This window comes from Undibacterium sp. TC4M20W (assembly GCF_049340245.1).
Lineage (GTDB): Bacteria > Pseudomonadota > Gammaproteobacteria > Burkholderiales > Burkholderiaceae_D > Undibacterium.
On sequence record NZ_JBMPPI010000018.1, the window covers coordinates 1 to 57671 of the forward strand.

46 protein-coding genes (1 of these 46 running past the window's edge) are annotated in these 57671 nt (G+C 52.1%); 21 read left to right on the forward strand and 25 right to left on the reverse strand.

From position 1 onward, the window contains the following. Positions 1–223: transposase (locus ACO0LL_RS19620; RefSeq protein WP_422952506.1), on the reverse strand; the 223-nt coding region annotated here is incomplete at its 3' end. 263 nt (positions 224–486) lie between these two features. Here ACO0LL_RS19620 and ACO0LL_RS19625 point away from each other — a divergent pair. Both ACO0LL_RS19625 and ACO0LL_RS19630 read left to right on the forward strand, forming a co-directional pair. Further along, positions 487–2742: a hypothetical protein gene (locus ACO0LL_RS19625; RefSeq protein ID WP_422952507.1), complete on the forward strand. Its 2256-nt coding sequence runs from the start codon at positions 487–489 to the stop codon at positions 2740–2742. A gap of 78 nt (positions 2743–2820) precedes the next feature. Continuing rightward, positions 2821–4266, forward strand: coding sequence for a protein kinase domain-containing protein (locus ACO0LL_RS19630; RefSeq protein ID WP_422952508.1), 1446 nt, complete (start codon positions 2821–2823; stop codon positions 4264–4266). 62 nt (positions 4267–4328) lie between these two features. On the opposite strand, the gene ACO0LL_RS19635 is transcribed toward ACO0LL_RS19630, so the two are convergent. The 4 genes from ACO0LL_RS19635 to ACO0LL_RS19650 form a co-directional block, all read right to left on the reverse strand. Next, complete coding sequence (locus ACO0LL_RS19635) at positions 4329–5096, reverse strand: alpha/beta fold hydrolase (RefSeq protein WP_422952509.1); 768 nt, start codon at positions 5094–5096, stop codon at positions 4329–4331. Positions 5097–5260: 164 nt separating this feature from the next. After that, positions 5261–5695, reverse strand: a complete 435-nt coding sequence (locus ACO0LL_RS19640) for a MarR family winged helix-turn-helix transcriptional regulator (RefSeq protein WP_422952510.1) — start codon at positions 5693–5695, stop codon at positions 5261–5263. 189 nt (positions 5696–5884) lie between these two features. Then, a complete protein-coding gene (locus ACO0LL_RS19645) occupies positions 5885–6673 on the reverse strand; it encodes a tRNA-uridine aminocarboxypropyltransferase (RefSeq protein ID WP_422952511.1) in 789 nt (262 codons plus the stop codon). A gap of 176 nt (positions 6674–6849) precedes the next feature. Then, positions 6850–7098 (reverse strand): DUF3297 family protein, encoded by a 249-nt coding sequence (locus ACO0LL_RS19650; protein WP_422952512.1) that lies wholly within the window; start codon positions 7096–7098, stop codon positions 6850–6852. Positions 7099–7395: 297 nt separating this feature from the next. On the opposite strand from ACO0LL_RS19650, the gene katG reads away from it, so the two are divergent. From katG to ACO0LL_RS19665, 3 genes are all read left to right on the forward strand, one after another. Further along, complete coding sequence (gene katG / locus ACO0LL_RS19655) at positions 7396–9582, forward strand: catalase/peroxidase HPI (protein ID WP_422952513.1); 2187 nt, start codon at positions 7396–7398, stop codon at positions 9580–9582. A 322-nt stretch (positions 9583–9904) separates the two neighbouring features. Beyond that, positions 9905–10672 (forward strand): SDR family oxidoreductase, encoded by a 768-nt coding sequence (locus ACO0LL_RS19660; protein WP_422952514.1) that lies wholly within the window; start codon positions 9905–9907, stop codon positions 10670–10672. Between the two features lie 55 nt (positions 10673–10727). After that, the gene (locus tag ACO0LL_RS19665) at positions 10728–11033 is read left to right on the forward strand and encodes an NIPSNAP family protein (protein ID WP_422952515.1); all 306 of its coding nucleotides are present in this window, start codon (positions 10728–10730) and stop codon (positions 11031–11033) included. 40 nt (positions 11034–11073) lie between these two features. Here the strand turns inward: ACO0LL_RS19665 and ACO0LL_RS19670 are convergent, their stop codons facing one another. The 4 genes from ACO0LL_RS19670 to ACO0LL_RS19685 form a co-directional block, all read right to left on the reverse strand. Further along, positions 11074–11706 (reverse strand): Yip1 family protein, encoded by a 633-nt coding sequence (locus ACO0LL_RS19670; RefSeq protein ID WP_422952516.1) that lies wholly within the window; start codon positions 11704–11706, stop codon positions 11074–11076. Between the two features lie 31 nt (positions 11707–11737). Next, complete coding sequence (locus ACO0LL_RS19675; protein WP_422952517.1) at positions 11738–13507, reverse strand: ABC transporter substrate-binding protein; 1770 nt, start codon at positions 13505–13507, stop codon at positions 11738–11740. 78 nt (positions 13508–13585) lie between these two features. Next, a complete protein-coding gene (locus ACO0LL_RS19680; protein WP_422952518.1) occupies positions 13586–14401 on the reverse strand; it encodes a substrate-binding periplasmic protein in 816 nt (271 codons plus the stop codon). A gap of 39 nt (positions 14402–14440) precedes the next feature. Then, positions 14441–15406 carry a 1-aminocyclopropane-1-carboxylate deaminase/D-cysteine desulfhydrase gene (locus ACO0LL_RS19685; RefSeq protein WP_422952519.1) on the reverse strand — a complete coding sequence of 322 codons (966 nt, stop codon included), beginning with the start codon at positions 15404–15406 and terminating at the stop codon, positions 14441–14443. 20 nt (positions 15407–15426) lie between these two features. On the opposite strand from ACO0LL_RS19685, the gene ACO0LL_RS19690 reads away from it, so the two are divergent. Next, entirely contained in the window at positions 15427–16089 is a 663-nt protein-coding gene (locus tag ACO0LL_RS19690; protein WP_422952520.1) for a GGDEF domain-containing protein, read from the forward strand. 111 nt (positions 16090–16200) lie between these two features. Next, positions 16201–18171, forward strand: a complete 1971-nt coding sequence (locus ACO0LL_RS19695) for a CocE/NonD family hydrolase (RefSeq protein ID WP_422952521.1) — start codon at positions 16201–16203, stop codon at positions 18169–18171. A 51-nt stretch (positions 18172–18222) separates the two neighbouring features. Here ACO0LL_RS19695 and ACO0LL_RS19700 read toward each other — a convergent pair whose 3' ends face one another. Continuing rightward, the gene (locus ACO0LL_RS19700; RefSeq protein WP_422952522.1) at positions 18223–19095 is read right to left on the reverse strand and encodes a DMT family transporter; all 873 of its coding nucleotides are present in this window, start codon (positions 19093–19095) and stop codon (positions 18223–18225) included. A gap of 140 nt (positions 19096–19235) precedes the next feature. Further along, complete coding sequence (locus tag ACO0LL_RS19705) at positions 19236–19790, reverse strand: hypothetical protein (protein ID WP_422952523.1); 555 nt, start codon at positions 19788–19790, stop codon at positions 19236–19238. Positions 19791–19966: 176 nt separating this feature from the next. Between ACO0LL_RS19705 and ACO0LL_RS19710 the strand changes: the two genes are divergently transcribed. After that, positions 19967–20539 (forward strand): hypothetical protein, encoded by a 573-nt coding sequence (locus ACO0LL_RS19710; protein WP_422952524.1) that lies wholly within the window; start codon positions 19967–19969, stop codon positions 20537–20539. A gap of 9 nt (positions 20540–20548) precedes the next feature. Here ACO0LL_RS19710 and ACO0LL_RS19715 read toward each other — a convergent pair whose 3' ends face one another. From ACO0LL_RS19715 to ACO0LL_RS19745, 7 genes are all read right to left on the reverse strand, one after another. Continuing rightward, positions 20549–21358 (reverse strand): TatD family hydrolase, encoded by an 810-nt coding sequence (locus ACO0LL_RS19715; protein WP_422952525.1) that lies wholly within the window; start codon positions 21356–21358, stop codon positions 20549–20551. Between the two features lie 506 nt (positions 21359–21864). Then, the gene (locus tag ACO0LL_RS19720; RefSeq protein WP_162044253.1) at positions 21865–22620 is read right to left on the reverse strand and encodes a LytR/AlgR family response regulator transcription factor; all 756 of its coding nucleotides are present in this window, start codon (positions 22618–22620) and stop codon (positions 21865–21867) included. A gap of 22 nt (positions 22621–22642) precedes the next feature. Beyond that, a complete protein-coding gene (locus ACO0LL_RS19725) occupies positions 22643–23983 on the reverse strand; it encodes a sensor histidine kinase (RefSeq protein WP_422952526.1) in 1341 nt (446 codons plus the stop codon). A 108-nt stretch (positions 23984–24091) separates the two neighbouring features. Further along, a complete protein-coding gene (locus ACO0LL_RS19730; protein ID WP_422952527.1) occupies positions 24092–24523 on the reverse strand; it encodes an ANTAR domain-containing response regulator in 432 nt (143 codons plus the stop codon). Positions 24524–24923: 400 nt separating this feature from the next. Then, positions 24924–27386: a prolyl oligopeptidase family serine peptidase gene (locus tag ACO0LL_RS19735; RefSeq protein WP_422952528.1), complete on the reverse strand. Its 2463-nt coding sequence runs from the start codon at positions 27384–27386 to the stop codon at positions 24924–24926. A gap of 178 nt (positions 27387–27564) precedes the next feature. Next, positions 27565–28992 carry a M16 family metallopeptidase gene (locus ACO0LL_RS19740; protein ID WP_422952529.1) on the reverse strand — a complete coding sequence of 476 codons (1428 nt, stop codon included), beginning with the start codon at positions 28990–28992 and terminating at the stop codon, positions 27565–27567. Position 28993: 1 nt separating this feature from the next. Then, positions 28994–30316, reverse strand: a complete 1323-nt coding sequence (locus ACO0LL_RS19745; protein WP_422952530.1) for a M16 family metallopeptidase — start codon at positions 30314–30316, stop codon at positions 28994–28996. Between the two features lie 306 nt (positions 30317–30622). Here ACO0LL_RS19745 and ACO0LL_RS19750 point away from each other — a divergent pair, with 306 nt between their 5' ends. Continuing rightward, entirely contained in the window at positions 30623–32581 is a 1959-nt protein-coding gene (locus ACO0LL_RS19750) for a methyl-accepting chemotaxis protein (RefSeq protein WP_422952531.1), read from the forward strand. Positions 32582–32663: 82 nt separating this feature from the next. Here the strand turns inward: ACO0LL_RS19750 and ACO0LL_RS19755 are convergent, their stop codons facing one another. Beyond that, entirely contained in the window at positions 32664–33062 is a 399-nt protein-coding gene (locus ACO0LL_RS19755; protein WP_422952532.1) for a glutaredoxin family protein, read from the reverse strand. Positions 33063–33872: 810 nt separating this feature from the next. On the opposite strand from ACO0LL_RS19755, the gene ACO0LL_RS19760 reads away from it, so the two are divergent. Continuing rightward, entirely contained in the window at positions 33873–35402 is a 1530-nt protein-coding gene (locus ACO0LL_RS19760) for a peptide MFS transporter (protein WP_422952533.1), read from the forward strand. A 68-nt stretch (positions 35403–35470) separates the two neighbouring features. Here ACO0LL_RS19760 and ACO0LL_RS19765 read toward each other — a convergent pair whose 3' ends face one another. After that, positions 35471–36892, reverse strand: coding sequence for an RtcB family protein (locus tag ACO0LL_RS19765; protein WP_422952534.1), 1422 nt, complete (start codon positions 36890–36892; stop codon positions 35471–35473). 299 nt (positions 36893–37191) lie between these two features. On the opposite strand from ACO0LL_RS19765, the gene ACO0LL_RS19770 reads away from it, so the two are divergent. The 5 genes from ACO0LL_RS19770 (at position 37192) to ACO0LL_RS19790 (ending at position 43999) form a co-directional block, all read left to right on the forward strand. Beyond that, complete coding sequence (locus ACO0LL_RS19770) at positions 37192–38694, forward strand: DUF4331 domain-containing protein (RefSeq protein WP_422952535.1); 1503 nt, start codon at positions 37192–37194, stop codon at positions 38692–38694. Between the two features lie 40 nt (positions 38695–38734). Further along, the gene (locus tag ACO0LL_RS19775) at positions 38735–38998 is read left to right on the forward strand and encodes a hypothetical protein (RefSeq protein ID WP_162044238.1); all 264 of its coding nucleotides are present in this window, start codon (positions 38735–38737) and stop codon (positions 38996–38998) included. A gap of 82 nt (positions 38999–39080) precedes the next feature. Then, on the forward strand, positions 39081–40286 hold the full coding sequence (locus tag ACO0LL_RS19780; protein WP_422952536.1) for a tetratricopeptide repeat protein: 1206 nt from the start codon (positions 39081–39083) through the stop codon (positions 40284–40286). Beyond that, on the forward strand, positions 40283–41431 hold the full coding sequence (locus tag ACO0LL_RS19785; RefSeq protein ID WP_422952537.1) for a HupE/UreJ family protein: 1149 nt from the start codon (positions 40283–40285) through the stop codon (positions 41429–41431). Before ACO0LL_RS19780 ends, ACO0LL_RS19785 begins: the two co-directional genes overlap by 4 nt. Before the next feature lie 156 nt (positions 41432–41587). After that, positions 41588–43999, forward strand: coding sequence for a prolyl oligopeptidase family serine peptidase (locus ACO0LL_RS19790; protein ID WP_422952538.1), 2412 nt, complete (start codon positions 41588–41590; stop codon positions 43997–43999). 96 nt (positions 44000–44095) lie between these two features. Here the strand turns inward: ACO0LL_RS19790 and ACO0LL_RS19795 are convergent, their stop codons facing one another. Beyond that, complete coding sequence (locus ACO0LL_RS19795; RefSeq protein WP_110254571.1) at positions 44096–45271, reverse strand: acetyl-CoA C-acetyltransferase; 1176 nt, start codon at positions 45269–45271, stop codon at positions 44096–44098. A 190-nt stretch (positions 45272–45461) separates the two neighbouring features. Continuing rightward, entirely contained in the window at positions 45462–46355 is an 894-nt protein-coding gene (locus ACO0LL_RS19800; protein ID WP_422952539.1) for a LysR family transcriptional regulator, read from the reverse strand. Between the two features lie 125 nt (positions 46356–46480). Here ACO0LL_RS19800 and ACO0LL_RS19805 point away from each other — a divergent pair, with 125 nt between their 5' ends. Next, the gene (locus tag ACO0LL_RS19805) at positions 46481–48283 is read left to right on the forward strand and encodes a sulfatase-like hydrolase/transferase (protein ID WP_422952540.1); all 1803 of its coding nucleotides are present in this window, start codon (positions 46481–46483) and stop codon (positions 48281–48283) included. An 18-nt stretch (positions 48284–48301) separates the two neighbouring features. Further along, a complete protein-coding gene (locus ACO0LL_RS19810) occupies positions 48302–48694 on the forward strand; it encodes a hypothetical protein (RefSeq protein ID WP_422952542.1) in 393 nt (130 codons plus the stop codon). A gap of 95 nt (positions 48695–48789) precedes the next feature. Here the strand turns inward: ACO0LL_RS19810 and ACO0LL_RS19815 are convergent, their stop codons facing one another. The 3 genes from ACO0LL_RS19815 to ACO0LL_RS19825 form a co-directional block, all read right to left on the reverse strand. Continuing rightward, positions 48790–49353, reverse strand: a complete 564-nt coding sequence (locus ACO0LL_RS19815; RefSeq protein WP_422952543.1) for a phasin family protein — start codon at positions 49351–49353, stop codon at positions 48790–48792. A gap of 274 nt (positions 49354–49627) precedes the next feature. After that, a complete protein-coding gene (locus ACO0LL_RS19820; protein WP_422952544.1) occupies positions 49628–50110 on the reverse strand; it encodes a methylated-DNA--[protein]-cysteine S-methyltransferase in 483 nt (160 codons plus the stop codon). Between the two features lie 35 nt (positions 50111–50145). Further along, positions 50146–51732, reverse strand: a complete 1587-nt coding sequence (locus tag ACO0LL_RS19825) for a DNA-3-methyladenine glycosylase 2 family protein (protein WP_422952545.1) — start codon at positions 51730–51732, stop codon at positions 50146–50148. A gap of 163 nt (positions 51733–51895) precedes the next feature. On the opposite strand from ACO0LL_RS19825, the gene ACO0LL_RS19830 reads away from it, so the two are divergent. The 4 genes from ACO0LL_RS19830 to ACO0LL_RS19845 all read left to right on the forward strand — a co-directional run. Continuing rightward, entirely contained in the window at positions 51896–54775 is a 2880-nt protein-coding gene (locus ACO0LL_RS19830) for an ATP-binding protein (protein WP_422952546.1), read from the forward strand. A 112-nt stretch (positions 54776–54887) separates the two neighbouring features. Then, complete coding sequence (locus tag ACO0LL_RS19835; RefSeq protein ID WP_422952547.1) at positions 54888–56123, forward strand: MFS transporter; 1236 nt, start codon at positions 54888–54890, stop codon at positions 56121–56123. 17 nt (positions 56124–56140) lie between these two features. Continuing rightward, positions 56141–56278: a hypothetical protein gene (locus tag ACO0LL_RS19840; protein ID WP_422952548.1), complete on the forward strand. Its 138-nt coding sequence runs from the start codon at positions 56141–56143 to the stop codon at positions 56276–56278. A gap of 128 nt (positions 56279–56406) precedes the next feature. Beyond that, positions 56407–57671 carry the 5' portion of a M3 family metallopeptidase gene (locus ACO0LL_RS19845; RefSeq protein ID WP_422952549.1) on the forward strand. 904 nt of this gene lie beyond the right edge of the window, so only the first 1265 of its 2169 coding nucleotides appear in the window; the start codon lies at positions 56407–56409; the stop codon falls past the right edge of the window.

The following is a 57671-nucleotide window of genomic DNA, read 5'->3' on the forward strand; positions in this document are numbered from 1 at the left end:
ATTGGACCAGTCGCCGCCAGCATGCTGTTCCGGAGCCGCAACCCATTTCTTGTGGCAGCAAGTTCCATGCAATGCCAGAGCGCAGTACGAACACGATTCCCGTCAATACGGCACGGTCATCCGTCGGCTTGCGTCCTGCATATTGTCTATGGCGAGACGCTCTCTTCGGTAACAAAGGCTCGATTCTGCTCCACAGTTGGTCATCTATCAGTTCTTTTGGCATCGCTCTCCACCCTGACAAAACAAGATAGAAAGTTAACACTATTCATGAAAAGTTAACAGCACTTTTTTTCAGTCGTTTTAATTTCGCAACAGCCTCTTAGTGAGGCTGTGTGGAAACGGCATGTTTTTTCCATACAAATCACGATCTGGCCCTAAAACGCCCCTCTGTTCCCGCCTTTCAAATCCAACCCCGGTGCTACCATTTTTGCTCAGGTGCATGATGTTCCCTCGTCCCCGCACCGCGCCGCGATTGAAGGAGTTCCCATGTTCAGCATCTTTGCCAGTTCCAAACTCAAGTGTCCCCAGTGCGACCATCACAATATACAAGATGCAATTTATTGCACGCATTGCGGCTTCATGCTGAGCAGCCCACGGCATGAGACGGTACTGCGACACAATCGCTGGCTACCAAAAGAGAATGAGGTCGCCATGTATTTTGGCGTGCGCCCACTCAGCAGCATCACAAAACAAGACTTGCATATCCCGGTCAGCGCGCGCGCCTATATATTGCAAGAAGGCCAGTTTGTCGAATTGCTGGCCGGCGATTACATTGGACAAGACATCAGCAGCCAGCTCATGGGTTTGCAGACCGACAAAGCGGCAGAAATCTTGCTGACGCGCCTGAACCCTTTTGCCCTGTTGTTCAGTTTTGAAGACCTGCATACCGCAGAGTTTTTACCAATTGCGGCCAAATTTGTCATCAGCGTCAAGATTGCAGACGTACCTGCGTTTGCCAAACATTTCATGGCTGCACCCGGCATCATCACCTGCCAGCAATTGCAACAATTGCTGGAGCCCATGGTGCGCCAGATTGCACTTGAATTTCTGGGTGCACAATCCTTGCGGGACTTGCAAGACAATGCCCATCTGCGCCAGCAACTCGATGAGCGTTTGCTATCGACATTGAATTTGTCGATTGCGGAATATGGTTTCGTCGCGACCCAGGCTGTTACCCGCGAAGTACGGCATGACAAGCTGACAGATGGCAGGGAAAAGCTCAGTGAAAAAATAGGCAGCATGCATCTGATCATCGATGGTCAGCGTGCAAAACTGGAACAAAGCAAGCTTATCGATGCACTCTATACCAATAGTGAATGGCAAAAAATCGCCAGACAGGAAGAGCAAATCCGCCTGCGTTACCGCCATGAAGAAATGCGCCAGCAGTTTGGCAAGGACCTGGGCTGGCTCTACATACAAGGCCAGGCAGAAGATGCAAAAAAACGCCTGAGCCGTGCCAAGTTGCGCCAGGATGAAAACGAACGCCTGCAAACCATACGCGCGCGTGAGCTGGAACTGTATGGCCGCATTGCCGATGCCACGACCCGCAAGCACGCGCTGGAACGCGGTGCCGCAGACACCATCAAAGAACTGGAACACGGCCTCAAGCAGAAATCCGAACATCGCCAGAACGAGGCAGACCAATGGTTGCATATACGTACCATGGCACGCATCAAGATGCGTTCAGAATCAGAAATCACCCAGTTGCAGGGCAAGGAAACTGCACAACTGATGCAGCAAAAAATCCAGCATCAGTTAAAAAAATTCCAGCTCGAACATGAATTTGCCCAAGCCAGCCTGATCGCTGATCAGGAACAACAGAAAGCACAGACAGAATTATTGCGCCACAAGCAAAACCAGTTGGCACGCCGTGAGCAGGAACTGGAAGATGAAGAACAGAAAAACCGCCTGATACTGATCAGTATAGAAGCAGAAGCCAAAGCCAGAGAGTTCCAGCGCATACAGGCTTGGGAAGAAGAGCTGCAACAGCAGCGCACACGTGCGTTGCAGCGTGAAGACAGCATCAGCGATGTGGATACTGCATTCAAACTCAGCCAGGTACAAGAAAAAATCAATGACATCAAGCGTAACGACAGCCAGGCTGATGCCATGGCCCAGCATGAAAAACTGCTGACAACGCTAAAAGCCCATGCCCTGTTTGAACAACAAACACAACAGCAACAACATCAGGCCAGGCTGGCCGAGGTCGAGGTAGAAACCCTGCGCCAGCAACTCAGGCAGCAAGAAGATGAATGCCGCTGGAAAAAAGAACTGCAACAGGCAGAAGCAGAGCGCGCTGATAAATTCGCCAGACTCAGTCTGGAACGCGAACAACGCCAGGCAGAACAGGCGCATGATGCCCTGCTGGCCCGCATCGCCATAGAGCGTATGAACGCCATTGCCAACTTCAGCGAAACCGGCAAGATCGCCACAGCCGATCCAGCCAATGCCATTGCACTGGCAGAAATCGTCAAGGTACAGGCACAAGCCAGTCTGACGGCTGAACAAATCCTCGCCATGCAGGCCGGCAGTTCAGAACATGCTGCCAATGCCATGAGCGCCCTGGCCAGTGCGCAGCAAGGCATGAGCTGGGAGCAGGCCGTCAAGATGCTGCAAGAGCGCATACAGGACGAACGCGGGCAAAGAGAAGCGGAACAGCAAAGGCGCCATGAGATAGATCTCAGCATGGCGCAAAACCTGACCAGCCGTGTAGCACAGGCCGGCCAGGCAGGCAGAAAATAAGCAGTTAAAGAATGTAGTCAAGCACAGCAAAAATTGATGTTAAGCCCTATACCACTTTGAAGAACGCAGCCCCTGACAATGCAAACGCCACTACAAAAAATCCGTGAATTGCGCGCATTGCTGGATGAAGGTCTGCTGACAGAAGACGAATTCAAGCAACGCAAAGACGCCATTCTCGACAATGAGCTTGCCCCCGCTATTTCCAGACAGGCCAGTAAAGCCGCGCAAGAAACTGCACAGGGCACTGACCTGGGTTTTCTGGCGGGGCAGGAGGTGGGGGGAGTTTCCAAACGCTACAGGCTGGAAAAACTCCTGGGGCAGGGTGGCATGGGCCAGGTGTGGCAGGCCAGTGACCTGGCAACCCAGGCTGAGCTTGGTCACAGCGAGACAGTTGCGCTCAAGATCTTGCCACCACAGCTTACCCAAAGCGCTCTGCACGCGCGCCTGCTGGTGGAAGAAGCCTCGCTGGTGCGCAGGCTTGCACATGAACATATCGTCAGGGTCTATGACTGGGCCCGCGACCCGGCCACCAACAGCTATTTCATCATCATGGAATATCTGGACGGGCACGATCTGGAAAACTATCTCATCAAGCACACCCGCTGCACCCTCAAACAAGTGCTGGACATGCTCAGCCCCGTGGCCGATGCACTCGATTATGCCTGGGCCAAACATAAACTCGTACACCGTGATCTGAAACCTAGTAACCTCTTGCTGACCACAGCAGGTGACATAAAGCTGCTTGATTTCGGCATCTCGGCACGTTTGCGTAGCCATACCCAGGCAGGCTTGATTTCTACCAGCATGACGCCATCGCGTTCACCCTATGCTGGTACCGCAGGCTATCGCGCGCCAGAAGCTGGCAGCCATCAGCATAGTCCTGGGCTGGATGTATATGCCGTTGCTGTCATGATTTACCAGATGCTGGAAGCGGCGATGCCTTTTGGCGAATATCGCCACCCTCAGCAGCAACCGATACAACCAGCCGCACTGAATGCCGCCCAATGGCAAGTCTTGCAAAGCGGCTTTGCCATCCAGCCAGACCAGCGCCCTGCCAGTGTCCGTGCGCTACTACAAACTCTGCAGGCTGCGGCCAAACCTCTCACCAATGCTATGCCGGTCAAAGCATCTGGCAATATCAGGCCACAGGCAGAAATCAAAGAATCACTGATAGAAGCCGCCGCCCGCCAGCGGGCAGAGCAAAGACGGCAACGCAAGGAACTGGAAAAACAAAGGCGCGAGCAAGCCAGTGCAGCCTTGCGCGCCCTCATAGAGAGACAAAATCGCCTGCATGCCATAGAAGATGCCCAGCGCCGCCAGAAAGATGAGCAGCTAAGACAATACAAAGAACAGCAAGAGCAAAAGCGCTTACAGGAAGAGGCAATGGCAGCAGTAGCCGCAGGCCCTCATGCAGATACCCCCACCGACACCACCATCACCTGGGAAGAAGCACAACGCTATCTGGCCGCAATCAGCCGCAATACTGGTACTGATAACGGGCAAATGCCAGGCATGACAGCCTGAATGCAAAAAGGCCCATACCGCTTATAGCGGCACAGGCCCCTGCAGCAATTCAATGTAATCGCTTAGTTTTTGACTGCAGCCAGAATCGCTTCTGCCACCGCTTTAGGCTGGGACAACATAGGCACATGGCTGGTTGGCAGCGTGGTTGTCACGGCATTGATCTTTTTCGCAAACGCAGCTTGCAAACCTGGGTCTATCATGCGGTCTTTGCTGGCGACGATGTAATAATTTGGCTTGTTTTTCCACGCAGCGAAAGTCACTGGTTCGCCAAACACCTTGGCTGGCAACAGGCCTTGGGTAGTGGCCAGCACCGCCGTTTTTTCTTTTGGCACATCTTGCGCAAAGTTGGTCGCAAATGATACTGGTGACAATTCCAGATTACCATTCGCATCAGGTTTCAGAGTCGCGATACCTGGAGGTACAGGGTAATCTTTACCCAAGCCGCCCAGTGCCTCACCTTCAGATGGCGCAAAAGCAGCCACATACACCAGCGCCTTGATTTTGTCGCTGACACCCGCCTGTGTAATCACCGCGCCACCCCATGAGTGACCTACCAATACTACCTTGCCAGTCTGTGCATCGACTACACGCTGTACCGCAGCAACATCATCAGCCAGTGAAGACAAGGGGTTTTGCACAGCGACGACTTTCACGCCTTTAGCCTGCAGATAAGGTGTGACCTGGTTCCAGCTTGAGCCGTCTGCGAAAGCGCCGTGGACCAGGACTACCGTGGTGTCATTGCCAGAGGCAGCCAATGCATGGCCTGGCAAGGCAGCAGCAGAGGAAAGGGCAACAGACAAGATCAATGCAGTTTTGCTTATGTTTTTCATGATGAGCTTTCAAAAAGAATTTAAAAACAGATAAATTAGTTAGCGCGCTAAGTATTTGAATGGCATTTCCTGTCTTTTGCGCTTTGCCATGTCGAGAATAATAGCGCGCTAATAATTAGTGCGCAAGTTAATTTTAAATATTTTTATTGCGGCTTGCTTTTAATTTAACTATCGAGGTGGCTACTCAGTTTGTTCAGGCCAGCCATGAGTTGCTGGAAGTCAGACAATTGCAGGTCGCAGGCAGCGGCAATTTTCTGGCTGATACGCACACCGGCGGCGCGCAGTTTATTACCTTCGTCCGTTAGCGTCAGCACCCGGTTACGCTCATCTTTTGGGTCGCGGTTACGCAGCAGATATCCCTCTGCTTCCAGCCGTTTGACCACAGGTGTGATCGAACCAGAATCCTGTCCGAGCCGCGTTGCCAGATCGCGTATCCCCAAACCTTCTTCTTCCCACAGTACCACCATGACCAGGTATTGCGGATAAGTCAGATTCAACTCAGCCAGCAGCGGCTTGTACAACTGCGTCATCTTCAGGGACGTGGAGTACAGGTTGAAACACAGATGGTCTGCGAGCAGGGGTGGTTTGCGGGTGGTCATAGATAATCAAATTTTGGTATGGCACTAGCCTAGCGCACTTTGGGATTGGTCGCAAATGTGAAGGCGTTGGCGGGTTTGTAGGTTGGGCCGGGCCTCGCTAGGCTACGATTCACCAGCCCAACACTGGGCCTTTAATAAACGTATGCGTTATTTGAAGCTAAGTGTTGGGCTGATGACCCGTAGCCCAACCTACGACGAAGGCTCATCTACGTTATTTTTTATCTCGCCCACCAACTCCCGCATCTGCAAATGCAATTCATCCTCCCACTCCACCTTCAACTGCTGTTTGGCCCGCAGATAATGATCGGTGAACACATCGAGATACATCTCCAGCGCCTGTGCCGCCGCAGTTTCGCCCGCCAACCCCAGGCACAGCGCCGCGACTTCAGAGGTACACAAATGATCGTCCCGCCGTGAACGGCGCAAACGGTAACGTGAGAGTTGTTCCGGCAACAGGCTCAGCACCGGGAACTGCTCAAGGTAAGGGCTTTTCTTGAATATCTTGCGTGCTTCTGGCCAGGTCGCATCCAGCAGAATAAACAGGGGACGCTTGTGACTATTCTGCTCTGTATCTACCGGCGGTAATGCTGTAATCACCCGCTCTGGTGCCACAAATTCACCGGGGAAAACTACATAAGGCTGCCATTGCGGGTCTGCCAGCAGGGCCAGTAAGGCCGGGTCAACTTCAGTGCGTGCCCAGCCAAAAGCCATGGTATCTGGCACCACGTCGGCAATCAGCCAGCCGGTGTTACTCGGTTTTAACGTCTCGTGCTCCGCCATCAGCAGACATACTGCGGCTCGAGTAGACACAATGGGGCGCAACTCGCACAGGCAGTGACTGAGTATCAGCCTGCAAGCACCACATCGCTCGCCCTTGGGGCCGCCACGTGCCAGAAATGGCCTGGTACTGCGCTCAAGACGGGATGAGCGCAAACGGGACACAGCATGGGGTGGATGTGACAATGGTGACGGCTTCATCAGGGATGCAAATCAAGGTAGACAGGCTTGGCACCATGCGTATTTGAAAAACAGGCAGGCGATATTCTGGGATACTAAAGGATAGCGCAATACGCGCTGATAGCCAGCGAACCAGCCAGCTAAAAGAAAAGGTGCAAGCCCTTAGACTGCACCTTGCTACATCTGCATGAAAGCAATCAGCGGTAAAACGCCTCAACCACACCCTTGACCTTGATCATCAAAGGATTGCCCTTGCGGTCACGCGCCTTGCCAGCAGCAACGCTGACCCAGCCTTCGCTGATGCAATATTCTTCAACGTCATTGCGCTCTTTGCCATTGAGCTTGATGCCGACATCGTGTTCAAACACGGCGGCGACATGGTAAGGGCTACGGGGATCAACCGACAGGCGATCCGGTAATGGAGGGTATTGTGTAGTATCGTTCATAGCCGCAATTATCCCTTAGAACGGCAGGGGATTCAATGGCTTGGCAGCATGACTCTTTTACCTGTATCCGCTAATATGATAAAGGCAATTTTTACGAAGCTGACTTTACTTCAGAAGTTTTGCATTGCCAGACCGTGTTCATTTCATCAATAGTGCATTCTGATAGTAAAAACAAATTGATTCAATAAATTAAATTAAGTTTACCTATAACATTTCCATCTCTACAATCAATCAGGTAGCAAAACTCATCTCACCTTTGTGATGAATGAGTTTGAACGTCACCCAAAGGAGATAATGATGTCAAACGATGCAAAATGCCCATTCTCAGGTAGTGCTAGTGCCAGTGCCCGCTTAACTTCCGTGGCCAGTGCGCCAGGCAATGCAGGCTGGTGGCCAAATCAACTGAATCTCAAAAATCTGCACCAGCACTCTCCTTCATCCAATCCCATGGAAAAGGATTTCAATTACGCCAAAGCCTTCAAGACCCTGGATCTGGATGCAGTGATCAAAGACCTTAATGCCCTGATGACAGACTCCCAAGACTGGTGGCCGGCAGATTACGGCCATTATGGCCCTTTCTTTATCCGCATGGCCTGGCATAGCGCAGGTACCTACCGCACTGCCGATGGCCGCGGTGGCGCGGGTGCAGGTGCGCAACGCTTTGCACCACTCAATAGCTGGCCTGACAATGGCAATCTCGACAAGGCCCGCCGCCTGTTATGGCCCATCAAGCAAAAATACGGCAACAAACTGTCCTGGGCTGATCTGATGATCTTGGCTGGTAACGTCGCCCTTGATTCCATGGGCTTCAAAACCTTCGGTTTTGCTGGTGGCCGCCCCGACGTCTGGGAACCGCAGGACGACATCTACTGGGGTTCAGAAGGCAAATGGCTCGATGACCAGCGCTACACCGGTGACCGCGAACTCGAAAAATCCCTCGCCGCCGTACAAATGGGCCTGATCTACGTCAACCCTGAAGGCCCGAATGGCAAGCCAGACCCGCTGGCTTCTGCCCGCGACATCCGCGAAACCTTCGCCCGCATGGCCATGAACGATGAAGAAACTGTCGCCCTCGTCGCAGGCGGCCACACCTTTGGCAAAGCCCACGGTGCAGGCGACCCAGCCCAAGTCGGTGCAGAACCAGAAGGCGGCAGCATAGAAGAACAAGGCCTGGGCTGGACCAATAGCTTTGGCACAGGCATAGGTGTGCACACCACCACTAGCGGTATAGAAGGAGCATGGACACCCACACCAACAAAATGGGACAACAGCTATTTCGAAACCCTGTTCGGCTACGAATGGCAACTGACCAAGAGCCCGGCTGGTGCCCATCAATGGACGCCGACAGACCCGGCCGCCAAGACCACCGTGCCAGATGCGCATGACCCATCCTTGCGCCACGCCCCCATGATGACCACCGCAGACCTGGCCCTGCGTGCAGACCCGGCGTATGAAAAAATCTCCCGCCGCTTCCTGCAAAACCCGCAAGAACTGGCAGATGCCTTCGCCCGCGCCTGGTTCAAACTGACGCACCGCGACATGGGCCCAGTCGCCCGCTATCTCGGCCCGCTGGTACCAAAAGAAGAATTGATCTGGCAAGATCCTGTCCCGGCTGTTGATCATGCACTGGTAGATGACAAAGATGTCGCCAGCCTCAAGGCCAAACTGCTGGCATCTGGTCTGTCGATATCGCAACTGGTGAACACTGCCTGGGCATCCGCCTCCACCTTCCGTGGCAGCGACAAGCGCGGCGGTGCCAACGGTGCACGTATACGCCTGGCGCCACAAAAAGACTGGGAAGCCAACCAGCCAGCCGAACTCGCCAAGGTGCTGGCAAAACTCGAAGCCATACAGGCAGAGTTCAATGCCGCGCAATCTGGTGGCAAAAAAATCTCGCTGGCTGATTTGATTGTATTAGGTGGCAGCGCCGCTATCGAGGCCGCAGCAAAAAAAGCCGGGCAAGACATCAGCGTGCCATTTACCCCAGGCCGCACGGACGCCAGCCAGGAGCAAACCGACGTTGAATCCTTCGCTGTACTCGAACCCTTAGCAGACGGTTTCCGCAATTACCTGCGCAAAGGTCTTGAAGAGTCAGCAGCAGCCCTGCTTATCGACAAGGCACAACTGCTGAACCTGAGCGCACCAGAAATGACAGCGCTGGTCGGCGGCCTGCGCGCACTCGATGGCAAATCTGTACTCAGCAAACATGCAGAGACACTCAACAACGACTTCTTCGTCAACCTGCTGGACATGAGAACCAAATGGCAAAAGTCCGACACTGACGGCCAGCTTGAAGGCCGTGACAGAAAAACCGGTGAATTGAAATGGACAGCCAGCGTGGTCGATCTCGTCTTTGGCTCCAACTCGCAGTTGCGGGCACTGGCAGAAGTTTATGCCAGCAGCGATGCGCAGCAGGTTTTTGTGCGCGATTTTGTGAGGGCGTGGGTCAAGGTCATGAATGCGGACAGGTTTGATTTGCTATAAATTTAATATAAGTCAGACTCATCCATGCTCCCGCAGGGCATGGTTTAATGGTGAACAGTTCCCTCCCCCTTCAAAGGGGAGGGGATTCAGTTAATCAAAGCTCACTTTTGCAATAGAACGCCGTCCCCACCAATATCCGTACTATAAATTTCGTTCATAACAGAGCAATCAGCCAGGGTAAATAGAAGCCATTTCATTTAAAAATCCCCTGCCTTTATTACTGAAATTTAATCACCAATCTCATGAATAAAAGATGGATTGTTTCACCAATCCATATCTACCATACTGCCATTTCCAATCCCCCTTTCACAGGAAAACCGAAATGTCAGCAACTACAAACGAATTCAAAGACCAGGTCATCGTCATCACTGGCGGCTCCTCCGGCATAGGCCTGGCCAGCGCCCAGTCTTTTATCAACGCCGGTGCCAAACGTGTGTATATCACTGGCCGTTCAACAGCCAAGCTTGAACAAGCGCGCGAAATCCTCGGCAGCAAGGCAATTCCGGTGACGGCAGATGCTGCGAGCATCAGTGACCTGCAAGCCCTGCATGACAAAATTGCCGCCAGTGGTGAGCAGATTGATGTGCTGTTCGCCAATGCCGGCATCGCCATCCACAACCAGTTTGGCAGTACGACAGAGGCTGAATTTGCCACGACCTTTGACACCAATGTCAAAGGTCTGTTCTTCACCGTGCAAAGCCTGTTGCCCTTGATGAAGCCTGCTTCTTCTATCGTCCTGAATGCTTCTATCGCTGCCAGCAAGGGCATGCCCAATCTGAGTCTCTACAATGCCTCAAAAGCCGCAGTGCGTTCATTTGCGCGTAGCTGGGCGAATGATCTCAAGGACAGGAAGATACGCGTGAATGTCGTCAGCCCCGGCGTCACCAGGACACCGATCATGGAAAATGGTTTGAACATGAAAGAAGCAGACATCGCCAACTTCTCTGCCTATCTGGTTGATGCCGCACCGGCAGGCCGCATGGCGAGGCCAGAGGAAATCGCGGCTGCCGTACTGTTTCTCGCGTCATCAACGGCCAGCTATGTGAATGGTGTGGAACTGGTAGCAGATGGCGGGCTGATCCAGGTTTGATGCCTGCGCGGATATGCAGGTAAGATAGCTGCTCTTACACTCCCAAATCAACATCATGGTTACCTGCTATCTGCGTTACATCATCGATCCCGCCAAACTCAAAGAGTTTGAACATTACGGCAAACTCTGGATACCGCTGGTCAACAAATTTGGCGGCCAGCACCACGGTTATTTCCTGCCTTCTGAGGGTGCTAATAATGTGGCGCTGGCACTGTTTAGCTTTCCCAGCCTGGCGGCGTATGAGCAATACCGCATACAGATGATGGATGATGCAGAATGCCAGGCAGCGTTCAGATATGCTGAAGAACACAAGTGCATCGTCAGCTATGAAAGAATTTTTTTCAGGCCGGTAATGAGCTAATAGTGAGCTAGTAGTGAACTCGCAGTGAACTAATCAGGAGCTAGTCCAGACTCCCCATCAGGTTCGCCATGAAGACCACCAGAACGATGGGCAGCCAGGTAAGCAGCATTAACACCGCAGCACTGATCGCGGTAAATTTACCGCGTTTTTCTGGCGGCACTTCAAGCAAGACCGGTGCACCCAGATACAACAGGTAAATGCTGTAGATGCTGGCCAGAAAATTGATCGCGAGCATCGCGATCAGATTTTCTGTGACTCTGTCATTGCGAAAGAAAGGCAGTATGTGCAGCGACCTGACAATCAGCAGCGGCACTATGCTAAAGATGCTCAGCTTCAATGCCTGCGGCAGGCTATACGAGCCGCCAAGCCTGCGGCTCAGGCCCTGCATGATGCGGGCAATGATATAAATGAATACCAGGCCCATGCCATAGGCACGAACAGTCGTCACGATGAGCATGCGCAGGTAATCACGTGACAGGGTTTCAATCTCTGTTGCGGGGCCAAAATGCCTGAGCAGCAAAGCAGACACCAGACCCAGCACAAGAAAGAAAGCCGTCACGGGTACCACAGTCAGCACGAATACATGCTGGCTGCTGCGGCTGTCTTGTGCAATTCTTTGCCACTCTTGTCTGGGCTCTGTCAATACATGATACACACTGCGTGCCAGATTCATTTTTTGTCCTGATCAAGTCCGGGAAGTATGCTCACTTGGTTTTTTCCACATCCAGAAAGCGCCAGTCACCACGCAAGATGGGGTGGGTCTTGTAACCCTTGACCCAGGGTTGTATCAGCCAGTTGCGCACGCGCCAGAGTTCCATGCTGTGCACGGTGTCGGCTTCCAGGATACGTTCCATGGTGTTGAATAACTTGATACGTTCTGGCCCGTTGGGCATCAGGCGTGCCTTGTCATAGGCGGCATCGAATGCATCGGATTTGTAGCAACCATGATTGCCGCGGTAAGCGTTCTTGCCGTAATACAGTTCCATGAAATCCATACCGTCAGGGATGTCGGCGATGTACCCCATGCCAAACATCATGAGCTTGCACTGGTAAGCTGATTTAAGGTTATCAGCAAAACCGGCAACCGGAAATTCTGCGCGTATGCCTATCTTGTCGAGCGAACGCTTCCAGACTTCCATGCGGGCATAGTCCTTGGTCTTGGGGGCGGAATGAATGCGCAGCTTCAGTGGCGAACCGTCGGGCATGGTGCGGAAACCATCTTCACCGCGCTTGTAGCCAAACTTGTCGAGCAGCTTGTTAGCGAGTTTGGGGTCATAGGCATTGCTGTTGCGGTAGCTGGTGTCATGTCCGGTCACATCTGGCGGTACCATGGACTGGGCCTTGATGGCTTGCCCGAACCAGACCTGGTCTATCTCTTCCTGGTGATTGAAGGAGAGGGCAATCGCGCGGCGCAGGGCGATTTTGTCCTTGCTGTAACCGCCAACCGTGGGGTCCTGGAAATTGAAGAAAGTGCGGGTCACGCCGGGATCAACAGTACGGTACAGTCGCAAACCCTTGGCGGCAAATTCTGGCTTGAGCTTGCCCTGGTCCAGCAGTTTGACTGAGGCTGCCGGTACCAGCATTTCAAAATCGAGCTGGCCAGAGTCAAAGGCCAGCCAGCGCGACTGTTCTTCTTCTATGATGGCTATCTCTACCCGACCGACCTGGGGCATTTGTTTGCCCTTCATGTCCTTGATGATTTGTTTGTCCCAGTCCGTGCCTGTGCCTTGAAAGTCCCAGACAAAACCACGGTATTCAGGATTGGCTTCGAGTATGATTTTACTGCGTGGTACATATTGCTTGAGCATATAGGCACCTGTACCTACCGGGTGCTGGTTGACTGCTTCGCCATAGTGCTCAACCACTTCACGCGCCACCGCGCCACCCAAGGGTTTGGCGAGATAGTAAATCAGGCCGGGGTGTTGCGCCTTCATGCGCAGGATCAGGGTATAGGGGTCTGGTGTTTCCAGTCCGGCAATTGCTTTGTCATAGTCAAACTTGCCGGTTTTTTTGGCAGCAGCAATCAGTTCATCGAGACCGACGATCTTGCCTTCGAGTATGCTGGCGTGCACCGAGCGATTATTTGGATCAACCAGCCGCTTGAAGGTATAGGCGTAGTCACTGGCCTGCAATTCGCGGCGCTGCCCCTTGAATGCCGGATCAGGAGAAAAATAAATCCCCTTTTTCAAACGGAAAGTCAGGGTCTTGCCATCATCACTGATGGCGGGCATGGCCTCTATAGTATTCGGCACCAGTTTGGCCGGACGGGCGAGATAATCATAAGTAACCAGGCCCTCAAAAATCGCATCCGAAGCCCAGTTGGAATAAGCGCTGTTAGTGCGCATGGCATCAAAGCCATCGTCGGCAGCTTCAAAGGACAGATGCAAGACCTTGTTCGGATCAGCCGCCGCCATTGCAGGCAAACTCAGGCTGCAGAGCAATGCCGTCAGCACAACAGTCAGGGAAGATTTCATCTCAGGACGTGGAAAAGAATAAAGCCAGCAGCATAACAGCTAAAGTCTGCAGTTAAAACCAGCAACTAAGACCCACATTTAACGCATGGACAAACCATATTTGCGCATAATCCTGTCCATCTCGCCGGTTTCTTGTAAAAACTGTATTGCACTATTGATCTGTTCCAGCTTCCACGGTGATTTATGCGACAGCGCGCATTGGGTCTGCACTACCGAAAACGGGGTCTTGGAGACTTTGTAAAGGCTGCGTTTTTCCGGGAAGTTTTTGAAGTAGCCTTCTATCTCACCATCTGAACTGACGAAGGCATCGGCACCACCAAGGGCAAGCAGACGGAACATGCCGGGTACATCGGTCAGGTCAACGCGCTTGATCTTGCCTTCTGCCAGTTGGCTGGCGATTTGCGGATAATGGTAGCCAAGTTGCAAGACAAGTTTTTTGCCTTCGAGTTGTTGCGGCAGCATTTCCAGACTAGTCTTGTCTGCCATCACGACCACTCTTTCTACCTGCGGAAAGGTAGCGATTGTCCAGCTGACTTCCTTGGGCAAATCAAACCAGCCAGGGCTGGAGTAACACATGATGTCGGCATCGCCCTGTATCACCACGCTCTCTATGCGTCTGCGCGAATAAGGGGAATACAGAGCCTGTGTAGAAAGCTTTTTTGCCAGCTGGTCAGTAAAATCTTTTTGCAAGCCACCGACCAGCTGGTGATTCTTGTCAAAAATATTGAGGGGGTAGTCAAGGTTTTCATAGACTGCCACACGTAATTGCGGCAGTTGCGGCTGCTGTGGCTGCGGTGATTCAGCTGCGAAACTCACCAAAGTAAAGACGCAGCACAAGACCAGGCCAGCCAGTCCACTGGCAGCGGTGCTACAAATTGCGCGCTGTCTTTTCATATTGGCATCCAGCCCGATGAATATGGTCACATTACATGACTACATGGGCGCAAACCCACGTGCGCCCTGCAAACCGCCGGTATGAACAGCAATTACCCTGGCATTTTTTGCGAGATATCCATCATGCCACAACTCGCGTAAAGCAAACATCATTTTGCCTGTATATACCGGTTCCAGCGCAATACCAGTCTCTCGTTGAAATTCATGGCAAAAGGTGGCCAGCGCCGAATTGGTTTTGCCATAACCGCCATGATGATATTCAGTTAACAATTCATAATTCTGGTAATCAGGGTAACCCGCCTGCATCAGCAAGCGGCTGATTTCTGTGCGCAAGTAGTCACCCTTGCTGATGGCCGCAATGCCTATGACTTTGCAGCGTCCAGCCAGGCCCGCCAGCAAACCTGCGAGCGTCGCCCCGGTGCCACACGCCACCAGCAGGTAATCGGGGATGAAGGGTAGTTCGGGGATTAACTCTGCTACACCACGCAAGGCCAGCGGCGCACTCCCTCCCTCAGGTAACCAAAGCGCATCCGCTGCACCTGGCCCCACATGCTTGCGCCAGGCAGAATCGTCGTCCCTTAATTCACGGTAGGCCTCACGGTTCACAAACTGTAGCTGCATGCCCAGCGCCCTGACATCATCCAGCATGGCGCTGTGCATGCCCTCTGCCCCGCGTATCAGCGCTGTAGCAGGCAGACCCAGTATCTTTGCCGCATGGGCCAGTGCATGAATATGGTTGGACCAGATGCCGCCCATGGAAACCACGTGAGCGGTCTGCCCCTGCAAGGCTTGCAGGGGATATTTCAATTTACGAAACTTGTTGCCTGATACCTGAGGGTGCAGCATGTCGTCGCGTTTCATCCACAAATCCATGCCAGGAAAAAGCTGGCTGATAACTTGTTGACAAGGGGAAGTCTGGTTCGTGAATAACATCGTGGCAGAAATACGGCTGGCAATGGTAAAGTGCCATTGTAGCGTCTGGTGCCATTCGCTGGACGCAGACATAGTGCATAGCCGGAGAGTACATGCCACCAGATTTTAATCAGCCCTTGTTAGAGGCAAGGCAACAAATTGATCAATTGATCAAGCAAATCAAAAACGAAGGCCAGCAGGAAAACCTCTTGCCGACGCTGGAAACCGTGCTGACCCAGCTAGACAGCATGACCAGGACCGATCATCTGACCGGCGCCCTGAACCGTCGCGCCCTGATGGTCAAGCTGGATGGCGAACTGGCGCGCTCCTTCCGTACTGGTCATACATTTACTCTGGCAGCCATCGCTATTGATAATCTGGAACAGATACTCGAACAACATGGCCAGGCAGTCGCTCGCCAGGTCTTGCAGCAAGTCGCCAAAGAAGCCCTGACCATGCTGCGCACACTGGATTCATTTGGCCGTGTCGCCGCCAATGAATTTGCGATCGTCATGCCAACTACCTGGCTGGAAGCCAGTCTCAAGGCCATCGCCCGCCTGAAGTTGCGTATTGCTGAAGTCGATTGGGAGTCCATCTCCCCCGGCCTGAAAGTGACTTTTGCCACTGGCTTGACGACAAATGCTCACAAGGACAGTGCCGACAGCATGCTCAAGCGCGTCAATAGCGCCCTGCAGACAGCCCGCAGCAAGGGCGCGGACAGCATCGTGGAAATTGAGCCACCTTTGCCTGATTACGACCCGAATGCGGAAGATTAAGGGAACTTGTTAAGGTATTTGCAGACCAAGTAGTGCCAGCAGGCACCAAACCGATGTATCTGTCTGAGCTTGGCTGGCCCTAAGCACACAAAAAAATATTCGGGGAACATCATGAGAACACCGCAGTTGCGACAGGCCCTGCCTGCGCTATCCATTATGCTGGGCGCAATCCTGACCAGCATCGCTACACCAGCACTTGCCTTGAGCAGCAACGTTACCAACACCAGCACCAGCAGCAGTACAGCCACTGACGACAAGGCTGACGCTGCCAGGTTGCGTGCCGAGTACATCCGTAAAAACTATGCCAAGTTTGAATACCGCATCCCCATGCGCGACGGCAAACTCTTGTTCACCTCTGTGTATGTACCGAACGATGCCAGCGCCAGCAAGCGTTATCCCATCCTGATGAGCCGCACGCCTTATTCGGTCGGGCCCTATGGCAGCGATCAATACAAAACCATGCTGGGGCCAACTGCCGAGTATGAAAAAGATGGCTTTATCTTTGTCTATCAGGATGTGCGCGGCACCTATATGTCGGAAGGCGAGTTCGTCAACATGCGCCCGCATATAGACGACAAAAAGTCCAAAACCGATGTCGATGAAAGCAGCGATACCTATGACAGTATAGAGTGGATGATCAAACACCTGCCAAACAATAATGGCAAGGTCGGCCAATGGGGTAATTCTTACCCTGGCTTTTATACTTCCGCTGGTGCCATCGACAGCCACCCGGCATTAAAAGCGGTGTCACCGCAGGCACCAATTGCTGACTGGTTCCGTGGTGACGACATGCACAGGAACGGTGCTTTCAACCTGCAGATGGCCTTTGGCTTCTTCCATAGCTTTGGTCAGCCACGTCCACAGCCCACCACAGGTGCAGGCTGGAAGAATTTTAATTTTGGCACACCGGATGGCTACCAGTTCTTCCTGGACCTGGGTTCGGTCGCCAATGCGAATAGCCGTTACTTCAAGAACGGCATCCCTTTCTGGAACGATATCACTGCACATCCGAATTACGACAGCTTCTGGCAAAGCCGCAATATCCTGCCACACCTGAAAAACATCAAGGCCGCTGTCCTGACCGTGGGTGGCTGGTATGACACAGAAGATTTGTATGGTCCCCTGAATACCTACAAGGCCATAGAAAAACAAAACCCCGGCATACAAAACACTATCGTCATCGGCCCATGGACGCATGGTGGCTGGTTCCGTAGTGATGGCGACAAAGTCGGTGATGCCAATTTTGGCTACAAGACGGTGCAGACTTATCAGCCTGTGGAATTTGCCTTCTTCAAGCATTATCTGAAAACTGGCGACAAGCCCACGCTGGCCGAAGCCTGGATGTTTGAAACCGGTGCCAACCGCTGGCGCGGTTTTGACGCCTGGCCACCGAAAGAGAGCAAGGACAAGGCCTTATACTTCCACGCGAATGGCAAGCTGAGCTTTAGCGCACCGGCAAATCAGGATGCACAATTTGCGGAATACATCAGCGACCCGGCCAAACCTGTGCCCTATACCACCGAGATAGAAACGCGCTGGAGCAAGCAATACATAGCCGCCGACCAGCGCTTTGCCACCAGCCGCCCGGATGTAGTGAGCTGGCAAAGTGAAGTGCTGGAAAAAGACGTGACACTGGCTGGCCCGTTGAGTGCAGACTTATTTGTCAGTGTCACCGGCAGTGATGCAGACTTTGTCGTCAAGCTCATTGATGTCAATCCCGCCAACCTGGAAATTGATGCGCAAACCAATCGTGGTAACCAGCAAACCCTGGTACGCGGCGAACCTTTCCGCGCCCGTTTCCGCGATGGTTTTGAAACAGCCAAACCCATGGTACCGAACCAGATGACCAAGGTGAAATTTGCCATCAATGATGTCTTCCATACCTTCCAGCGCGGCCACCGCATCATGGTGCAGGTGCAGTCCAGCTGGTTCCCTTTCATAGACCGTAACCCGCAATCTTTTGTGCCTAACATCTATGAAGCCAAGGATAGTGACTTCATCAAGGCCACGCATAAGGTGTATTTCGGCAGCCAGCAACCAAGTGCGCTGCATGTCAAGGTCTTACCAGCACTGGATGAATAAAAAAGTGCCGCTGACCCATATAGAGTCAGCGGCATTTTTTAAGGTCAATCTTTAAGCTGGTTTTTGAGCTGGCTGGAACACCACCAGCCAGGTCGCCAGCACCACACCCGCGCAGCCTATGACGGTATTCATGGTGATATGTTCATTGAGGAACAGGTAACCCCACAGCAAGGCAAACAGCGGGATCAGGAAAGTCACCGTCAAAGCCTTGGTTGGCCCCAGGTCTGCCATCAGGCGGAAGTAAATCAGGTAAGCCACTGCACTGCATAACAAAGCAAGTGCCACGGCCACCATCGCAATAGTTGCGGTGATTTCACCCTGCACTGGTGCCAGCGGCAGGAAAGGCATCAATACAAATGCAGCTCCCACTTGTGAACCCGTGGCCATTTGCATGGGCGTGATGCCTGTGAGTTTTTTCTTGGTATAGATACCGACTATCGCATAGCACAAGGTCGCACCCACGCAGGCCAGAACTGCCAGCACCAGCTTGCTGTTGAATTCAACCGGGCCCAAGCGCACCAGGAAGGCCACGCCGAGCACGCCTATCGCCATGCCAGCCATTTTGCGCAAGGTTAGCCGCTCACCAAGGAATGCCGCCCCCATCACCGCACCCCACAGTGGACTGGTGGCATTCACGATAGCCGAGTAACCGGCAGGTATGCTCAGTGCCGCATAAGAATACAGGGCAAACGGCAAGGCTGAATTAATCGTGCCGAGGATTAAAAATGATTTCCAGTTTGTACGGAAGTTCATCGCCCGATTAGTCACATACATCATGGTCAACAAGGCGATACCTGCCAACCCCACCCTGACCTCAGCACTCCACAATACCCCGACTACGGGCGCGAGTACCCGCATGAACAGGAAAGATGCACCCCAGATAGCTGCCAGGGAAATCAAACGTAATAAATCAGCACTGCGCATTAAGCACTCCATGAGTATCCAGACCAGGACAGCAGCTTAACAAACTAAGTGAAAAGCTGCTGGCAGCTTTCGGACATGGGAGAAATAAGTACTGAAACTGAATAGCTGGCTGTGAATGATGCTACATGCTTACCAATGTTTTACTTTGCCAGACCCATGTTCACATTGGGGATACCGACGGTATTCGGATAAAGCTTGTGTACCAGTTCTGTTGTATAGGCAAACCTGTCTACAGGATTTGACATGGACCATTGCGTAGTATTAGTTTTCCTGCCGATATCTACTTGTGCAGTGGCAAAAAAATCACCAACATAATAGGCCTTGCCAGGCTTAAATACCAGATTGCGTATCGGGTTACGGAAACTTCTGACGTCCCTGACATTACCGTCTGCATCTGTGTACACAATTTCATCGATATCGCAGGTGGATGGTTTTATCTTGATGACATGCACAGGATTTTCACGATAAAAACGCAGCAGGTACTTGCTACCGTCCTGACAAGTGAGATTCAGTCCCATACTGACATGTCCATCTGCCGAGACGAGCATTTTTTCAGTCTTGATCTGAAAACTGCCATATATAAAACTATCCGTTTCGGTCAGTTTTTCATCTGGCTTCAAACGTGGAGTGTAATTGGCACAGGCGACCAGGGACAATACGGGTAAGAGCAGCGCGAGAGTGTTTTTTATTTTCATGAGGGAGATAAAAGTACGGGATACATAATGGCAACAAACGATACAGGGTTTCATGCTGGCTTGCAAAAAATCCTGGCACAGTGATTTGAACTGACTTGATACATTCCGGTACTGACTGAGTTTTTGCAGATGATAAACTTTCAAAACTTTTCTACACGCTATACAGAAAGTTTTCCATGGCAACTGCAAACCCCACTTCCCTGATGATAGGTGCCGCTGTTGGTGCCTTCATCGTCTGGCGTGTCATTTCGCGCATACGGCGCATGGTGGGCAGGCAGAAATATTCTGGTGTGCGTGCCATGATGACAGTAGTTATTTTCCCTGTCCTGATAGCGCTGGTGGCTTTAGGCGCCATGAAACATGAGGGCAATCTGTTATTCATGCTGGCAGGCTTGATCGTTGGCAGTGGCCTGGGCATGTATGGCTTGCGCCTGACCAAATTTGATAACAGCCCTGCCGGGAAATTCTATACGCCTAACGCCCACCTGGGCATAGCGCTGTCATTGTTGATGATAGGCCGCATCGCCTGGCGCATGGGCAGCATTTATTTCACTACGCAATCTTTCGCCGCGCCACCTGGTGACTTTTCCAGCAGCCCGCTGACACTGTTTCTGTTTGGCATGCTGGCTGCGTATTACATCAGTTATGCAGTTGGCCTGTTGCGCTGGTCGCGCGGCTTGCAAAAACCAGCGGCAGTGGCAACACCGATAGCTGCCGATGTCATTGAAAGCACTGATCAAGCAGTATAAGCGCTGGTATTAGGCAGCCAAGGGCAGGCCAAAAAATTGCACGGTATTTTTTCGGATTTGCTGTGCCAGTGTCACGGGCGATATCCGCAAAATAGCAGCGACTGCTTCCAGCACGACCGACAAGTGCATGGGTTCATTGCGGTTATCTTGCGGGCGTACCGGCAGATTACGCGGTAATAAAAACGGCGCGTCGGTTTCTATCATGAGCTTGTCTTTGGGCAAAAATTTGACTGCCTTGCGCAAATCATCGCCACGTCTTTCATCACAGATCCAGCCGGTAATACCGATGTGGCAATCGAGGTCAAGATAGGCCCGCAACTCTTCCGTATTGCCAGTAAAGCAGTGCACCACTGCACCTTTGAGTTGTGGCCGGTATTGTCTCAGCAAAGCAAAGAAATCCTCATGCGCATCACGCTCATGCAGGAACACTGGTTTTTGCAAACCTACGGCCAATTGCAGTTGCGCCTCGAAGCAGGCGCGTTGCTGTACTTCTGTCGAGAACATGCGGTTATAGTCGAGACCGCATTCACCAACGGCGACTACAGTATCGCTGGCCGCAAGTTTTTCTATGGCTTTTGCACATTGCGCATTCCAGTTCTTTGCTTCATGCGGATGCACGCCTGCTGTGCTGCTTAAATAGCCGGGATAAGTTTGTGTCAGCGCATGTGCATCATAGCTGGCACGCTCAGACGTGCCGGTGACAATGATGTGTTCTACACCTGCCTGCTTTGCACGTGAAATCACGGCATCCAGGTCATTATGAAAGCGATGGTTGCTGAGGTTCGCACCGATATCGATCAGTGCAGGTTTTTGTAGCATGGTATAAATTTCCTGTTGTTTTTATTATTTGGATTACTAGCCGCTCAGTAAATAATACAGATAAAACTGAGGGTATTCAGAAGCAGAAACTGCGAGGGAATAGTCTGGATAGGTCCAAATCTTATTTTTAAAAAGATGACGCTGGTTTCAACGTCAGCGCCATCTTAATGCGAGATGACAAAAAATATCAAGCCTTCGTTTTTTTAATGTGGTTTTTTATAAATCAGAAGGCACTTACAAAGTGAAGCCAAGTGTATTCTTGATCTGGCTTTTTAGCTTTTTCTTCTTCAATGGGAGATTTGGGGGAATTCGCAAAGCGCAGCTTTGTGCCACGAATCTCTAAGCAGCTTGCAAGCTGCGCAGTGGAAAGGTTCGGATGGGGTTCCAGCGTAAATTCATTGAGGTTAATTGACCGAAACCCATCCCCACCCTAGCCCTCCCCTTGAAGGGGAGGGAACGCATTGAAACCCGGCAACGCCAGATTCGGTTTTTAATGGACTAACACCTTACATGGGTTTGAAGCGCCATGCATATGCCTGACTCACTTTCAGCTTCTCCTGCAAACCCCGCAACTCCACCGTGTACTTGCCCAGTTCATCCCTGTGCGCGCGAGTAATCGCATCAGCACGCACGACGGTGCCGCGATGCACTTGCCAGAAGATATCAGGATCAAGACCATCCATGATTTCTTTCAAGGGCTTGCGTACATGGGCTTCATCATCGGCACAGACTACACGGGTGTATTTTTCATCTGAACTGAAGAACAGGATTTTTTCTACCGGGAACATCTTGATGGTGTCGCCCACGCTGGCACTGATCCAGCGTATGCGTTCTGCCGTTGTATTCTTCAGGCGCTTGTCGAGTTCAGACATGAGCTGGCTGACATCTGCCACTGGTTGTTTGCTGGCGATGCGCTCTTTTAATCTGGTGACTGCTTCCTGCAACCTGATTTCAGAGACAGGCTTGAGCAGATAATCAACGGCACCAGCGGCAAAGGCATCCAGTGCATGGCTGTCGTAAGCTGTCGTGAAAACGGCATGGCAGCGCCCTTTGACGGCATGGGCAACGTCGAGACCTGTCATGCCTGGCATACGTATGTCCAGAAAAGCGATATCCGGTTCTTCCTGGTGTATGGCTTCCAGTGCTTCGGCACCGTGTTCGCATTCAGCCAGTATCTCCAGTTCTGGCCAGACTTTATTGAGCATGCGGCGTAATTCTTTGCGTGGTAAATCTTCGTCGTCGGCGATGATGGCTGTGGTCATGTGTTTACTTTCTTTATTTTTATCAGACTTCCAGAGGCAGCAATATGGTTGCTGCCACACCACCCTCGGTTCTCGCTTTCAACACCAGGCTGGCGCGTATTCCATAGGTAGATTCCAGCCTTTCGTGGATATTTGCCAGGCCTATGCCAGTGCCAGAACTACTGCCTGCAAAGCCAACGCCATTGTCAGCGACTGTCAGTTCCAGCATGTCTTCGCCATCACGATTGATCTTCTTCGCATGGACTGCAATATGCACTGCACCTATCTTGGGTTCCACACCATGTTTGACAGCATTCTCTACCAGCGAAATCAGCATCAGTGGTGGCAGCGCGGCATCTGTCACTTCGCTATCAACGCTATAACTGAGACGCGGTATGCGCGCTTGCATGAGGCCCAGGTAAGCGCTGGCGGCTTCCAGTTGCTGCTTGAGCCTGGCCTGGGCAGAACTACCGTCATTGCGCATTTGCGGTATGGTGGCGCGCAGGTAATCAACCAGGTGATCAACAATGGCAGTGGCTCTTTCAGGTTCCGTCAGGATGGCGGAGCGCACACCGGCCAGGGTATTGAACAGGAAGTGCGGTTCTACCTGCGCAGCCAGCACCGACAAGCGCAATTCTGCTTCACGGCGTGCCTCTTGGGCGAGCGTGAGTTCACGCTGGCGCAGAACTTCCAGCAGGCGTTTTTTCTGGCGAAAGAAATACCAGAGATCAATCGCGCCTGCAATATACGTAACAAGGCCAAACGCCATCACAAAGGAAAAACCTTGTAGCAACATTTTCAAGGCAGGTGAATGCTCAATCTTGCTGCTGCTCTTGTCCTTATCACTTTCCTCGACCGGGCGCACCGTGATACCTGCCACCGGCTTGTTGGCTTTAGGTGTTGACCCGCTGGAGGCGGTGATGCTGCCGTCGACGGCGAATTCCATATTTTCAGCACCATAAGCCAGGTATTTGGTGGCGTAGTTAGTCCCGGAAATAATGCCATAACTGATACCTGCCCCTACCAGCAAGGCCAGCGTAAGTAAAATGGCTTCTTTCTTGCTGGCATATGCCTGGTTCCTGACCCACACCGCCATTGCAGGCCCGATCAGATGCAGGGCCGTGCCACCGATGGTCAGAGGAACAAAAGCCACCGCCAGTTTGCGCAGATCTGTATCTGCCACCAGCCCCGTCGCAATCACCAGCAAATCAACGATGATGAACACGCCTATCCATGCCTGCGCGCGGTAACGGAACCAGATACGTGAAAACACCGGGTAGTTGCGGGCGCGGGTCAGCCAGGTCTCGCTCCTTGCCGTCACTTCGGATGGCAATAACTGTTCTGAAGTATGTAAAGCTGTGCGCATAGGATTGGTAGCTGACATGGCATTTCCTTATATAGTTGTAGCTAGTCTAAGGAAAGTCGTAAAGAGAAAGGAAGAATGCGATAAAACTGGCTGGCAGTCGATGAAACGCGATTTTGCAGTGACGAATTATTCCGCCGCCGTTTCGCCGCCAGCTTCCGGAGCCGCTTCCGCCGTGCCTGCTCTTTGCTGTTTGGCAATGCGTATGATGGTATTGCGTATGGAAGTCAATACGGCGACAGAGTTGAAAGGTTTGACGATGAAGCCGTGGACACCGCGCTCCTGTGCCGTCTGCAATACGGTCGCATCGATTTTTGATGACACCAGAAATAGTAACGCTTTGGGCAAGTCTGCCTTGATCTTGTCGAGCAAGGCGAGGCCTTCTGCATCGGTTTCGCCGATATCGACACAAACGATCTGCGGCTTGAGCTTGATCACGCGGGCCAGGCTGGCGGGTGCCAGGTTGGCATCCCCTACCACATCATGTCCTCCATTCACCAGAACGGAGGACAACAAATTGCGCGCAACAGCATTCGCATCCAGAATGACGGCTTTTAGCATGGCTAGATGTAGAAAAAGATTCAATTTGCATATTAATGCAAAACTTTAAGTTCATGTAAAAAAGGCGGCAGATATGTAGAACTCATTTCATCAATAGGAATGAGATGCGTTTGTCTCATAACCTGTGCTGGTAAGGCGGACGAGGCTGTCAATAGCGTTGCCAAATGGCAACGGGCAAATTGTCAACACCTGCACGCCAGCACAGGTTATGAAACAAACCCTTCGGGAACTGGTGATTTGGGCGCATTGCTGCGCGCAGTTTGTTACCTTGCTCTTGCTAAGGCGGACGCCTTAGCAAGAGCCACGCCTTGCACTGCATCCCAAATCACCTTGTTCGCACTTCCCCCTATTGATGAAATGAGTTCTGATCTACCGCCTTTTACATTATTTCCCCGTCCGCTTAATCTCTTGTGCTATCCGGTTTAGCATTCTTGACATACATCTCCAGCCAGCGGTCCTGTTCCCACAGCATGTGCAGTATCGATTCGCGGGCGCGGTAGCTATGGCTTTCATTTGGCAGCATCGACAGCCTGGTAGCCCCGCCCAGCCCCTGTATGGCCTGGTACATGCGTTCGCTTTGCATGGGGAAGGTGCCAGAATTATTGTCTTGTTCACCATGGATGAACAGGATGGGGTCCTTGAACTGGTTGGCAAAATTGAAGGGCGACATTTCCTGATAAACCTTGTTGGCCTTCCAGTAATTCCTGTCTTCAGACTGAAAGCCGAAAGGTGTCAGGCTGCGGTTATAGGCACCGGAACGGGCAATCCCGGCGCGAAAGAGACGGGTATGGGCCAGCAAATTGGCCGTCATGAAAGCACCATAGCTATGACCACCGATGGCGATACGGTTGCGGTCTCCCACGCCCAGACGCACGACTTCATCAACGGCGGCTTCGGCATCCATCTTCAGTTGTTCAAGATAGGTATCGTTTGGTTCTTTCTTGCCTTCACCGATGATGGGCATGGTAGGCCCATCCAGCACGACATAGCCACGGGCCAGCATGGGTAGCGGGCCGTTATAGGAAATGCGGTTGAACTTGTATTGCGAACCTATCACCTGGCCGGCCGCTTCTGCCGATTTGAATTCACGCGGGTAAGCCCACATCAACACAGGGCGCGGACCATCGCGCTTGGGGTCATACCCAGGTGGCAAATATAGGGTGGCGGTCAGATCAACCCCATCTTCACGTTCATAACGGATTTGCTGTTTCTTGATGCCCTTGAACTGCGGCATGGGGTGCGGGAATTGCGTCAGCGCGCGCGGTGCCGCACTGGCCTGCAAGTCATAGAAATAGAAATTCGGCCTTTCTTCGACTGACTCACGGCTGGTGATAAAGCTGTTGCCCTTGTCATTGAGCAAAGCCAGTATCTCTTCATAATACGGGGCTTGTGAGCGCCACAGACGGGTGATCTGTTTATTGGTCAGGTCAAATTTATCGAGGAAGGGCCGGTCACCCTCGGCACTGGCTCCGGTGCCGGTAAAGAAGATGGCCTTGCCGTCAGGGCTGATGCGCAAGACCAGGCGGCCCTGCGCATTCTGGGTCATGACCGGGTTGCCAGGATTGCTGTACTGGTCTTCTGACTTGCGGGCAAACATGAGCTCAGGCTTGCTGTCAGGTACGCCTGGCTGTATGCGCCAGGTGCGGGTATCGCGGGTCTTGACCCAGTTCTCGGTGACCACAGCAAGATAATCATTGCCCCACTGCACATTACCAAAACGCCAGCCCAGGTCCATGATTTTTTGTGCAGGAGTGTCAAACGGGGCGGCCTGCTGGAACAGGGCATCATGGATCTTGCTATTTACTTCAGGGTCGCCACCCGCCTGCGCTTCCAGCCAGTACAAAGTCGCAGGTTTGTCGGTGCGCCAGCCAAAATCACGCGGGCCAGCCTGCACGGCATCATTGCCTGTGGGGATGCGTTCACGTAGCGGGCGCTCAGCCACGGTCTTGACTTTTTTGCCCTGGATATCCCACAGTTCTATCAACTGGCCAAAACGATCTACCGGCAGCATGGTGGAGTAGGGGCGGCGCAATTGCGTGGTCAGGATCAGCTTGCCATCCGGTGAAGCCAGGGACTTGATCAGGGTCATGGGGCGTGAGATACGGCGCACCTCACCGTTCAGGTTGACGATGCCGAGTTGAGTCTGCAGATACCAGTCCAGGGTGTCGCTGTCCCGTGCGGTTCTCAGCATGTCGGGGTAAATACGGTTTTGCAGCGCCTTGCCGCCCTTGGTCTCTTGCATATTCGGCCCGGCGGGTACTGCAGGCAGGGGTGGCAATTCCTTTTGATGCTGTGGTGTCAGCCTGACCAGTATTTTTTCTGAACCTTCTATCCATGAAAAACCGGGGCCTGTTACGGCATTCAGTTTGTCGGCCATCAGGCGACGTGCCGTGCCTTTTTTGATATCCAGCAACCACAATTCGACACCGCCATCTACCCACAGGCTGAAGGCCAGCCACTGTTCATCGGGTGACCAGGCGGTTTCTGCGATCTTGAGTTTTGCAGGCAAGCCTTTGACTTCACGCGCTTTGCCAGTGGCAACATCCAGCAAACTCATGCCATTGCCAAAATCAAAATGGCTGGCGGCGCGGGTACGTGGGTTGATGCGCAAACCCGCGAGGCGCAACTCTGGCTGCGAGACATCGGCAATACCGGGCAGGCCAGGCAGGGTCAGCAGCAATGCTGTCTTGCGTTGCGGCCCCAGGCGGAACAGTGGCCCCCTGGGTGCATCGACGACAGCCTGTAATTCTGCCGGTGGCAGCTGGTAGCCGGACTCTGCTACATTGCCAGCCTGGATCTGGTAACTTGCCGACGCTGACAGAGCGAGTGCAGCGGCGACGAACAAGGGTTTGATACGTATCATTAACAGAGCATCCCGATGTACAACTTGACAATAATTTCAGGGCTAATTTGATAATTTTTTGTGCCCTATAAAAAACTAACGCCCCTTATTTGCAACTAAGGGGCGGAGTTTTTTATTGCATTGTAAGCGCTTTGCAGGCTTTTTACAGCTTAGTTAAGGTCTCATGATGGCGTATTACTTATTTTGCGCCAGGTGCAAAGCCGTTGCCAGTAATATCGAGTTCGGTAACTTCGCCATAATTGGCAGCAATGCCACGTATGCTTTCTGCCTTGCCTATCAAGACCATTTGCAGCTTATCGCGTGGGAAGTGTTTATCGACCAGTTGTTTGGCTTTCTCTACGTTGAGGCCATCCACATCACGCATGAAGTGATCAATTTGTTCACGCCCTACCTTGGCAACAAACATGTCAGCCAGCAAGCCTGAGAGCTGCTGGTTGGTTTCAAAACGTGGCGGGAACTGCCCTTTGACATAGGCCTTGGCTGATTCCAGGGTCGCTGCATCAATGCCCTTGTCCCACAGGCGCTGGTAAGTCTTGGCTGCGAGTGCCAGTGCGGCCTCGGTCTTGGGAGTGGCAGTAAAGCTGGAAACAGCAAAGCTGCCTGTTTCAGCCAGCGGGCTGAAACTACTGCCGGCGCCATAGGTCAGGCCAGAATTGACACGCAACTCATCATTGAGCCAGGAAGTAAAACGCCCACCCAAAATGGTATTGATGACTTGCAGCGGGACATAGTCAGGGTCATTGCGTGCTATACCCTTGCCACCGAACAGGAAGGTGGTTTCGACCGCGTCTGACTTGTTGACCAGCCAGACGCGGGCCTTGTCTGCCTCGACCTTGCCGTTGGCGACAGTTGCAGGCACGGCAGCGGTGGCTTTCCATGCACCGAACAGGCTGGCCAGTTGGGCGCGCATGGCGCTGGGCTTGAAGTCACCGACGATCACCAGGGCGGCATTTTCTGGCCTGTAATAACTTGCATGGAATTTTTTGGCATCCTGAACCTGCAGCGCTGTCACGCTGTTGACCGTGCCGGTGACGGGATTGGCATAAGCGCCAGTCCCGAACAACATGCTGCGGTAATAGGTTTGCACGACATTGCGCGGGCTTTCTTTGGCTTGCTTCAGACCATCTACAGTGCGTGAACGCAGCTTGCCAAATTCTTCTGCTTCAAATGAGGGGTGCAATACCGCGTCAGCAAAGATAGGCAAGAGCACATCCACATCGGCGCTGGCAAAATCCGCGTTAAGGGAAGTCGATTCTGTCGAGGTGCTGCTGGCTATGCGTCCACCGCGAAAATCAAAGGTCTGGTCCAGGGTCTTTTTATCAAACTTGCTGCTGCCTAACAATAAGGCATCGCCAGTCAGGTTGGCCAGACCTGCTTTGTCCGCATCACTGACAGCACCGGCCTTGACGACAGCGCGCACGGCAATCAGGGGCACATCATGGCGCTCCATCAGATACACGGTCAGGCCATTGGGCAGTTTGGTAGTTTCAAAGGCAGGCAGGCGGAATTCGGCAGCCTGGCTATTTGCAGCCAGCAAGCTCAGGCTGGCCAGCCCGACCAAACTGCAGGCCAGAGTTTTCTTACTGATCATTTTCTGAGTCATCATCTTATTCCTCCACAGCGGCGAGTACGCCTACTGTTCTTTGTGATTTTTTAAAGTATTTGGCAGCAACGCTCTGGATATCGGCAGGAGTCAATTTGCGATAGGCATCCGGTGCGTCGAACAATTTTTTGTAATCGCCAAAGAACATTTCATATTCACCCAGCTGGGCAGCCTTGCCATTGATGGTTTCCTGGGTACGGTAGAAATTCAGGAGTTTCTGGTTTTTTACTTTTTGCAATTCATCTGCCGTGACACCATCCTTGACCAGCTTGTCTACCTCGGCCAGCAAGGCAGCCTCAACCTTGGCGGCAGGTACCTTGTTGGCAGCAACGGCAAAGAAATTGAACAGACCGGGGTCAAAATTCTTGCCATGATCGGCACCGACCTGGGTTGCCAGACGCTGATCTACCAGGGCCTGGTACATGCGTGAAGTCTTGCCATCGGTGAGTATGCTGGCGATGACACTCAGGGCATAGTAGTCAGGATTACTGGTCGCTGGCATCTTGTACGACACCATGAGATTGGCAGCAGTCGCAGATTCCTTGAGCACGAATACCCGGCGCTCACCTTTCTGTTCAGGCTCTACCGTACGTACTACCGGTGGCAGCGCACGTTGCGGCACATTGGCAAAATACTGCTCGGCCAGGCGTTTCACTTCTGCTGCCTTGACATCACCGACGATGACAGCCACCGCATTATTCGGCGAATAATAGACATTGAAATAACGCTGCAAGTCATCTTGCGTCCAGGCCTTGATGTCAGATTCATGGCCTATGGTAGGAATGGAATAAGGATGGGCGCGGAAGGCAGAAGCATAGACTTCACCCCACAGCGCACGCAGGTTCGAGTTCTCCAGGCCGGTGCTGCGCTCGGACAAGACCACGCCGCGCTCGCTCTCGACCATCTTGGGGTCTATGCTGAGATTGGCGATGCGGTCGCTTTCGAGATCAAAAATGGTCGGCAGGGCAGTGGCAGGGAACCAGTCCTGGTACACCGTCAAATCATTGCTGGTATAGGCATTATTGGCACCGCCATTGGCTTCCATAGTGCGGTCAAATTGCTTGGGGCCGAATTTTTTCGAACCATTGAACATCATGTGTTCAAAAAAATGCGAGAGGCCAGTGATACCCGGTACTTCATTACGCGAACCGACTTTCCAGTAGGTGTACATATTCGCATTGGGTATCGTGCTGTTTTCCAATACCAGGAACTTCATGCCATTTGGTAGCGTAAAGGTTTTCACCTGATCAGCCGTGACAGCCTGGGCCGTCCCCGCCATCATACCCAGATACAGACCGCCGACGGTAGCCATGGTTTTCCACTTCATTGCATTTTCTCCCTTGTATGCTTATTTGTTTATTTAATGATTGCGGATATTGATCCAGCAGTTATGACAAAGAATACCGTCACTAGTTCTGGTCAAAAATATTATGGATATATAAAGACAGATGAATCTATACCTTAACTTGTCTTGAGGGCAAGCAAAATCGTTGCACAAATCGTTGCAAATAATCACGATTGCACTATGTAACTTATGCACTGCGTTATTCACTGCGGCAAGATTGTCATAATCCGTCATATCATTCATAACATTGCAGGCATTCCTGCGCAGAAAAATGCAAGGTTCAAAACGATGATATCCACACAATCCCCGGCCCGCTTTGGTTTGCGGGCAAAAATGCTGTTTGCCGTGCTAGCCATGGTGCTGGCCGGTTTTGCAGTTACCATCAGTCTGCTGACCAGACAGGCTGGCAGCATGCAGCAGGAATCAGCCCAACAATATGCGAAACAGCTCGCCATCAATAATGCTGGCAAGGTAGCCGAGCGCATCAACCTCGCGCTGCATGCAGCACGCAGCCTGGCGCTGGAACTGGCTGCGATGCAGACCAGCGGCAAGGCGGACCGCGCAAATGCTGATCTGTTATTGAAAAGCGTGCTGGAAGGTCACCCTGAATTTACCGGCGTAGGCACGATATGGGAAGCCAATGCCTTCGATGGCAAAGATGGCGAATACGCTGGTAAAGAGGGCCATGACGCGACTGGACGCTACCTGCCTTACTGGAACCGCGGCAGCGGCAAGACCCAGGTCGAAGCGCTGACTGATTATGAAAAAGAAGGCGCAGGCGACTATTATTTGCTGGCCAAAAAAAGCGGTAATGAAGTCTTGCTCGAACCCTATATGTACAAGATCGCTGGCAAGGATGTATTCATGACCACGGTCACCGTCCCGGTCAAGGCCAAGGGCCAGGTCATAGGCGCGGTGACGGTGGATTTGCCGGTAGCGGGTTTCCAGGAAGATGTCAGCAAAATCCACCCTTATGAAACCGGCTATGCCAGCCTGATATCCAATAACGGTATCTATATCGGTGATGCCGATGCAAAAAACGTCGGACAGAATATCGGTGACAGTGCTGCTGCAAAAGCCGCCAGGGCAGCCATCAAGGCCGGGCAGACTTATGGCGATACGCTGGAGCACAGCGGTATGCAAACTACAGTGAACCGCATCTACGTGCCCATACAAATAGGGGCAACCACGACGCCATGGTCTTTCGTCATCAGCGTGCCTGAAAACAAAATCCTTGCTGACGTGCATTACCTGCGCAATACCGCCATCCTGATCGGTATCTTCAGTGTGCTGGTGGTATCGGCCATCCTGACATTTGTGATTAACAGGCTGGTCATTGCGCCGCTGGGTGGTGAACCTGATGTTGCCGTCAAGATTGCCAGGAGTGTGGCTGAAGGAGACCTGACCACGGTGGTGACATTAAAACCCGGCGACACCAGCAGCATGCTGTATGCACTGCAAGGTATGCAACAACAACTGACGTCCATGGTCACGCATATCCGCGACAGCAGCGAGTTCGTCTCGAATGCATCGGGTGAAATCGCCATGGGCAATATCGATCTGTCGCAAAGGACAGAGAATCAGGCTTCATCCCTCGCACAAACTGCCAATAGCGTGGAAAGCCTGAACCAGACTGTCAGGCAAAATGCCGGCAATGCCGAGCAGGCCCGCCAGCTCGCCGTCTCGGCAGCGCAGACTGCGCAACGCGGCAGCACCCAGGTAGATAAAGTGGTCAATACCATGGCGGGCATCTCGGCTGAATCGAAGAAGATGTTTGACATCATCGCCGCCATTGAGGGCATCGCCTTCCAGACTAATATCCTGGCGCTGAATGCGGCTGTCGAGGCGGCCAGGGCAGGTGAACAGGGCAGGGGCTTCGCCGTGGTCGCGTCAGAAGTACGCAACCTGGCCCAGCGCAGCGCCATCGCGTCGAAAGAAATCAAGTCACTGATAGAAACCTCGATCGCCAAAGTCGATATGGGTTCCGAGGTGGTGGGTCATGCAGGCAAGACCATGACCGAGATACTGGCGTCAGTTGAAGGCTTGTCAACGATACTCAATGAAATCTCCAGCGCTTCTGCCGAGCAAAGCCATGGCATCGCCCAGATCACGAACGAGATAGGTTTGATGGACCAGACTACCCAGCAAAATGCGGCACTGGTGGAAGAGTCTGCGGCAGCCGCAGCTTCTCTGAAAGAAGAAGCGCAAAAATTGTGGCAGGCATTGCTGGTATTTAAAGTGAGCTGACTCTCTAAAATTTGCGGCACATATAAATGGACATCAGACCCCGTGTTGATGTCCATTTTTTATCGGTACCGTCTGCATTAAATCACTTTGCAGCAGTCTGTGTCTTTTCCATGGCCTGCAAAGCTTCTGCAAATACTTCGGGCTGGTAACCTCGTATCATACGCTTGCCTATGATGATGACGGGTACACCTTCGCCACCGAGTTCTGCATGTCTGGCTGCGGCAGCAGGGGATTTTTCTACATCCAGGTCCGTGAATGCCACTTTGTTTTTATCAAAATAGGCCCGCGTCTTTTTGCAGAAGCTGCAACTGGCAGTGCCGTACATGACAACTTTGCTGTTGGTATTTTGAAAGTGAGCTGAATAATCCGCCTCCTGATAGGCAGGTTTCAACAACATCGGCAGACGTGGCGCTACATAACCAATAAGCAGGCCTATCGCGATGATTACTGCATAGGTCAATATCGTCTTCGTTGCTTTCATGCTGCATCCCTCAACAACCAGTTAAAAAGATTTTTGCAAGAGATGGTGAACAGCTTGAAGCTGATCACCATGCTCAGCAATATCAGCGGGCGGCACTTATTGCCCCCGCTTTTTATCGCAAATTAATCTGGATAACCAGCCAGGCAATCTGCCATGCATTCATTGTATTCAGCAGAGCCACGCGGAGCTTGCTGTATGCATTCTTTATTGCAGAAATAGAATGGAGGAGGGTAAGCAAACGCAGCGCTGCAGCCAATTGCCAATGCAAGTGCAATTAATTTCTTCGTTGTTGATTTGAACATCGAATTCTCCTGATTTATTGAGTGATGGGGAAACAGAACAACCCCGTAACATTCGCCCCCAGATCAAATGCCGGTTTTTTAAACCTGAACAAAACCTGAACAAATCCCGTCTGCCAGCAAGTTCACAGATTTTGTCTTCCGTAGCTGGTTCATGCTTTTTTGTAAATTACTAATTCGACAAAATAATATCATCAAATATATTTGGATTAACAGTATTTAACTATTGCACCTGCACAGAAAATTTGCTTTTTTATTACTTATTTTGTTGCAAAAAACGTCTGCTTCATAGGTGAAATATCTGCAACTCCACTAAAGCACCTGTTAAGCATTCATGGGAAATAGGCGTAGCAGTTTTTGCTGCAATGCAGCATATGTCTTTTTATATGAGGTTTTTGTCGTGGTAAGCTACGCGCCGAATTGACTCAATTCATATCATTTCCAGGCACGCATTGAAAAAAATTTTGCGGCCAGCTGCGACTTTTATACAAAATAATTATTGGAGAGCACTTTGAACCAAATTCAAACGCCAGGTGCACACACTATTCTGGGACATCCGGATAGCTTGTTCGTCCTGTTCTTTACAGAGATGTGGGAACGGTTTTCTTATTACGGCATGCGCGCCTTGCTCGTGCTGTTTCTGGTTACTACGGCAGCCAAAGGCGGCTGGGGCTGGAGCCGCGCTGATGCAACAGCCTTGTATGGCTGGTATACCGGCCTGGTCTATCTGACCCCTATCCTCGGTGGCTATATCGCCGACAAGATACTGGGCAGCCGTCGCTCTGTGGTACTGGGTGGCTTCATCATCGCCGCCGGACATGCGTGTTTGTTGTTTGACACCCCAGCCATGTTCTATACCGGCCTGGGTCTGGTCGTTGCAGGTACAGGTTTGTTCAAACCAAATATCTCTGCCATCGTTGGGCAGCTGTATACCAAGGATAATGAAGGCGGTCGTGACGGCGGTTATACCCTGTTCTACATGGGTGTGAACTCTGGCGCTTTCTTCGGCATCCTCTTGTGCGGTTATATAGGCGAAAATATCTCCTGGCCGATGGGCTTTGGTCTGGCTGGTGCCTTCATGATTTTGGGTGCAATCCAGTTCTATTTTGGTCAGGGTATCTTTGGTGATATCGGCCTGGCAAAATCCCAGCAAACCACCGAAGTCGTCGCAGTTGAAGAAGCCGCACCACATATCGTTGCCGACCGCCTGCTGGCTATTTGCGTATTCTCTTTCTTCACGATTTTCTTTTGGTTTGCTTTCGAGCAGGCCGGCGGATCGATGACGATTTTTGCAGCTGACTATACTGACCGTACCCTGGTCGGCACCAGCGGCCTGGCATTCAAGATCGTCAATAGCCTGATGACCATCATCCCGACCATGATTTTGTCCTGGTTGCTGATCAAATTATTCGCGGGCACAGCAAAACGCTACCTGTTGTCGAATGCCTTGCTAGTACTTTGCATAGGCCTGATCTGGGCACTGGTGATCTGGATGTTGCAACGTGAGTTCTCGCTTGACCAGTCCAGCGTACCTGCTACCTGGTTCGGTGTATTGAACTCTTTCTTCCTGGTGATCCTGGCACCGATGTTTTCCAAGATGTGGGAAAAACACTGGAACCCTAGCGGCCCGATCAAATTTGGCGTTGGCCTGATCTTGCTGGGCCTGGGTTTTGCTGCCCTGTCTTATGGTTCTGCCAGTATCCCCGCAGGTGCAAAAACTGCAGGCGTCAGCATGATTTTCCTGATCGCTGCTTACTTTTTCCATACCATGGGCGAGCTGTGCATTTCTCCGGTCGGCCTGTCTTACATCAGTAAACTGGCACCACCACGTTTGCTGGGCCTGATGTTTGGCGTGTGGTTCCTGAACACGGCAATTGCCAACAAACTGGCTGGTTACAGCGGCAGTTATATCGATGAAATCTCGAAGGAATATTCATTGTCTGTGTTCTTCCTGATATTCACGATTATCCCTATCGTGGCTGGCGGCATCCTGATGCTTCTGAATAAGTGGATGGCAAGAAAAATGCACGGTATCCACTAAGCTGTTCGCTGCATAAAAAAATCCCCGCCCAATGATGATTGCGCGGGGATTTTTTATGCTCATGCTATTTACGCCTTGAATGTCACCCAGGGCTTGAGCCTGACTGCGGCCTTGATCAGGCCTGCGGTTTCTTGCGCTTCTATCACCGGGCCTATGGGTTTATAGGCTTGCGGTGCTTCTTCCACCTTGCGCTCTTCACGCAGGGTCACGCATTGCCAACTCGCATCGCTGTTGTCATGACGCAGGCGTCGCACATCCTGCCTGCGCACGCGACGGCCTGCACCATGGCTGCATGACCATAACCAGTCAGGATTGCCCAATCCTTCTACCAGGTAACTGGCATCGCCCATGGAACCAGGTATCAGGGCCAGGTTACCATCCCTCGCCGGAGTTGCGCCCTTCCTGTGGATGTTCATGCCGTGCTCACGCAAGATGACATTGTGCGGCACATCGACAACCAGGGATGATTTGGCCTCACCCAACACAGCTTGTAATTGCTGTCTGACCAGTTCTGCCAGCACCATGCGATTGGCCCAGGCATAGCGGGCTGCCACGCCCATGGCTTGCAGGTATTCATCCGCCAGATCACCACTGAGCCCATACAAGGCGGTGTCAGGATGTTTGAGACCCGCAGGCCATTCAGCCCTGGCCCTGTCCATCCAGCGCTGGCCTACATAGAAACCGACATCGCGAGAACCGCTATGTATCATGACGACGATATCGTCTTTGGCCAAGCCTGCGCGATAAGCGAGGTGGCGGTCAAAAACGGCATCGACGATCTGAAGTTCAACAAAGTGATTACCACCGCCTGGCGTACCCAGGCTGGGGTCACGCACGATGCCATCGCGATTGAACCAGGCTTCTGGCGCATAGCGGCTGGCTCCGCCAAATTCCTGCAAGCCTATGCAGGCAGCAAGTTCTTGTTGTAGACGTTCGCGATCGGCTGTGGCCCAGATACCGCTGTCCGGCAAGCTGTCCAGAAAAGCCGATGGGCCCACATCACTGAGTGCGGCAAAGGCTTTGGCATGGGCAGGCACGTCACGGCCATTTTCCAGCAAGACACGTTGCAACTGACGCAGCAATGCAGGCTTGTGCTGGTTTGCCTGGGACAAATTAAAGCCCGTGGTCAACAAGCGCATGCCGCAATTGATGTCAGTGCCTATCGCTGCGGGGATCACAAAGCCAGCATCGGTGGCAACGATGGAACCCACTGGCGCAATACTGCCAGGATGAAAGTCAGGCGTCGCGCATGCTTTGCAGACCGCATGATGACCATCGGCAGATTTGACGGCGGCAAACGCCATTAATTGCTTTACTGCTTTTTCTTCCAGAGGAAGACTGTCAGGCAACAAGACTGTTGCCTGCGCATGTTCATGATGAAGCTGGAATATGCCATTGGCATGTTCAACATGAATGCCCTGTCTTTGCAGGGCCGCTTGTAAGCGGGATATAGAAACGCGAGGATGAGGAATACGAGAATCAGAAGTCATGACTGCTACCAAAATTTGAAGTACAGGTGCGCCTCCGGCGATTCGGGGGCATTTGTACCTCTAGCAGCAGCGCCAAGAGGAAGAGTCATTAAGTATAGCGATGTTTACAAAATGCGCAAATTTCTTGTTTAAGTTTTTAAGAAAAATTTGACCACAAATCCCACAAAAACTAATTGTGTAATTTCTTTAAAAAACTTGCATCCAAAACCAAAAGGGCCGCGTATCAAGAATACCCGTTGCACTTTTTGACAATAACGACGGTCATTTTTACTTCACTTATTTAAAATAGGGAGTTGGTCATGAGACAAGTAACATCCAGGTTCAATCAAAAAATCCTGCTCGCCCTGGTCACCGCAGGCAGCCTTAGTGGCATCGCCTCGCTGCCAGCACAGGCGTCCAGCCACCGCGAAGCACCGTTTATTACGCGCCACCCCAAAGTCGATGCTGCCGACTTTTATATGTTCCGCAGCTATGAGGCCAACCGCGCAGCCTTTACTACCCTGATTGCCAATTACTCCCCCCTGCAAGATGCCTATGGTGGCCCAAATTATTTCTCCATGGACCCAGATGCGCTGTATGAAATCCATATCGACAATGTCGGTGATGGCAAAGAACATCTGACTTTCCAGTTCCGCTTCACCAATACCAATAATGATGCGCAGTTTACTGTTGGTGGCAAGAAAGTTTCTATTCCATTGGTTATCAATGGCGGTGCCATTGACGGTGTGAACCCGGCTGGTTTGAATGTACGTGAAACCTACACCGTCACCATGGTGACAGGTGACCGCCGCACAGGCACTCGCCAGGCGGTAACTAACGCAACTACCGGTTCTACTACCTTTGACAAGCCAGTTGACTATATTGGTAACAAATCCATTCCTGACTATGCAGGCTATGCTGCCAAGCATGTGTTTGCCGTCAATATTCCTGGTTGCACGACGCCGGGCAAAGTGTTTGTCGGCCAGCGTAAAGATCCCTTCGTGGTCAACCTCGGTGAAACTTTTGACCTGATCAACATCAAGGCACCTGCCACTGCATTTGATCCGAATGCAGAAAAAGCCGGCCATGATGATCTGGCCATGAAGAACATCACTGCGATAGAAATGGAAGTGCCCACCAGTTGCCTGACCAATGGCAAGGAAGCCGTCATCGGTGGCTGGACGACCGCCAGCTTGCGCCAGGGCCGTGCGATCAACCCGACACCAAGCAGCACAGGGTCGGCATCCAAAGAAGGCGGCGCATGGACACAGGTATCACGCCTGGGTATGCCACTGGTGAATGAAGTCGTGATTGGCCTCAAGGACAAGGATCAGTTCAACCACAGCAAACCTAGTGGTGATGCACAGTTCATCAATTATGTGACCAACCCTACCCTGCCTGCACTGGTAGAAGTCTTGTTTGGCAGCGCTGGCGTCAAGGCACCAACCAATTTCCCGCGTAATGATCTGGTCGCTGCTTTCCTGACAGGTATCAAGGGTGTCAACCAGCCAGCAACGGTCACACCGTCTGAAATGTTGCGCCTGAATACGACAACACCGGTCAGTGCAACGCAAAACCGCCTGGGTGTCATCGCTGGTGACAGCGCTGGTTTCCCTAATGGCCGTCGCCCTGGGGATGATGTGGTGGACATCGCCTTACGCGTGGTCATGGGTCGTTTGTGTGTACTTAGCATAGGTTGCGTACCAGCTGATGCACCAGCCGGCAGCATCGACTTTACTGATGGCGCCTATCTGGACAGCAGCTTCATCGACAATGCCTTCCCTTACCTGAAAACCCCTGTGGCTGGCGCACTGAAACGTTAAACGTCTCAGTCATATTGAATACCATACTCAAGGAGTAATCATGAAAGCTAGACATACTTATCTGATCGCTGGCACATTGCTGACGCTCATGCTGGCGGGCTGTGGCGGCAGCTCCAGCCCCGCAACCAGTACCACGACTCCCGGTACTGGCACCGGAACGGGAACGACCACACCTACGGTCATCGATACCTTCACGCAATATGTGCTGAACCTGTTCGGTGCAGCGGATACGGCAGAACCGCAATCCATCGATGCAGCAGTAGTCACAGCGCCGGAAGCAACTGAACCTGTCAGTGTTAACTAGACAGATTATTGTAGCCAACTGAAGTTGCGGGCTCAGGACATGTTATTTTCTGTAGGTCTTGAGCCCGCCCATGAATTTTGAGATGCAAAAGAATATGCACCTGTCTCGTTTTTTATCTGCGCTGTTGATCATGTTCAGCCTTGTCAGCCTCGCCTTTGATGCGCAGGCAACGCCGTTTATTCCCAGCAATGGCAAACAGGTGCTGGAACAATTACCATCACGCACAGATCCGGCGCAACGCGCTTTTGCCGAATTGCGCAAACGCCTGGCAGCAAACCCAAACAACCCCGCCGTTGCTGGCGAACTGGCACAAGCCTATATCAATGCTGCCCGTAATGACGGTGACCCGCGTTATCTGGGCTATGCACAGGCAGTATTGAAACCCTGGTGGAGTTTGCCAAATCCACCCATCAGCGTACTGGTGTTGCGTGCCACCATACTGCAAAGCACACATCAATTTCCTGAGGCCCTGCTCGACCTGAACAATGTCTTGAAGCAGGACAGGGACAATGCCCAGGCCTGGCTGACACGCGCCACTATCTTGCAAGTACAGGGCCAGTTTGCCCAGGCCAAAGCCAGTTGCATGCACCTGTACCCCCTCGCACCTGAACTGGTCACCTTGACCTGTTTGCATAATGTCGACAGCCTCAATGGTGACACTGCTAACAGTTATGCGACACTTGCTACAGCCTATAAAAAATATGAAAAAAATGCAGATAGCGATGCTGGGACAAAAATCTGGGTCACGACACTGCTGGCAGAAATGGCTGCCAGACAGGGCGACGCCAAAGTAGCAGAAGCCTGGTACCAGTCAGCCCTGACACTGGCATCACCAGACAGTTATCTGCTGGGTTCTTATGCCGACTTTTTACTGGATCAGCAAAGACCTGCTGAAGTCGTTAAGCTGTTGAAAGAAAAAACCAGGGTCGATGCATTGTTGTTGCGTTATGCGCTGGCCTTGCAAGCGCAAAAATCGCCACTTGCTGCCGGACAAATTGTCTTGCTGGATCAGCGTTTTGAAGCCGCCATGCTGCGCGGCGACACTGTGCACCAGCGCGAGCAGGCGCGCTATGAATTGCATTTGAAAAACCACCCGGCCATCGCCTTGAAACTGGCGCAACTGAACTGGGCCATACAAAAAGAAACCGCAGATTTGCGCATCTTGCTGGAAGCCGCCGCTGCACATGACCCCCCGGCCGCCGCCCCAGCATTGGCATGGCTGAAGCAAAATAAACTGCAAGACCTGACGCTCAAACCTGTGCTCGCCAGACTGGGAGCCAACTCATGACATTCATCACCAAGCGCCTGCTTGCACGCAGTTTTATTCTAGCACTGCTGTTCAGTATGTTCAGCTTGCCTGCGCATGCCCATAAGCCCAGCGACAGTTACCTGACCCTGCGTACCGACCAGACTGGTATCCATGGTCAATGGGATATCGCCTTGCGCGACCTCGACTTTGCCATAGGCCTGGATGAAGACGGCAATGGCGAGCTGACCTGGGATGAAGTACGCAGCAAGCACGCCGACATCGCCGCCTATGCACTGGCGCGGTTGAAGATTACGGCAGGCGACAAGCCATGCCCGCTGACTGCCGGGCAACAATTGATAGACCAGCATAGCGATGGTGCCTACACCGTATTGATGTTCGACAGCACCTGCAATGCTGAAAAAATCAAAGTGCAGTACCAGCTATTTTTTGACCTGGATACCCAACACAAGGGCTTGCTGCGTCTGGTGAACAAGAAAGATGCAACAAGCACCGCCATCTTTAGCCCCGAACAGGCCAGCCAGGAATTTGTCGTGGCCGAGGTCAACAAGTGGCAGCAATTCAGCGATTATATTTTTCATGGTATCTGGCATATCTGGATAGGTTTTGATCACATCCTGTTTTTACTGTCCTTGTTACTACCTGCCGTACTGGTGCTGAAAGCAGGTAAATGGCAAGCTGCCAGCAGCTTTAAAGCAGCCGCCATCGATGTCTTGAAAATAGTCACGGCATTTACTGTTGCCCATTCGATTACCCTGACACTGGCTGCGCTGAATGTACTGGCATTGCCGTCACGGCTGGTGGAATCTGCGATTGCCGCATCTGTGATTCTGGCAGCGCTGAATAATTTGTTCCCGCTGTTCCAGGGCAGGCGCTGGCTGGTGGCGTTTACTTTTGGTCTTATCCACGGCTTTGGTTTTGCCAGCGTGCTGGCCGACCTTGGCTTGCCGCAATCGGCTTTGATGCTGGCATTGGTCGGGTTTAACCTGGGCGTGGAAATAGGGCAATTGACCATCGTTGCAGGCTTTTTACCCCTGGCTTATCTGCTGCGCCGCCACTGGCTGTATCAGCGTGCCATCGTGCAGGTGGGTTCAGTGCTGATCATCCTGATTGCGCTGCTGTGGTTCATCGAACGCGCCTTCAACATGCGTCTGATTTCATCGTAGCGACAGACCTGTCCACGGCTGTTTTCTATTTATACCAATATGGTTATGAGTGTAGAAGAAAACAGCATATTTCAAATATATTGCGGTGCTAGAATAAAGCTTCTGACTCTGGTTGATTGCCAGGGCTGATGCATATAAATTCAACCGGGGATATTAATGAAAAGCAAACTGAGTCTGCTCTTGCTGGCTGCGCTGGGAGCCAATGCGGGTGCGCAGGAAAATATGAACTATCAAAAACCGCCGCAAGCGATACTGGAGCTCGCTGACTTCCAGCGTGCACCTGTCGTGAGCATGGATAGCCACAGAAAGATGCTGCTGCTCAGTTATCGCAATACCTATAAGTCACTGAATGATCTGAGTCAGACTGAAATGCGTCTGGCCGGTTTGCGCATCAACCCGGTCACCAACATCTCCAGTACGCTGACGTATGTCAATAATCTGAAGCTACGTAAAGTCGATGCGACAGAAGAAATACAGGTCAAAGGCTTGCCACAAAACCCGCTGATCAGCCATGTCAAATGGTCGCCGAATGAAAAGAAGATTGCCTTCACCAATACAGCAGCCAAAGGTGTAGAGCTGTGGGTCATCGATGTGGAAACAGCAACGGCAAAAAAACTGACAGAAGCCAACCTGAATGCCAATCTGGGCGCGCCGTTTGACTGGTACAGGGATAGTGAAAGCCTGCTCATCAAGGTTTTGCCCAAGAACCGCCCGGCCTTGCTGGATGCCAGCAAGGATTTGCCAAGTGGCCCTATCGTCTCCACATCCAGCGGTGCGGCGTCACAGAACCGCACTTATGCCGATCTGTTGAAGAACCAGAATGACGAAAGTAATTTCGTTAACCTGACAACTTCTGAGCTGCACAAAGTCAGCCTGAATGGCAAGAGCAGTTTATTCAAGAAGGCTGATATGTTCGCTGAAGTCAGCTTTTCTCCTGACGGCAAATACCTGCAGATCAGTACCATACAAAAACCTTTCTCTTACGTGGTTCCGCTTGATCGTTTCCCATCAAAAACCATCGTCAGCGATTTGGCTGGCAAGCAGATCAAGGTCGTTGATGAATCACCTTTGCATGAAATCATCCCCAAAGGTTTTAGTGCTGTTGCAGTTGGCAAACGGCAGTTGGACTGGCGAGCAGACAAGGCAGCCAGTCTGACTTATGTACAGGCGCTTGATGGCGGTGACCCGGCCAATAAGGCAGAGTTCCGCGATGAAGTGTTTTCCTGGGATGCGCCTTTCGACAAGCCAGCTATCTCCCTGGTAAAAGTCGCCCAACGCTATAATGGCATCGTCTGGGGTAACGACAATCTGGCGGTTGTCAGTGACGGCTGGTATGACACGCGCAATACCAAGGCCTATCTGTTCAATCCGTCCAATCCGGCAGAAGCACCACGCCTGATCTCTGACCGTAACATGCAGGATATCTATTCTGATCCTGGCCGTTTTGAAACCAAATACAATCAGTATCACCGCCGTGTGCTGGCGATAGAAGATAACAAGGCTTATTTGCTGGGTGCCGGTCACACCAAAAAAGGGCAGTTCCCTTTCATCGATGAACTTGATCTGGCCAGCCTGAAAAAGAATCGCCTGTATCAATCGACTTATACCGACAAGGTAGAAAACATCGTCTCGATAGAAGATGTCAAAAAAGGCGATGTACTGGTGCAGATACAGTCGAAAACTGAATACCCGAATTATTACTTCCGTAATATCAAGGGCGGTAATCAACTCACCCCAGTAACGCAATTCAAGAACCCATTCATGGGCTTGAAAGATGTCTCGAAAGAAGTCATCAAATACAAGCGCAAGGACGGCGTGGAATTGTCTGGCACCCTGTACCTGCCTGCCAACTACGACAAGAGCAAAAAAGACAAACTGCCTTTGCTGATATGGGCCTACCCGGCAGAATTCAAGGACAAGAATTCTGCAGGACAAAGCAAACATAATGAAAACCTGTTTACTTTCCCCAGCACTGCCTCATTCATTTATTGGACAGCACGCGGCTATGCAGTACTTGATGACGCTGCCTTCCCCATCATCGGTGAAGGCAAGACCGAGCCGAATGATAACTTCATCCCGCAACTGGTCGATAATGCCGAAGCGGCGATTGATGCCGTGGATGCGTTGGGCTACATAGACCGCAAGCGTGTTGCCGTTGGCGGCCATTCTTATGGTGCGTTCATGACAGCAAACCTGCTGACGCATTCAAAACTGTTTGCCTGTGGTATTGCACGCAGTGGTGCGTATAACCGTACACTGACGCCATTTGGTTTCCAGAGTGAGCAGCGCAACTACTGGGAAAGCTCCGATGTGTATAACAAGATGTCGCCTTTCATGAGTGCCGACAAAATGAAGACGCCGCTGTTGCTGGTACATGGCGAGGCGGATAATAATCCAGGTACATTTACCCTGCAAACCGAGCGTTATTTCCAGGCCCTGAAAGGCCTGGGCGCACCGGTACGCATGGTGATACTACCAAAGGAAAGCCATAGTTATGCAGCAAGGGAAAACATCATGCATCTGCTGTGGGAACAGGATCAGTTCCTGGAAAAATGCCTGAAGAAATAAGTAAGCACTGATGACAATAAAAAAACCGCCAGATTATTCTGGCGGTTTTTTTCTATCCCGATCTTGCAAATCAAATCTTGCAAATGCGGTTAAGGCTTAACGCTCTATCGCCAGCGCAACACCCATACCGCCACCGATACACAAGCTCGCCAGGCCTTTTTTGGCATCGCGGCGTATCATTTCATGAATCAGGCTGACCAGGATGCGGGCGCCGGATGCGCCGATAGGGTGGCCAATTGCAATCGCACCACCATTGACGTTGATCTTGCTGGTGTCCCAGCCCATTTCTTTATTGACGCCGATTGCCTGTGCGGCAAAGGCTTCATTGATTTCCATCAAATCCAGGTCCTGATGAGTCCAGCCCGCTTTTTTGAGGCATAGCTGTGCCGCAGGTACCGGGCCCATGCCCATGATGGTTGGGTCAACACCGGCAGAAGAATAGGCCTTGATACGGGCCAGCACTGGCAAACCCAGTTGCTCGGCTCTTTGGGCTGTCATCATGATGACGGCAGCAGCACCATCGTTGAGGCCGGATGCATTGCCGGCAGTGACGGTACCATTCTTGTCGAAAGCCGGGCGCAATGAAGCCAGCGATTCCAGCGTAGTGCCATGCTTGATGAATTCATCAGTATCAAACACTGTTGTACCTTTTTTGCTGACCAGTTCAAAAGGAATGATTTCATCCTTGAACTTGCCGGCTTTTTGCGCAGCTTCTGCCTTGTTTTGGGATGCCAGAGCAAACAGGTCTTGCTCTTCACGGGTTACGCCGTATTTCTTGGCGACGTTTTCTGCCGTGATGCCCATGTGGTATTGGTTATACACATCCCACAGGCCATCGACGATCATGGTATCGACCAGCTTGGCGTCGCCCATGCGGAAACCGTCACGCGAGCCATTCAATACATGTGGAGAAGCGCTCATGTTTTCCTGACCACCGGCGATGATGATGTCAGCATCGCCAGCCTTGATGGCTTGTGCTGCCAGATGGGTTGCTTTGAGGCCACTGCCGCATACCTTGTTGATGGTGAAAGCCGGTACCATGTCTGGCAAACCAGCTCTGATAACTGCCTGGCGCGCAGCATTCTGGCCTACGCCGGCAGTCAATACCTGACCCAGGATGACTTCACTGATCAGGTCACCGCTAAGGCCGGTTTTTGCCAGTAGGGCCTTGATGACATGGGCGCCCAGATCGGAAGCAGCGGTTTTTGCCAAAGAGCCACCAAATTTGCCTACTGCAGTACGACCTGCAGCTACGATTACCACGTCTTGCATGTGAATTCTCCTGGTTTTGTCCCTGGGTTCAGGGGATGGTCAAATGAATGCTGCTTAATTCCGTACTAAGTCCTGCATATAGAATACATGCTCTAGCTTACCACTGCTCGCGCCCGGCTGAGTTCACGGGCTTTAAAAAAGATGGCGTTTTGCCATGTCTGGTTCTTGATTTTGCTTAAAACCATAAGCTTTATACATGCGCTGCGACCCTGGCCAATACCAGTTCTGCCATAGGTGACAGGCTGCGTCTTGCCAGGCTGACCACACCAATTTCTGCCTGCATGGTATGCCAACCATCGGCCTTGAGCTCAATCAGCTCGCCGGACCTGAGTTCTTCTGCCACGGCTGCCTGAGTACACAAGAGTATTGCGTCGCTGTGCCTGACTACATGTTTGAGTACATAGATATTGTCGCAAGTCGTCACCAGCGGCAGGTCCTGGCCGGGCTCCAGACCAAAAGCCTTGCGCATGGCAGGCATGAAAATATCTGCCAGATACACGCTGGCATAACTAGCGCTTTGCAAATCTTGCAGACTCAGCTTCGCTTTCATCGTCAGTGGGTGCTCACGGCGGCAATACAGGCCACCAGTTTGCCGGGTAAGATGCCTGAGCTGTATATGCTTGTCCGGTTTCAGGCTGCGGGTGTCGGCGATGAAAAATTCCAGCTTTTCTGCCAGCAGATGTTCCATCAGGGTATCGCTATTATTGACTTCGAGCACGGTACGCATGCGCGGATAGGCGCTTGCCAGTTCAGTCAGCACAGCTGGCAAAAAGCTGGCAGCAGGAAAAGGCCCGGCCCCAAAAATGATCTGGCCACTTTCACCATCGCGCAGTTGTGCCATTTCCTGTTTGAGGTTATTTGCCGCATACAGCAAATCACGGGCGCGCGTGATCAGTTGCCTGCCAGCAGCAGTGGCAGTGGCACCGGCCTGGTCACGGTCAAACAGGCGCATGCCCAGCTCATCTTCGAGACCGGAAATGCTACGGCTCAATGCCGGCTGGCTAAGATTGAGCTTGTCAGCGGCACGGGCAAAATTGCCTTGCTCTGCCAATACGACGACATGTCTTAGTTTTTTCAGGTTCATCAGCAGGCCATACCTTCAAGGTATCAACGTGATGATTATAATGCACTGGACGTATGGGCTTAAGTGCCAGACACTGCTTGGTGTCACGAGCCGATCACGAGCCGTTTAAGTTTAAGGGGGTAGATATGGCAGATCAGTCAGACAATCGGTCAGGTAAGATCAGCCGCAGAAAAGTACTTGCCGCGATGGCGGGCACAGGCCTGGCAGCAGCCTTGGGCGATCTGGCCGACCGGCAGCACAGGCCGCGCAGCATACCTAAGGTGCCGGGAGCAATGACAGACCAAGGTTTGCGCCAGCGGCGGCCGAATATCCTGCTTATCGTGAATGACCAGCTACGCCACTGGCAAGACTTGCCGTCTGGCCTGGGCCTGTCTGCCCATGAAATGTTGCTGGAACAAGGCATAGGCATGATGAATTTCCATGCGAATACCACGCCTTGTTCGCCTTCACGCTCGAATATGTATTTTGGTCAGCATACCCAGCACACCCTGATGACGGCAAATGTCGATGCGCCACCGTCTTTTCCCAAACTGGCAGATGACTTGCCCAGCCTCGGGCATTTGTTGAGAGCCCAGGCTTATTACACCGCCTACAAGGGTAAATGGCATTTAAGCCATGTGCGCCCTGATCCTGGCCTGGTGTATGGGCCTTATCCAACGACAGAAAATGCATTGGAGCCTTACGGCTTCTCTGACTACAACGCCGATGGCGATCCCCATGGTTCTACCTGGACCGGCTACCGCTATGACGGACAGATCGCCAGCAATGCCGTGCAGTGGTTTTGCACGAAAGGACGCGCCATGCGCGGCAAGCAGCCCTGGTTTCTGGCGGTTAATTTTGTGAATCCACATGATGTCATGTATGTCAGCACTGGCGATGCACAAGTGGCCAGCCGGCAGCAACGCAATATGTTGTCGCCCTTATCGACCCCACCCACAGGCGGTGTTTACGACAAATACTGGGACCTGCCTTTGCCGGACAGTTATTACCAGGACAAATTAATCGGTAAACCCTGGGCCACCAGCTCTTACATAGAAATGTGTAACTGGCTATACGGCCATATAGACCCTAACGATGAAGCGGCCTGGTGCGCTTATCAAAGTTATTACTTCAATTGCGTGCGCGATGTTGATAGCCATGCCCTGACGGTGTTGCAGGCGCTGAAAAAGCTGGGCATGGATAAGGACACCATTGTCATCTATACCTCAGATCATGGAGAAATGGCCGGTGCCCACAAGCTGCGCCAGAAGGGGCCCTTCATGTATAAGGAAAACATGCGCCTGCCCTTCATCGTGCGCCACCCTGACGTGGTGGGTGGCAAGATGACGAATGCCCTGGGCTCACATATGGACTTGGTGCCTACTATCCTTGGTATGGCTGGCGTAGATGCACGCGCGGTGGCAGAAAAATATCCTTATCTGAAGGGTGTCGATATCAGCGCCGCCATCAGCACCACTGGCGCAACCACAGAGCGCGATAAAAAAGGCATCTTGTTCAACTACGGCGTCCCCCTGTATATAGACCCGGAATTTTCACGCAAGGGAGCAAAAACCGGCAAGATTTATAACCAGCTCAGTGCGCTTTTGATCGGTTTTGAAAGCGGCCAGTTTTTACCCAGTCTGGAAAATCCGGCCCTGTTCCGAGGCATCCATGATGGCCGTTATAAATTTGCCCGTTATTTCAAACCTGCCGATCATCACCAGCCACGTGACTGGGAAAATCTGAGGGCACGCAACCAGCTTGAGCTTTATGATACGCAAACCGACCCGAATGAAATCACCAACCTGGCCGCCAGCCCTGAGCAACACAAGGAGTTGCTGCTGGACTTGAATCAAAGATTGAACACATTGATCAGTGCTGAAGTAGGCGATGATCTGGGCAGGGAATTACCAGGACCTGCATTTTTATATCAACAGAAGAAAAGCTAAAAAATCTGGAGGGAGACCATGCAAGAAAAAATAATACGCAAGATCCTGTATGTCAGCGGCACTGTCACCATGCTGGCGGGCCTGCAATTTATCGCCCCCACCCTGTTTTTGCAGGCATCAGGCATGCAGGTGGGTGATGTGACTGGCCTGTTCTTTGCCCGTCACTGGGGTTTGATGGCTTTTGTGGTGGGCGCACTGATTATCTATGCGGTTAAACAAACGCAGGCAAGAAGGGCGATTTTATTGGCAGCAGCAGTTGAGAAAATCGGGCTGGTGACCATGGTGGCCATCAACTGGGCAGAGCCAGCCTTGCGGGGCCTGCATATGGCGGCCTTGTTTGATGGTGCTTGCGTGGTGCTGTATTTGATTTATTTATTGGGTAAACAACCGAATCAGCAATCGTCAACCTGAATTCCAGCTGCCCATGAAAAAATCCCCTCATGCGAACATCAGGGGATTTTTTTACTGCAACTCACCGCAGTGAGTCTGAATCTGCAATTGCTAAATTACTTCTTTTTAGCAGTTGCTTTTTCAGCCGCTTGTGTGAACTGCTGGGTAGCCTTGGTCAGGTTTTCTTCCAGAGTTTGTACAGCTTGCTTGGTTGTTTTGGACAGTTGCTCGTAGCCTGCGTTGATGTTGCCAACAACAGATTTCAAGGCTGTAACAGCTTGTTCGGAACCAGCTGGTGCATTTTTAGTTACTTCATCGATCAGGGAAATCACTTTAGTATTTGTTTCAGCGATGTGTGCTTCAACAGCTTTAGTGAATTCTTGCTGAGTTGCTGTAGTGATGCTTGCCAGGTGACGGCCATAAGCCAGTGCTTTTTCAGCGTTTGGCTGAGCTTGTGCTGCAGACAAAGTGAAAAATTCTTGTGGGTCTTTGGCGCTCAACAGTTGTTTGGCAGTAGCAGTACCTTCTTCGAAACTTGCCTTGGCAGCATTGACGTTCAGAGCAAACAACTGCTCCAGGCCTTCAAATGCTTTTTTGTTCAGGGAAGTCAGGGAAGCGAATTGCGCTTCCAGGTTAGCTTTAGTCGTAGCGATAAATTGTTCTGGTGTATTGGTAGTCATGGCATTCTCCGGTAAATGGAATTAAGTGGCTTAACAGCGTTAATGTTCGGCAGCGCTTTCCACGAATTATTGAATGGTGCACCGCAACAAATACGATTCTACACGTAGAATTCAAAACGTCAAGCACTTTTTGTGCATCGCACCAAAATTAACTAAATGATATTTCCATATCTATATCTGCTTTTCCTGAAATTACTCGCCTTGCTCGTTCCACTGCTCATTCCGCTGCTTACTCTTTAAGCACTGATCATTCATGACTGCCACAGCAATATTGCTATTTAGAAAATTTTCTTTCCAGCATCAATAAAGCCTCTTTATTCTGCAAACCACCTGCATAACCCGTCAATGCACCATTGCTGGCGATGACCCTGTGGCAGGGGACAATGATGGATAGGGGATTACGCCCATTCGCGGCCCCTACTGCGCGCACTGCCTTGGGCCTGGCTATACCTTGTGCGAGAGCCAGATAGCTGCTGGTCTGGGCAAACGGGATGCGGCGCAGTGCAGCCCATACTTCTTGCTGAAAGTCCGTGCCTGCCGATAAGTCCAGCGGCAAATCAAAATCCTGGCGCTGCCCGGCAAAATATTCCTGCAGCTGCTGGCGTGCCTGATTCAGTATGGGATCAGACTCATCTTCCTGCCAGCCTGCGCTGCCCTTGAAGTGTTTATGGTTTTCAAAATACACGCCGCTGAGACCACGTTCACTGGCGGCTAAGAGTAATTGCCCTACCGGGCTGTTGTAGTTCAGGTATTTCATGATATTTCCCTCATTCCTTATTTAGTCTTTATTTACTATTTACTTAGTGATTGCCACAGCAATAAAGCGGCATAAGCCCGCCACGGTGCCCAGGGCTGGGCGACAGCTAGTAATTGTTTTTCGGTCAGACGCTCGCTTGCCGGGGTTGCCGGGGTTGCCGGGGTTGCCGGGGTTGCCGGAGTTGCCAATATTGCGGCAGCTTTTTGCAAACCCAGGTCACCTGCCGGAAAGGCATCTGAAAAACGCAGGGCGCGCATGGCAATGTATTGTGCCGTCCACTCACCTATGCCTTTGACAGTCTTGAGCCTGGCTACCATCTCGTCAGAGCTGGCCGCCAACTGCCTTTGCAAGCCACCATCAAGGGCAAACCGGGCGATGTTTTGCAAAGTGGCAGCGCGGGCACCGGGTATGCCTATGCCCGCCAGTTGGTCTATCGACAAGCCAACAATGGTTTGCGGACTGGGAAAATGGTGGGTGACAGTAGCAAACGGGGTAAGCACTGGTTGACCAAAGCGGGTCACCAGCCTGCCAGCTACGGTGGTAGCACCGGCCACGCTGACTTGCTGGCCCAGCACGGCACGGATAGCCAGCTCAAAACTGTTGAAGGCGCCGGGCACACGCATGCCTGGGGTGCGCAGGATTTGCCCGGCCAGCAGGCTGTCTGTTTGCAGATGGCTCTGGATGACGGCGGGATTGGCCTCCAGATCAAATTGCTGCCTGACCCTGGCCATCAGTGGCATGAGTACCGGTGCCAGTGAAGGTGAGACTTGCAGGCTGAGTTGCTGTTTGGCGGGCAGGTGAGCGACTTTGAGCCAGCCTTCCAGGCCGTCCATCTGTACACTGCGTACATAGGCCCTGCCGCCTTTTTCATCGATGACGGCTTCCAGCCCTGGCATGGCGCGCCCGGCAAGGTAAGTGATCACTGCGTCCCAGGCATAGGGTGGGCGGTAAGCCAGCTTCAGGCAAACACCTTCGCCTGCGCTGTCAGCCGCACGCCGTATTGATCCCGGTGCCATCTGGTAACGTTCTGAAAACAGGGCATTGAAGCGCCTGACACTGCCAAAACCGGCGGCAAAGGCTATCTCGGCCATGCCTAGCTGAGTCTCTTGCAACAGTTTTTTGGCAAACAACAGGCGCTGGGTCTGGGCCAGTTCTACCGGCGTTACACCAAACTCTTGCAGCATGACGCGGCGCAACTGACGTGAAGACAGACCAACCTGTTCAGAAAAGCTTTCTATATCGGTTTCATTCAAGGCACCGTCAGCGATTCTTTGCCAGATTGCATGGGCAAGATTTTGCTGTATCGCATACGGTGCCAGTTCAGGGCGGCAACGCAGGCAAGGGCGAAAACCGGCCGCCTCAGCCGCTGCTGCGCTGCTGAAAAACTCGCAGGACGATTCACGCGGTGTCTTGACGCCACATACAGGGCGGCAATACACACCGGTGGTTTTAACGCCGGTAAAAAACACCCCATCGAAACGGCTGTCCTTGGCGGCGAGGGCGCGGTAATAACATTGCTTTTGCGTCAAACCCTCACTGGCCTCAGTCAGCATCAGGCTGGTTGCATCGGGCGGCGCTGCTGCCTGGCCTTTGCTTTGCATGGTAGGTATCTGCTGTTCCATAGCCGCCACTTTCTCGTATTGAATCAATTCCGGGTTCGTTAAAATTATGTACCCAATTTGCAAACTGCATTACTATCTTCAGGAATCGTTATACGCGAGTGCCAGTCACTCTTCTAGCCATTTTCGGACAAACAAATCGGGAATCATGCGCCAGGCGCTGAATTTGAATCGCAATTTACATCGCATCGTCAAGACCGCGCGCAGACATCCGCGGCTGGCGACTTGCTTACTCGGGCAATTGAGCCTGCAGGCAGCTACAGCCGGGCAAACCGGCTTGCAGCTTGACGCCTGTTACCAGCGCTATCTGATACTGGAGAGGCTGGGGCAGGCGCATTCCATGCAAAGCGAACTCGAACAAGGCCTGCACATTGCTGAACAGCAGCAACTGACACGCCCTGCCGGGCTGATGCTGCTTGCCCTCGGTCGTATCTGTTATACCCAGGGTGCTTACCGTGACGCCCTGATGTACTGGACGCGTTGCGTCGATCTGAGCAAATTCAACCGCGACCAGGTGACACTGGTCGAAGCGCATATAGGACTGGGGCAGATTTATGATGCCCTCGGCGATGGCAAAACGGCGGCGCGTTTTCATACCGATGCCGGTAGCCTGCTGGAGCAACTGAACGAGCCTTATCTGTTGTGCAAACAGATTATCAATCTGGGTGTCAATGAACTCCATACTGGTGAATTGCAGGAAGCTCAAGATTGCTTTCTGAAAGCGAAAGTATTGGCTGAGCAACATGCCATCCACGAATACCTGGCTGAGACTTACTGGTATCTGGGCCAGGTCGCCAGCAGAAATGCACAACTGGAAGTCGCTGAAACCCATATCCGCACTGCACTGGAACTCGCCGATGCCTGCAATTACGTCTGGCTGAAAGGCGCCGTGCTGGATACCCTGGCCGACATACTGCGTGCAGCGGGGCAATTCGATGAAGCGCTGGATGTCTATGGCGAGGCCCTGAGCTATTCAGATAAAGTCGCTTCCCGCAGGCAAAAAGTACGCAGCCTGGCAGCACTGTCAGAAATCCATGAGCAACAGGGCAACTGGCAACAGGCCCTGCACTTTGCCCGCCTGCATCAGCAAACCACCAGCGAGCTCAGTGAACTGGGGACGATGGACAGGTTCCATGAATTGCGGGCCTATGATTTGTCTCACAAACCGCCGGTAGAAATTTTGCTGGAACTGTCATCCAACCGCTTGCTGGAAGAAGGCCAGCAAGCTGAAGTATTGCAACTGATAACCGATACCTCGCTGGCCATCCTGAATACCGAGCTGGCAGCCATCTTCCTGATTGATGGCAATGGAGTAGGTCTGCATTGTCGCGCCAGGGCTGGCAGCAAACATGGCCTGATCAGGGCAGAAATGCCTTGCCAGAACCTGCCACTGCTGATGCACATACTGCAACAGGATGAAGTGCCACTGGTTGGGCATGATATGCGTTTGCACGTGGTAGCAAACGAAATGCGTGCTTTGCTGGGGCAGGAAGAATTGCATTCGGCCTTGAAAATCTCGCTGCGCCTGCATGGTAAAAGCGTAGGCCTGATCTGTTTCGCCCATACCAGCGGCAGCAGGAACTGGTCGCGTGAAGATGTGCTGTTTGGCCGCCATCTGGGCAACCTGGTACAACAGGTGCTCAGCCATGCCGAACATGCCCAGACCCAGAAGCAACTCGAAGCCAGGGTACTGGAGCGCACCGCCAGCCTGCAATTGCAAACCGAGCAATTACAGCAGGCACACAAGCATATCTACCGGCTCAGTGAAATAGGCAGGGAAATCACTTCCAGCCTGGACCGCGATACCATCATGGAGATCGTCTATCGCCACGTGCATGAGCTGATGGGGGCAGAAGTATTCGCCGTAGGCCTGTACCGGCCAGAGCAGGAAACCATAGAGTTCCCCTGCAATATCCTGCGTGGCCAGCGCATGTTGCCGTATATACGCGATATCAGGGACGAGGATTTATTATCAGTATGGTGTGTCACGCATCAGCAGCCCATCTTTATCAGTGATATCTATAGCGAGTACCAGAATTACATCAGCGAAGCAGGCTTGCACAAGCTGACGGTAGATAGTGCCTATTTCGCCGGAATGGAAAAAGTCATTCCGGTCTCGCATATCTATGTCCCGCTGATGATCAAGGGCCGCACCATAGGCATCATTGCGATACAGAGCACGCAAAAAAATGCCTTCCAGCGCATGCATCTGGACATTGCCATGATGCTGGCCGCTTATACCGCAATAGCTGTGGAAAATGCCGAGACTTACCAGCAGCTCTTAAAAGCGCAGCAAATCCTGGTCTCGCAAGAAAAACTGGCGGCACTGGGTTCACTGGTGGCGGGTATCGCCCATGAACTGAATACCCCCATAGGCAATAGCCTGCTGACTGCCACTACACTACAAGAACAGTCTGTCATTTTCTTGCGCAAGCTGACAGAAAACACCCTGAAGCGTTCTGACCTGAACCAGTTCACGGCCACGATCAATAATGCCAATGAATTATTGCTGCGCAACCTGATGAGCGCGAGCGACCTGGTCAGCAGTTTTAAGCAAGTGTCAGTCGATCAGACCAGTCAGATGCGCCGCACATTTAATTTGCGCAAGACTACCCTGGAAGTCATACGTACCCTGCACAACCTGATACACAAGCGCGGCCATACGCTGGAAATTGATATTCCCGATGGCATAGACCTCAACAGCTTTCCCGGTCCTTATGGGCAGGTGCTGACCAATTTTATCAACAACGCCCTGCTGCACGCTTTTGAAAACCGCGAAAACGGCAAGATGCTGTTGCGTGCCCACAAGACGCCAGACAATCAGGTACAGATCATCTTCAGCGACAATGGCAAGGGCATAGAGGCGCAGGATTTGCGCAGGATATTTGACCCTTTTTTCACCACCAAACTGGGTCAGGGTGGCAGCGGGCTGGGACTCAGCATCGTCCACAACCTGGTGACCACCATCATGCATGGCGATATCGCGGTGGATAGCGCGCCAGGCATGGGCACGCGGCTTACCTTGAATCTGCCTCTTAATCCCTGAGTCCTTGAAACCTGGCAAGGCAGGCTGACTGCTGCGAGACACCATACCGTCATGGTGTTTTGGGCAGTCCACATGATTTTCTGGATTGGCATACACTAGAACTCATTTTCTAATGAGCAAAACAGATATCGCCATGACAACTCAACGCGCTCCCGACCTAAAAACCGTGCTGCTGGCCAGCGGTATTGTGATTACCTTGTCCATGGGTGTCAGACATGGTTTTGGTTTCTGGATGCAACCCATCTCACAGCAACATGGCTGGACCAGGGAAACCTTCTCGATGGCGATGGCCATGCAAAATCTGATGTGGGGTGTGTTTGGCCCACTGGCAGGCATGGTGATAGACAAGGTAGGCACGACAAAAATGATGATACTGGGTGCATTTTTGTATGCGGCCGGGTTGTTATGGATGGCGCTGATAGACCAGCCTGTGCTGTTCATAGTCGGTACCGGGATACTGATAGGTGGTGCACTGGCCTGCACATCCTTTGGAGCAGTCAGCGGCATCATAGGCCGCACGGCACCGCTGGAAAAACGTTCCTGGGCTTTTGGCATTTCTTCTGCCGCAGGCTCCTTTGGCCAGTTCGTCATGATGCCGATAGAGCAGCAATTGATAGACCGCGCAGGCTGGCAAAATGCCTTCTATGTACTGGCAGCCTTGGTCGTATTACTGATGGTGCCTATGGCAATGAAGTTGCGTGAACCGGCGCTTGAACAAGTCACAGGTCCACAGCAAAGTATCAGCGAAGCGATACGTGAAGCCTTTGCCTACAAGCCTTTTTTGTTGTTGGTAGCTGGCTATTTCGTCTGCGGCTTCCAACTGGTTTTCATAGGAGTACACATGCCTGCGTATCTGAAAGATAAAGGTATCATGGACCCCAGCGTGGCGGTATATGCGCTGGCGCTGATTGGCCTGTTCAATATCTTTGGTTCTTACTATGCCGGCAAGCTGGGCGGCATGTTCCCTAAACCTTATCTGTTGTCGGGTATCTATCTGGCACGTAGTCTGGTCATCGCCTTGTTCTTGCTGGCACCGCTGTCACCGTATTCTGTTTATCTTTTTGCCGCAGCATTGGGCTTGTTATGGTTATCTACCGTGCCGTTGACGAATGGTGTCATTGCCGGGATTTTTGGCGTGAAGTATTTATCAATGCTGTCGGGCTTTGTGTTTTTCTCGCATCAGGTTGGCAGTTTTATCGGTGTCTGGCTGGGTGGCTATATTTACACCAAGACCGGCAGCTACAACATGGTATGGGGCATCGTCCTGGGCCTGGGTATCTTTGCGGCGCTGGTGAATTTGCCTATCAGTGAAAAACCGATAGTCCGCGCGAGTGAAGCTGCGGCCTGAACAAATTCGAATAACTCATGACTAAACAATTATCACGCAGATTATTGCGGCTACTGTGGGGCAGCATCATCCTTGTGGTGCTGGCCCTGGTGTTCATCGCCTATCTGCGTCCGTCTTTTGTGCTTGACCTGGCAAATCGTTTCGTCATGTGTTGAAGGCCCATTTTTGCTACGCACTTTTTAGCGCCTCAGGGCGCTATTTTTTTGCCCCGATTGAACGATATATTAGCTTTACGGTCTGCTACACTGTGTTTCCTTTTGATCAAAGATTTTGGTAAAACTACATGAACAAACATCTACTGCTCATTTTGCTTGGCACTGCGCTGGCTAGTCCTGCCACTTATGTCACAGCCGCACCAGCTGATTCTGCCAGCGTCACGCAAAAAAAGACTGCTGGCAAACTGGCTAGCAATCCCTTTGCCAGTGCCAGCAAGCTGCCTTACCAATATCCGGCTTTTGACCAGATCAAGAATGAACATTACGGCCCTGCCTTCACCGAGGGCATGCGCCAGCATGCTGCCGAAATCGCACTCATTGCAGGCAGCCATGCTGCCCCTACATTTGACAATACCGTGGTCGCAATGGAACGTGCGGGGCAGATGTTGAACCGGGTTTCCATTGTCTTTTTCAGCCTGACAGGCGCGAATACCAACCCTACGCTAGAAGCGCTGTCACGCGACCTGGCACCCAGGCTGGCGGCCCATCAGGACCAGATTTTCCTGAATGCGCGCCTGTTCCAGCGCATCAGTAAATTATATGAAGCACGCCAGGCATTGAACCTGGACGCAGAATCCGGGCGCTTGCTGGAACGCTATTACACAGACTTTGTGCGTGCCGGTGCCAAGCTGGGCGACAAAGACAAGCAAAAACTCAAGAGCCTGAATGCCCAGTTAGCCAGCCTGGCGACCAAGTTCAGCCAGAATGTGCTGAAAGAAACCAATGCCTCGGCCATCATTGTTGATAGCAAGGCTGAGCTGCAAGGTTTGTCTGAAGAAGAAATGGCCAGTGCGGCTGAAGCAGCCAAGACACGCGGCCTGAAAGATAAATTCGTGATACCGCTCATGAATACCACCGGCCAGCCATTCGAGGCCAGCCTGGCAAACCGCGCCCTGCGCAAGCGTCTGCATGAAGCCTCGGTCAACCGTGGCAGCCATGGCGGTGAGTTTGACAACCGCCAGGTAGCCATCGATCTGGCACGCCTGCGTGCTGAACGTGCGACCCTGCTCGGTTATGTCAACCATGCCGCCTATGGCCTGGAAGATGAAACCGCCAAAACCACCACCGCAGTCAACAAAATGCTGGGCGAGCTGGCACCGGCTGCAGTGAATAACGCCAAAGCCGAAGGCGCAGAGCTGCAAAAAATCATCGATGCACAGCAAGGTAATTTCAAACTGGCGGCATGGGACTGGGCGTTTTATACCGAACAATTACGCAAGGCAAAATACAGCTTTGACGACAGCCAGTTGCGCCCTTATTTTGAATTGAAGAATGTGCTGGAAAACGGTGTCTTCTTTGCTGCCACCAAACTGTATGGCATCACTTTCAAAGA

What these genes read in the sequence shown, in the direction of transcription:
- ACO0LL_RS19625 (WP_422952507.1), top strand. Translation starts at nt 487, where the DNA reads ATGTTCAGCATCTTTGCCAGTTCCAAACTCAAGTGTCCCCAGTGCGAC.
- ACO0LL_RS19630 (WP_422952508.1), top strand. Translation starts at nt 2,821, where the DNA reads ATGCAAACGCCACTACAAAAAATCCGTGAATTGCGCGCATTGCTGGAT.
- ACO0LL_RS19635 (WP_422952509.1), bottom strand. Translation starts at nt 5,096, where the DNA reads ATGAAAAACATAAGCAAAACTGCATTGATCTTGTCTGTTGCCCTTTCC.
- ACO0LL_RS19640 (WP_422952510.1), bottom strand. Translation starts at nt 5,695, where the DNA reads ATGACCACCCGCAAACCACCCCTGCTCGCAGACCATCTGTGTTTCAAC.
- ACO0LL_RS19645 (WP_422952511.1), bottom strand. Translation starts at nt 6,673, where the DNA reads ATGAAGCCGTCACCATTGTCACATCCACCCCATGCTGTGTCCCGTTTG.
- ACO0LL_RS19650 (WP_422952512.1), bottom strand. Translation starts at nt 7,098, where the DNA reads ATGAACGATACTACACAATACCCTCCATTACCGGATCGCCTGTCGGTT.
- katG (WP_422952513.1), top strand. Translation starts at nt 7,396, where the DNA reads ATGTCAAACGATGCAAAATGCCCATTCTCAGGTAGTGCTAGTGCCAGT.
- ACO0LL_RS19660 (WP_422952514.1), top strand. Translation starts at nt 9,905, where the DNA reads ATGTCAGCAACTACAAACGAATTCAAAGACCAGGTCATCGTCATCACT.
- ACO0LL_RS19665 (WP_422952515.1), top strand. Translation starts at nt 10,728, where the DNA reads ATGGTTACCTGCTATCTGCGTTACATCATCGATCCCGCCAAACTCAAA.
- ACO0LL_RS19670 (WP_422952516.1), bottom strand. Translation starts at nt 11,706, where the DNA reads ATGAATCTGGCACGCAGTGTGTATCATGTATTGACAGAGCCCAGACAA.
- ACO0LL_RS19675 (WP_422952517.1), bottom strand. Translation starts at nt 13,507, where the DNA reads ATGAAATCTTCCCTGACTGTTGTGCTGACGGCATTGCTCTGCAGCCTG.
- ACO0LL_RS19680 (WP_422952518.1), bottom strand. Translation starts at nt 14,401, where the DNA reads ATGAAAAGACAGCGCGCAATTTGTAGCACCGCTGCCAGTGGACTGGCT.
- ACO0LL_RS19685 (WP_422952519.1), bottom strand. Translation starts at nt 15,406, where the DNA reads ATGTCTGCGTCCAGCGAATGGCACCAGACGCTACAATGGCACTTTACC.
- ACO0LL_RS19690 (WP_422952520.1), top strand. Translation starts at nt 15,427, where the DNA reads ATGCCACCAGATTTTAATCAGCCCTTGTTAGAGGCAAGGCAACAAATT.
- ACO0LL_RS19695 (WP_422952521.1), top strand. Translation starts at nt 16,201, where the DNA reads ATGAGAACACCGCAGTTGCGACAGGCCCTGCCTGCGCTATCCATTATG.
- ACO0LL_RS19700 (WP_422952522.1), bottom strand. Translation starts at nt 19,095, where the DNA reads ATGCGCAGTGCTGATTTATTACGTTTGATTTCCCTGGCAGCTATCTGG.
- ACO0LL_RS19705 (WP_422952523.1), bottom strand. Translation starts at nt 19,790, where the DNA reads ATGAAAATAAAAAACACTCTCGCGCTGCTCTTACCCGTATTGTCCCTG.
- ACO0LL_RS19710 (WP_422952524.1), top strand. Translation starts at nt 19,967, where the DNA reads ATGGCAACTGCAAACCCCACTTCCCTGATGATAGGTGCCGCTGTTGGT.
- ACO0LL_RS19715 (WP_422952525.1), bottom strand. Translation starts at nt 21,358, where the DNA reads ATGCTACAAAAACCTGCACTGATCGATATCGGTGCGAACCTCAGCAAC.
- ACO0LL_RS19720 (WP_162044253.1), bottom strand. Translation starts at nt 22,620, where the DNA reads ATGACCACAGCCATCATCGCCGACGACGAAGATTTACCACGCAAAGAA.
- ACO0LL_RS19725 (WP_422952526.1), bottom strand. Translation starts at nt 23,983, where the DNA reads ATGTCAGCTACCAATCCTATGCGCACAGCTTTACATACTTCAGAACAG.
- ACO0LL_RS19730 (WP_422952527.1), bottom strand. Translation starts at nt 24,523, where the DNA reads ATGCTAAAAGCCGTCATTCTGGATGCGAATGCTGTTGCGCGCAATTTG.
- ACO0LL_RS19735 (WP_422952528.1), bottom strand. Translation starts at nt 27,386, where the DNA reads ATGATACGTATCAAACCCTTGTTCGTCGCCGCTGCACTCGCTCTGTCA.
- ACO0LL_RS19740 (WP_422952529.1), bottom strand. Translation starts at nt 28,992, where the DNA reads ATGATGACTCAGAAAATGATCAGTAAGAAAACTCTGGCCTGCAGTTTG.
- ACO0LL_RS19745 (WP_422952530.1), bottom strand. Translation starts at nt 30,316, where the DNA reads ATGAAGTGGAAAACCATGGCTACCGTCGGCGGTCTGTATCTGGGTATG.
- ACO0LL_RS19750 (WP_422952531.1), top strand. Translation starts at nt 30,623, where the DNA reads ATGATATCCACACAATCCCCGGCCCGCTTTGGTTTGCGGGCAAAAATG.
- ACO0LL_RS19755 (WP_422952532.1), bottom strand. Translation starts at nt 33,062, where the DNA reads ATGAAAGCAACGAAGACGATATTGACCTATGCAGTAATCATCGCGATA.
- ACO0LL_RS19765 (WP_422952534.1), bottom strand. Translation starts at nt 36,892, where the DNA reads ATGACTTCTGATTCTCGTATTCCTCATCCTCGCGTTTCTATATCCCGC.
- ACO0LL_RS19770 (WP_422952535.1), top strand. Translation starts at nt 37,192, where the DNA reads ATGAGACAAGTAACATCCAGGTTCAATCAAAAAATCCTGCTCGCCCTG.
- ACO0LL_RS19775 (WP_162044238.1), top strand. Translation starts at nt 38,735, where the DNA reads ATGAAAGCTAGACATACTTATCTGATCGCTGGCACATTGCTGACGCTC.
- ACO0LL_RS19780 (WP_422952536.1), top strand. Translation starts at nt 39,081, where the DNA reads ATGCAAAAGAATATGCACCTGTCTCGTTTTTTATCTGCGCTGTTGATC.
- ACO0LL_RS19785 (WP_422952537.1), top strand. Translation starts at nt 40,283, where the DNA reads ATGACATTCATCACCAAGCGCCTGCTTGCACGCAGTTTTATTCTAGCA.
- ACO0LL_RS19790 (WP_422952538.1), top strand. Translation starts at nt 41,588, where the DNA reads ATGAAAAGCAAACTGAGTCTGCTCTTGCTGGCTGCGCTGGGAGCCAAT.
- ACO0LL_RS19795 (WP_110254571.1), bottom strand. Translation starts at nt 45,271, where the DNA reads ATGCAAGACGTGGTAATCGTAGCTGCAGGTCGTACTGCAGTAGGCAAA.
- ACO0LL_RS19800 (WP_422952539.1), bottom strand. Translation starts at nt 46,355, where the DNA reads ATGAACCTGAAAAAACTAAGACATGTCGTCGTATTGGCAGAGCAAGGC.
- ACO0LL_RS19805 (WP_422952540.1), top strand. Translation starts at nt 46,481, where the DNA reads ATGGCAGATCAGTCAGACAATCGGTCAGGTAAGATCAGCCGCAGAAAA.
- ACO0LL_RS19810 (WP_422952542.1), top strand. Translation starts at nt 48,302, where the DNA reads ATGCAAGAAAAAATAATACGCAAGATCCTGTATGTCAGCGGCACTGTC.
- ACO0LL_RS19815 (WP_422952543.1), bottom strand. Translation starts at nt 49,353, where the DNA reads ATGACTACCAATACACCAGAACAATTTATCGCTACGACTAAAGCTAAC.
- ACO0LL_RS19820 (WP_422952544.1), bottom strand. Translation starts at nt 50,110, where the DNA reads ATGAAATACCTGAACTACAACAGCCCGGTAGGGCAATTACTCTTAGCC.
- ACO0LL_RS19825 (WP_422952545.1), bottom strand. Translation starts at nt 51,732, where the DNA reads ATGGAACAGCAGATACCTACCATGCAAAGCAAAGGCCAGGCAGCAGCG.
- ACO0LL_RS19835 (WP_422952547.1), top strand. Translation starts at nt 54,888, where the DNA reads ATGAGCAAAACAGATATCGCCATGACAACTCAACGCGCTCCCGACCTA.
- ACO0LL_RS19840 (WP_422952548.1), top strand. Translation starts at nt 56,141, where the DNA reads ATGACTAAACAATTATCACGCAGATTATTGCGGCTACTGTGGGGCAGC.